This is a genomic window from Pseudomonas sp. CC120222-01a (genome assembly GCF_003097235.1).
Lineage (GTDB): Bacteria > Pseudomonadota > Gammaproteobacteria > Pseudomonadales > Pseudomonadaceae > Aquipseudomonas.
Map to the genome: position 1 here is coordinate 57,672 of NZ_QEQQ01000018.1, position 56,348 is coordinate 114,019.

Here is a 56,348-nt window from a genome sequence, read left to right on the forward strand (position 1 = left end):
TGGCTGCGGCCAACGCCCTGCTTGCCCCACAGGTAGATGAGGCTCTCGGTCCAGCCAGCGTCGGCTTCGCATAGCCGCTCGACATAGCCCAACGCCGCGGCATTGGCGCCCGGATAGTAGTTGATGAAGGTGGCGTCATCGCGCAGGCGCACACCCAGGGGCAACTGGATCGGTGGTTTCATGCTCGCGGGCGGTCGTCAGGACCGCAGGGGGCCTTTGGTGAACAATGTGCAAAGTCTATACCCGCATTGCAGGGCGCACAATCATGCAGGCGGATAGCGCAAGCAAAATCAACGAGTTGCGCCACTTTGGGGCGACGCAACCCGGTACTCAGGTCACAGATCCGGGTCGACATCCCCGGCATACATGTCCGATTCCTTGTACAGATCATGCACATGCCGCAGCAATACCATGATCACCGCCGCCACCGGCAGCGCCAGCAACACCCCGGTAAAGCCGAACAGTTCGCCACCAGCCAGGATGGCGAAGATCACCGCCACCGGGTGCAGGCCGATGCGATCACCGACCAGCAGCGGGGTCAGGACCATGCCCTCCAGCGCCTGCCCGACCATGAACACGGCAACGATGCCAAGCATCGGGTACAGGTCACCCCCAAACTGGAACAGCCCGGCCACCAGCGCCGCGCCGATGCCAATGATGAAGCCCATGTACGGCACGATGGCCGCCAGGCCCGCGAGCATGCCGATCAGCAGGCCCAGTTCGAGCCCGACCAGCATCAGGCCGGCGGAATAGATGACGCCCAACGCGAGCATCACCATCAGTTGGCCACGGACGAACGCCCCCAGTACTTCATGGCACTCGCCTGCCAGGCCCACCACCTGCGGTTCGCGCTGACGCGGCAGCAGGCCACGCAGCTTGGCCATCATCAGGTCCCAGTCGCGCAGCAGATAGAAGCCCACCACCGGGATCAGCACCATGTTGGCCAGCCAGGCGATCAGCGCCAGGCTCGAGGCAGTGGCATGGGACAACAGCATGCCGACGATGTCGGTGGTCTGGCCCATGTGCTCGCCGATGGCGGCCTTGATCTTGTCGAACTTCCAGAAACCATCGGCCAGGCCCAGACGACCTTGCACCCAGGGCAGCGCCACATGCTCGAGCCAGTCGAGCATTTGTGGCGCCAGCTCGTACAGGCGCAGCAACTGCTTGGCCAGCAGCGGCACCAGCACCAGCAGCAAGGCCAGCAGCACCAGGGTGAACAGGCCAAACACCACCACCACACCCCAGGTACGCGACAGGCCAACGCGCTCCAGACGGTCGACCAGCGGGTCGGCCAGGTAGGCCAACAAGATGCCGACCAGGAACGGGGTAAGGATGTTGTGCAGGCTATAAAGAAGCACGGCGATCAGCAGCGCAGCGCCCCAGCCGATCCAGCGACGCATGTCAGTCATCGATAGCCCCCCTTACCAACGGAATCGCAGGCCGTCGAACGGCTTGGCGGCGACAGGAGCAGGGGCGGCCGCCTGACCCGGAGTAGCACCCGGGGCCGGAGCAGGGATAGCCGGTGCAGGCGGAGCCTGCTCGGGTGGCACTTCCTGCAATTTGGCCAGACCCAGCTGGGCACGCAGTTGCTCGCGATTACCGGTGACCGCATAGGTCAAGGTACCGCCTTCGGCCAGCTGCAGGCGTGGGCCATAAAGCTCCAGCACGCGGCTCAGTTCGGCATAGCGCTGCAGGTTCATGCCTTGCACCTGCAACTGCAACTGGCTGCTGGCACCGGCCTTGACCACATAGCGCGGCGCCAGACGGTTACTGACCGCCAGCATGACGGCGTCCGCCAGGGCCGCCTGGTCAGCGCCTTCGGCGTTGCCCTGCTCACGCTTGTCACCTAGCCACAGCTGCCAAGTACCTTGCCATTTGCCATCGGCTTCATGGGCATGCACCGCCAGCATGGCGTCGGCGCCGTAGCGCTCCGCAGCTTCGCGCAGGGGGGCCGGATCATTGCCTTCGAGCTGCTTGGCGTTGGCCACCAGTTGCTCTTGCAGGTCGGCCAGCGGCAAGCGCAGCGGCAAGCCACGGTGCTGGGCGGCCCGACGCAACGGCTGGGCACTGGCCTGGCCGTCACCGACCAGGTTGCTGCCTTCAGCACTGTCATTGAGCCACCAGCCGAGGATGGAGGGCCGGTTACTGCCCCACAGCGCCAGGCCGGCCTTGCGCAAGGCACGCTCGGTGCTGCCAGGGTCGAATTCGACCAGCACCGACTCCGGCGGCCCGGCCTCGGTGCCGACCTGGTTGATGATTTGTTGCGGGTCCTTGCGCAGGTCGGCCAGCGCCGGGTTCTGCGCCGCCTTGGGGTCACCCGTCAGGCGCAGTACCAAGGTATCGAAGGCCTTGGCAGTGGCTGCGGAGCGGGCTTCAGCGCCCTGCCCTTCGACCGGCTCGCGCACTTGATAGAGCCCGGAGACGGTTTCGGCCTGCGCAGTGAGGCAGGCCAGTGCAAGGCACCCTGCTGCCAGATAATTGAATAGTCGCATGGAGATTCCTGTCCGATTGCGCACGAAGCATGTGGCTTGCAGCTTATACAGAAGGAGGCGCATCAACCACCCACACACCTTTTTCAGCAATTTACCGCCCTGCCCGTCGGCCTGAGGATGGCCGCTGCACGGCAACCCTGATAAAATCGCGCGCCTTCACAGACCACTGACGTTTCAGGCAGCCGCCGCTTCCCAGCCGGCCTTGGCCGTCATGGTCGTTTTTACGAATCCCTCCCTCTTAAAGGCCTGGATCAATGAGCAAGCAACCCTCCCTGAGCTACAAGGACGCCGGTGTAGACATCGACGCCGGCGAAGCACTGGTCGAACGCATCAAGGGCGTGGCAAAACGCACCGCACGCCCTGAAGTCATGGGTGGCCTGGGTGGCTTCGGCGCCCTCTGCGAGATCCCGGCCGGCTACAAGCAGCCGGTGCTGGTCTCCGGCACCGACGGCGTCGGCACCAAGCTGCGCCTGGCACTGAACCTGAACAAGCACGACAGCATCGGCCAGGACCTGGTCGCCATGTGCGTCAACGACCTGGTGGTCTGCGGCGCCGAGCCGCTGTTCTTCCTCGACTACTACGCCACCGGCAAGCTGAATGTCGACGTGGCCGCCACCGTGGTCACCGGCATCGGCGCTGGCTGTGAGCTGGCTGGCTGCTCCCTGGTCGGCGGCGAAACCGCCGAAATGCCGGGCATGTACGAAGGCGAAGACTACGACCTGGCCGGCTTCTGCGTCGGCGTCGTGGAAAAGGCCGAGATCATCGACGGCTCCAAGGTTGCCACCGGTGACGCGCTGATCGCCCTGCCGTCCTCCGGCCCGCACTCCAACGGCTACTCGCTGATCCGCAAGATCCTCGAAGTGTCCGGCACCGACATCGAGAACACCCAGCTCGACGGCAAGCCGCTGACCGACCTGCTGATGGCGCCGACCCGCATCTACGTCAAGCCACTGCTGCAACTGATCAAGAACACTGGCGCAGTCAAGGCCATGGCCCATATCACCGGTGGCGGCCTGCTGGACAACATTCCGCGCGTACTGCCGAAGAACGCCCAGGCCGTGGTTGACGTGGCCAGCTGGCAGCGCCCGGCGGTGTTCGACTTCCTGCAGGAAAAAGGCAACGTCGACGAGCACGAAATGCACCGCGTACTGAACTGCGGCGTTGGCATGGTCATCTGCGTGGCCCAGGACCAGGTCGAAGCGGCCCTGAACGAACTGCGCGCCGCCGGTGAGCAGCCGTGGGTCATCGGCCACATCGCCGAAGCCGCCGAAGGCGCCGCCCAGGTCGAGCTGCAGAACCTCAAGGCACACTGATGCCGAGCAAGCCCTGCAATGTAGTGGTACTGCTGTCGGGTTCCGGCAGCAACCTGCAAGCCTTGATCGACAGTTGCCGTGCGCAGGACAGTCAGGTGCGCATCGCTGCGGTGGTCTCCAACCGCGCCGATGCCTATGGCCTGCAACGGGCCCAGGCGGTCGGTATCGACACCGTGGTGCTCGACCACACCCAGTTCGACGGCCGCGAAGCCTTCGATGCCGCGCTGATGGCGCGTATCGACGGCTTCACCCCGGACCTGGTGGTGCTGGCCGGCTTCATGCGCATCCTCAGTGGCGACTTCGTGCGCCACTACCAAGGCCGCCTGCTCAACATCCACCCGTCGTTGCTGCCCCGCTACAAGGGCCTGCATACCCACCGCCGGGCACTGGAGGCAGGCGACGCCGAGCATGGCTGCAGCGTACACTTCGTCACCGAGGAACTCGATGGCGGGCCTCTGGTCGTACAGGCTGTGGTACCGGTGCTGCCTGACGACACGGTGGAAAGCCTGGCCCAAAGGGTCCACCATCAGGAACACCAGATCTACCCGCTGGCGGTGCACTGGTTTGCCCAAGGGCGTTTGCGCCTGGGTGAACAGGGTGCGTTACTGGATGACCTGCCGCTGCCGGCCAGTGGTCACTTGATCCGACCCTAGGAGAATTTATGCGTCGTGCCCTGCTATTGGCTCTCGCCGTGCTCGCCCTGCCCCTCCAGGCAGCTGACCTCAAGCCCTTCTCGGCCAGCTACACCGCCGACTGGAAGCAACTGCCCATGAGCGGCACCGCCGAGCGCAGCCTGGTCAAAAATGCCAACGGTACCTGGGACCTTAATTTCAAGGCTTCCATGATGATCGCCAGCCTGACCGAGCAAAGCACCCTGCGCATGGACAACGACACCCTGCTGCCGCAGAAGTACCACTTCGAGCGTGGCGGCCTGGGCAAGGCCAAGACCGTCGACCTGACCTTCGACTGGAACGCCAAGAAAATCACCGGAACCGACCGCAAGGACGCCATCAACCTGCCGCTCAATCGCGGTGTGCTGGACAAGTCGTCCTACCAGCTGGCCCTGCAGCACGATGTGGCCGCCGGCAAGAAGAGCATGACCTACCAAGTGGTCGATGGCGACGAGATCGACAACTACGACTTCCGCGTGCTCGGCACCGAGAAGATCACCACCAAGACCGGCAAGGTCGACGCGGTGAAGGTCGAGCGCGTGCGTGCACCTGCTCAGAACAAGCGTGTCACCGAGCTGTGGTTCGCCAAGGACTGGGACTACCTGCTGGTGCAGCTGCGCCAGGTCGAGACCGATGGCAAGGAGTACGTGATCGTGCTGCAGGATGGCACGGTTGACGGCAAGACGGTGAAAGGTAACTGATCCGCTGCAGCCCGCAGTATCCGGAGCCCCGCCCTGTGCGGGGCTTCTTTTTGCCCGGCTTTCATGAAACTTGTTTCATGCCTGTTTTATTTACTTAGCCTGCTAACAAACTCTATAAAGGGGTTGTGCGACACAGTGTCGCAGTCAATTCAAAGCAGTGGAGTTTACCGATGACAGTCCAAGTAACCGAACGCGACGAATCGAAAATGTCCCACGAAGGCCTGGCCGCTGGCGTGCGGATCTGGGATGTGCACCAACAAGGCCAACTGGTCGGCATGTTCCACCAGGAACATGAAGCTCACCAGTACCGGGCAGAGCTCGAAGCGCTGGAAAACCATCGCACCACGCAGTGATCCGCGCCTTACACAGTCTTCCAATAAGAAACCCCGCCTAGGCGGGGTTTTTCGTGTTTACCACATCAGATCGTCAGGGATCTTGTAGGCCGCGTACGGGTCGTCCTCGTCGGCTTCCTCGACATGGGTATTGAGCAGCAGGATGCGGTTCGGGTCGCGCTCCTGGATCTTCACCGCCGCCTCGCGCGGGATCACTTCGTAGCCACCGGCATGCGACACGATGGCCAACGCGCCGTTGCTCAGGCGGGTGCGCATGAGGGCGTTGACGGCAATGCGCTTGACCTTCTTGTCATCGACGAAGTTGTAGTAGTCCTCGGTGGTCAGCTTGGGCAGGCGGGTGGCTTCGATCAACTGCTTGATCTGTGCCACGCGGGCCTTCTGCTCGGCCTTTTCCTGCTGCTGGCGGTTCAGCTCCTGGTCACGCTTGGCCTTCTCGGCCATGGCTTCCTTGGCCATGCGCTGCTGGCTGTCGTCGACCTCGACCTGGCCTTTGTGCTCCATGCGCTTCTGTTTCTTTTCAGCTTTGTTGGTCTGCGAGACCTGTTTCTGGTTGACCAGACCGGCTTTGAGCAATTGGTCGCGAAGGGAAAGGCTCATGAATGTTCACTCACTTATGCAACAGCTCAGCCGCAGCTGGGCAGGTTCTTTTCCTGACGCTTGGCTTCACCCCAAAGGGCGTCCAGCTCGTCAAGGTTACAATGTTCAATCGCCCGGCCGCTGTCGCGCAGTGCCTGCTCGATGAAGCGGAAACGCCGCTCGAACTTGCGGTTGGCGCGGCGCAGGGCGTTTTCCGGGTCTTGCTTGAGGTGGCGGGCCAGGTTCACGGCGGCAAACAGCAGGTCGCCGACTTCATCCTCGAGGGCGTCGGCGTCATTGTCGGCCATGGCCTGCAACACTTCGTCGAGCTCCTCGCGCACCTTGTCCAGCACCGGCAGTGCCGCTGGCCAGTCGAAACCGACGGTGGCCGCACGCTTCTGCAGTTTGGCCGCCCGCGACAGCGCCGGCAATGCCGCCGGTACGTCATCGAGCAGCGACAGTTGTTCAGGGGTGCTTTTCTCGGCGCGCTCCTCGGCCTTGATCTCCTCCCAGCGTGACTTGACCTGAGCCTCGTTCAGGCCGGGGGTGTCCAGCGGTGCGTACAGCTCGCCAGTCGGGAATACGTGGGGGTGACGACGGATCAGCTTGCGGGTGATGCTGTCGACCACGCCATCGAACTCGAAACGCCCTTCTTCCCGGGCCAGCTGGCTGTAGTAGACCACCTGGAACAACAGGTCGCCGAGCTCGCCCTGCAGGTGCTCGAAATCGCCGCGTTCGATGGTGTCGGCGACTTCGTAGGCCTCTTCGATGGTGTGCTGCACGATGCTCGCGTAGTTCTGCTTCAGGTCCCACGGGCAGCCGTACTGCGGGTCGCGCAGGCGGGCCATGAGGTGCAGCAGGTCTTCGAGGGTGTAGGTCATTTAAGCAGGTCCTTCAGTGGCAACTTCTTCGCGGGCAAGCCCGCTCCCACAGGGTTTTGTGCAATTTTCAAGATGTGCACCCTACCTGTGGGAGCGGGCGTGCCCGCGAAGCAGGCGCCGCGGTCTCAAGGGGTACGATTACGCCGCGTTTCGATGATGTTCGGCAACTGCGAAATCCGCCCCAGCAAGCGCCCCAGCGCATCCAGGCCCGGAATCTCGATGGTCAGCGACATCAGCGCAGTGTTGTCTTCCTTGTTCGAGCGGGTGTTGACCGCCAGCACGTTGATCTTCTCGTTGAGCAGCACCTGCGACACGTCGCGCAGCAAGCCTGGGCGGTCATAGGCACGGATGACGATGTCGACCGGGTAGGTCTGCACCGGGATCGGCCCCCAGCTTACCTGGATCATCCGCTCCGGCTCACGCCCGGCCAGTTGCAGCGCCGAGGCGCAGTCCTGGCGGTGGATGCTGACGCCGCGGCCCTGGGTGATGTAGCCGACGATGGCATCGCCCGGCAGCGGCTGGCAGCAGCCGGCCATCTGCGTGAGCAGGTTGCCGACGCCCTGGATCTGGATGTCGCCACGCTTGCCGGTACGCGGGCCGGTAGGCTTGCGCGGCGTCAGCTCGATCTGCTCGATGCGCTCAGGTTCGAGCAGCTGCTGGGCGGCGTTGACCAGGTGCGCCAGGCGCAGGTCACCGGCACCGAGCGAGGCGAACATGTCCTCGGCGGTCTTGACGTTGGTCTTCTCGGCCAGCCGTTCGAAGTCCACTTGCGGCAGGCCCAGGCGGCTGAGTTCGCGTTCGAGCAAGGTCTTGCCGGCAGCGACGTTCTGGTCACGCGCCTGCAGCTTGAACCAGTGGACGATCTTGGCCCGCGCCCGCGAGGTGGTGACATAGCCCAGGTTGGAGTTCAGCCAGTCGCGGCTCGGGTTGCCGTGCTTGCTGGTGATGATCTCCACCTGCTCACCGGTCTGCAGGCTGTAGTTGAGCGGCACGATGCGCCCGTTGATCTTGGCGCCACGGCAGTTGTGGCCGATCTCGGTGTGCACGCGGTAGGCGAAGTCCAGCGGCGTGGCGCCCTTGGGCAGGTCGATGGCGTGGCCATCCGGGGTGAACACGTAGACCCGGTCGGGTTCGATATCGACCCGCAGTTGCTCGGCCAGGCCACCGATGTCGCCCAGCTCTTCATGCCATTCGAGCACCTGGCGCAGCCAGGAGATCTTCTCTTCGTAGTGGTTGGAGCTCGGCTTGACGTCGGTGCCCTTGTAACGCCAGTGGGCGCAGACGCCAAGTTCGGCCTCCTCGTGCATGCCGTGGGTACGGATCTGCACTTCCAGCACCTTGCCCTCGGGGCCGATCACCGCCGTGTGCAGCGAGCGATAGCCGTTTTCCTTGGGGTTGGCGATGTAGTCGTCGAATTCCTTGGGGATGTGCCGCCACAGGGTGTGCACGATACCCAGCGCGGTATAGCAGTCACGCACCTCAGGTACCAGCACGCGCACCGCACGCACGTCGTAGATCTGGCTGAATTCCAGGCCTTTGCGCTGCATCTTGCGCCAGATCGAATAGATGTGTTTCGCCCGACCGCTGATGTCGGCCTTGACCCCGGTGGCCAGCAGTTCGTTCTGCAGCTGGTTCATCACGTCGCTGATGAACCGCTCGCGGTCCAGTCGGCGCTCGTGCAACAGCTTGGCGATCTGCTTGTACTGGTCAGGCTCCAGGTAGCGGAAGGACAGGTCTTCCAGCTCCCATTTGATATGGCCGATGCCCAAGCGGTGGGCCAGCGGCGCATAGATGTCGAACACCTCGCGCGCCACGCGCAGGCGTTTTTCGTCATCGGCAGACTTCACCGCCCGGATCGCACAGGTGCGCTCGGCCAGCTTGATCAGCGCCACACGCACGTCGTCGACCATGGCCACGAGCATCTTGCGCAGGTTCTCGACCTGCGCCTGCGAGCCCAGCACCAGCGACTGGCGCGGGCTGAGGCTGGCACTGATGGCGGCCATGCGCAGCACGCCGTCGATCAGCTTGGACACCACCGGGCCAAAGCGCTGGCCGACTTCGGCCAGGGTCACCTTGCCTTCACGTACCGAGCGATAGATCACCGCAGCGACCAACGAATCCTGGTCGAGCTTGAGGTCGGCGAGGATTTCGGCGATTTCCAGGCCAGCCTGATAACTGGACGTACCATCGGCCCACGAATGCTTCGCCGGGTTGCCCTTCTTTTCGATTTCCTGGGTGAACTCGCAGGCTTCTTTCAGCGCCACGCGATCCAGTGCCGAATCGACGCTCACCACATGATCCAGCCATGCTTCGAGATTGATACTGCCGTCTGTGTTGACCGGCTGGTGCACTCTCACCTGTACCATCTTTGTTTTACCTTTCCATACAGCGCACCACACGGGTGCACTGGCTATCACCGTGCAGCTTCGCTTCCGTGGAAGCCGCACCAAGGGGCCAGTTCGCTAGCCCGCTTCGAATAACGCCATGGCTTCGACATGCGCCGTCTGAGGAAACATGTCGAGAATCCCGGCCCTTTTTAACCGGTACCCCTGGCCGACCAGCACCTGGGCGTCTCGCGCCAGCGTGGCCGGGTTGCACGATACATACACCAAGCGCTTGGCGTTGAGGCGGGCGATGCCTTGCACCACCTCGTATGCACCGTCGCGCGGTGGATCCAAGAGTACCGCAGAAAAGCCCTCGGCGGCCCATCCGGCGCCTGCCAAAGGCTGCGATAAATCGGCCTGAAAAAACGCGGCGTTATGCACATCGTTGTTCCGGGCATTGGCCGCGGCCCGATCGACCATGGCCTGTACACCTTCCACCGCCACCACTTCACGTGCCTGGCGCGCCAGCGGCAGGGCGAAGTTGCCCAGGCCGCAGAACAGGTCCAGCACACGCTCGTCAGCTTGCGGTGCGAGCCAGGCCAAGGCCTGCTCGATCATTGCCGTGTTGACCTGGGCGTTGACCTGGACGAAATCGCCCGGGCGCCAGGCCAGTTCCAGTTGCCAGGGCGCCAGGGCAAAGCCTAGTTTCGCCTCGGCATCCACCGGTGCCGGCTCACCCTCGCCCTGCAGCCAAAGCTGCACCTTGGCCTCGTCACAGAATGCCTGCAGGCGTGCCAGGTCGTCCGCCAGCAGCGGCGCCACATGGCGCACGAGCACGGCTTCGGCGGTGCCACTGAACAGCTCCACATGGCCGATCGCCTGCGGCTTGCTCAGCGAGCGCAGCACGGTCGGCAAGTGGCGAAGAATAGATTGCAAAGGCTGTACCAGCACGGCGCAGTCATCGATGGAGACAATTTCCTGGCTCGCTTCGGCGCGGAAGCCAACATCCAGGTGCTTTGCCTTCACATCCCAACGCACGGCCACCCGCGCCCGGCGCCGGTAGCCGAATTCTGGCCCGCTCAAGGGCGCGGCCCATTCTTCGGGCTGCACGCCGGCCACCCGTTGCAGCTGTTCGGCCAGGGTGCGCTGCTTGAGCGCCAGCTGGGCGTCGTGCGGCAGGTGCTGGAGGTTGCAGCCACCGCAACGCGCGTAGTGGCGGCACGGCGCCTGGCGGCGTTCGGGGCTGGCTTGCAGCACACGCTCAAGGCGCGCCTCGACGACCTTGCCACGGGCATTGAGCACCCGCGCCTCGACCGCTTCACCGGCCAGGGCACCACTGACGAACCAGGTGCGCCCCTCCAGGAAGGCGATGCCACGGCCGTCACCGGCCAGGCGCTCGATATCCAGGCGCTGCTTCTTGCCCACGGGGACCTGGGGCGTACGGTTGCCGCCGGCCGGCTGGAAGCGCAGGCCGCTGTTGCTTTTTTTCTTGGACATTTAGCTCGGGTCGAACAGGCCGGTGGACAGGTAACGGTCGCCGCGGTCACAGATGATCGCGACCATAACGGCGTTCTCCACTTCGCGGGACAGGCGCAGCATGGCTGCCACCGCACCACCGGAAGACACGCCGCAGAAAATGCCCTCTTCGCGCGCGAGGCGGCGAGTGGTGTCCTCGGCCTCCTGCTGGGACATGTCCATCACGCGGTCGACGCGGGTGGCATCGAAGATCTTCGGCAGATACTCCTCGGGCCAGCGGCGGATACCCGGAATGGCCGAGCCTTCCATCGGCTGCAAGCCGACGATCTGCACGTTGGGGTTCTGTTCCTTGAGGTACTGCGAGCAACCCATGATGGTACCGGTGGTACCCATGGAGCTGACGAAATGGGTGATGCTGCCCTGGGTCTGCTGCCAGATTTCCGGGCCGGTGCTGGTGTAGTGGGCGATCGGGTTGTCGCCGTTGGCGAACTGGTCGAGGACCAGGCCGCGGCCTTCGGCCTGCAACTTCTCGGCAAGGTCGCGGGCGCCTTCCATGCCCTCTTCCTTGGTCACCAGGATCAGCTCGGCGCCGTAGGCGGTCATGGCGGCCTTGCGTTCAGCAGTGGAGTTGTCGGGCATGATCAGGATCATCTTGTAACCCTTGATCGCCGCTGCCATCGCCAGGGCGATGCCGGTATTGCCGGAGGTGGCTTCGATCAGGGTGTCGCCTGGCTTGATCTGGCCGCGCAGTTCGGCGCGGGTGATCATCGACAGTGCCGGGCGGTCCTTCACCGAGCCGGCTGGATTGTTACCTTCGAGCTTTAGCAGGAGGGTATTGCTGGTTTCGCCAGCGATGCGCTGCAGGCGAACCAGGGGCGTATTGCCGACGCAATCGGCGATGGTTGGGTACTGCAAGGTCATGGCGTATTTCACAATCCGGACGGCAGGGGTGCCTATCATACCGGCAAACCCTTCCCGGCCATATCACGCAATCTGTGGTCGCTATAGCTACATGTTATAACGGTGTCGCCTTCTTCGCGGGCATGCCCGCTCCCACAGAGACCGCGTAACCCTGTGGGAGCGGGCTCGTCGAGGCGTCGAACCGCCGCGAAGAGGCCGGCACATGAATCGGCAACCTCATGCACAGCCGCAGCCCGCGCTTGCCACTCTCCGCCCACAAGGTCCCGCCCTGACGCTGGATGGCACTGCGGGCAATGCTCAGTCCCAGACCAAAACCGCCATCTCCCGGTCGTGAGCCATCGAGCCGGGAGAACGGTGCAAAGATCCGCTCCAGGTCTTCATCGGCCACACCCCTGCCCTCGTCTTCCAGCCACAAACGCCAATACCCGCCCTCGCGCTGCCCACCCAGCCGCACCAGGCCGTTTTCCGGCGAATGGCGGATGGCATTGCGCAGCATGTTCTCCACGGCCTGGGCCAGGTGGTTGAGGTTGCCCTGCACCCAGCAATTGCCCGGCAGCTCGCAGCGCAAGCGCTCGGCCGACCAGCCACTTTCATAGCTGGCGTCCTCGGCCAGCAGGTCCCACAGTGCCTGGACCTGGATCGGTTCAAGGTTCATCGGCGTACGCTCGGCATCCTGCCAAGCCAGTTGCAACGTGTTTTCGACCAGCTGCTGCATGCAGTCCACCTCACGCCCCAGGCGCTCTCGCAGGCGCGCAAGGTCGGTCTCGCCGTCACAGGCCACGCGCAGGCGACTGAGCGGCGTGCGCATTTCATGGGACAGGTCGCGCAACAGCTGCTGCTGCATCATCACGGTACCTTGCAGGCGCTCGGCCATCTGATCGAAAGCTCGGGCCAGTTCGCCCAGCTCGTCGTGGCGGGCTGTGGTCCGTGAATCCAGGCGGGCCGAAAGCTGGTCGGCACGCCAGGCATTGGCCTGCTCGCGCAGCTGGTTGAGCGGGACGATCAGCATGCGGTACAGGCCGACACACAGCAGCAAGGTAAACAGGCCGGGGATGATGCCGTTGGTGACGATTTGCCAGACCAGCCGGTAATGGCCCGGGTTGAGCCGTTGTGGCAGCTCGATCACCAGCATGCCCTGCTGCGGCGCACCCGGGAACGGAATGCGCAGCCACGGCTGGTCGACGCTGCGCCGGCTCATGGGCCAGTCGACGCCACGCAGGCGGGTGAGCCGCTGCATGATCTCGGGGCCGAGAATGGCGCTGTCCAGTGGCCGCAGATTCAGGTCGAGCACACCGATCCAGCCATGCTCACGCTGGTGCATTCCCGCTACCCAGCGATCCAGCCCTTCGCGCCCACCCGAACGCCAGGCCTTTTCGGCCTCACTGGCATAGTCGCGCAGCACCTGGCGGGCCGGCGGGTCGAGAAAGGCGTTCTGGGTTTCCATATGGCGACCCCAGGTGTAGCTGAGGCCGATCATCAGCAGGCAGAAACCCACCAGCAAGATGGCCAGTTTCCAGAACAGCGAATGGCGATCGAGCATGGTCTACTCCGCTTCGCCAACGCTGAGCACGTAGCCTTTGCCCCACACGGTGCGGACCTCCCGCTCGTGATAGCCGATACTCTTGAGCTTGCGGCGGATCTGACTGACGTGCATGTCGAGGCTGCGGTCGTGTCGCGAGTAACCGCGCTGCAGCACCTGCTGGTAAAGGAAAGGTTTGCTCAGCACTTCATCGACATTGCGGTAGAGAACGTCGAACAGCCGGTATTCGCTGGGGGTCATGCCGGCTAGCTGACCACCCAGGCTGACGTCACACAGGCCTTCGTCGAAATGTAGCGCATCTGCGGCGGCCTCCAGCGGCGGCTGGTGACGCCGCTCAAGGGCGACCCGGCGCAGGATCGCCTCGATCCGCACCTGCAGTTCGGCCATGCTGAAGGGCTTGGGCAGGTAGTCGTCGGCGCCGCGCTGGAAGCCGCTGATGCGGTCGGCCTCGGCGCCCAGCGCCGACATCAGGATCACCGGCGTGGCGCTGCGCTGGCGCAGCCGGGCCAGGGCATCCAGGCCATTGAGGCCAGGCAGCAGGATATCCATCAGCACCACATCGAAGGTTTGCCGACTGGCCGCCTCCAGGCCGTCCAGGCCATTGCGGCACCAGGTGACCAGGAAGCCGCCACGCTGCAACTCTTCATGCAGGTAAGCCCCAAGGACCGGATCGTCCTCGATCGCCAGGATGCGGGATGTGCAATTAGTTACAGGATTCATTGGCAACTGCCATCCATTCTCAGTTGCGCGATTATTGTGCATGCACTCCTTCCAGGCAACCGCCGTGCGACCAATGCCTGGATCAGGCAACGAAATGACATTCAAAGGGTGCATTAGCGCAGCCAGCGGAGTAACTTTCCGCTTTGTTCCGTCGCAGCGACGACGGCGTGCAGGCACATCACAGGAGGCGAGTGTGCTCGATCGTTTGGGAATCAGAAGCCGGGTGCTGCTGCTGGCATTGCTGCCAGCCAGCCTGATGGCACTGGTGCTGGGCAGCTATTTCACCTGGCTGCAGCAAGATCAGTTGCGCACCCAGCTGCTGCAGCGCGGCAAGATGCTCGCCGAGCAGCTGGCGCCGCTGGCCGCACCGGCCCTGGCACGGCAGGCGCCTGCCCAGCTGGAGCGCATCGCCGCGCAGACCCTGGAGCAGGCCGACGTGCGCGCCGTGGCCTTCCTCGCCCCCGACCGTAGCCGCCTGGCCCATGCCGGGCCGAGCATGATCAACCAGGCGCCCAGCGGCGGCACCGGCACACAGTTGCTGCAGCGCACCGGCAACGACGCCACCCGTTACCTGATGCCGGTGTTCGGCCACCACCGCGACCTGGCCACCGATGCCGTACCGGCCGAAGCCGAGCGCCTGCTGGGCTGGGTCGAGATCGAGCTGTCCCACGACGGCACGTTGCTGCGCGGTTACCGCAACCTGTTCACCAGCGTGCTGCTGATCCTCGCCTGCCTGACCCTCAGTGGCTTGCTGGCGATGCGCATGAGCCGCACCATCAACGACCCGATCGCACGCATCAAGCACACCGTAAACCAGCTCAAGGACGGCCACCTCGACGAACGCCTGCCGGCCATGGGCAGCCATGAACTGGACGAACTGGCCCGCGGCATCAACCGTATGGCCGAGACCCTGCACGGCGCCCACGAGGAGCTGCAGCACAGCATCGACCAGGCCACTGAGGATGTTCGCCAGAACCTGGAAACCATCGAGATCCAGAACATCGAGCTGGACATGGCGCGCAAGGAGGCCCTGGAGGCCAGCCGTATCAAGTCGGAGTTCCTGGCCAACATGAGCCACGAGATCCGCACCCCGCTCAACGGCATCCTCGGCTTCACCCACCTGTTGCAAAAGAGCGAGCTGACCCCGCGCCAGCTGGATTACCTGAGCACCATCGAGAAGTCCGCCGACAACCTGCTGGGGATCATCAATGAGATCCTCGACTTCTCCAAGATCGAGGCCGGCAAGCTGGTGCTAGACAGCATCCCGTTCAACCTGCGCGACCTGGTCCAGGACACCTTGACCATCCTCGCCCCCGCCGCCCATGCCAAACAGCTCGAACTGCTCAGCCTGATCTACCGCGACACGCCGACGTCGCTGATCGGCGACCCGTTGCGGCTGAAACAGATCCTCACCAACCTGGTGAGCAACGCGATCAAGTTCACCCGCGAAGGCACCATTGTCGTCAGGGCCATGCTCGAGGACGAACAGGATGACAGCGCCCAGTTGCGCATCAGCGTGCAGGACAGCGGTATCGGCCTGTCGCCACAGGATGTGCGTACCTTGTTCCAGGCGTTCAGCCAGGCCGACAACTCGCTGGCCCGCCAGCCCGGTGGTACCGGCCTGGGGCTGGTGATTTCCAAGCGCCTGATCGAGCAGATGGGCGGTGAGATCGGCGTCGACAGCACGCCGGGCGAAGGCTCGCAGTTCTGGATCAGCTTGAGCCTGCCCAAGGCCCACGACGACATCGAGGAACAACCGCTGCAACCATTGCTGGGGCGCAGGGCGGCCATTGTCGACAGCCATGAGCTGGCGCGCCAGGCCTTGGAGCACCAGCTCGAGGACTGTGGCCTGAGCGTCAGCCTGTTCGCCTCTTACGACCAGTTGCTGCAAGGCGTGCAGGCGGGCTTCCAGGCCGGCTTGCCATTCGAGTTCGCGGTACTTGGCGCCAACCTCGGCACGCTTTCGCCGGAGCAGCTCGGTCAGTACAACCAGCAGCTGGAACGGTTGCACTGCCAGTGCGTGGTGCTGTGCCCGACCACCGAGCAGGCGCTGTACCACCCCTTCCTGCCTAACGGTCATGGCCAGTTGCTGTCCAAACCGACCTGCACGCGCAAGTTGCGCCGCCTGTTGCTGGAGCTGGCGCAACCGCGCCGGCCGCTGGCCGAACCGGCACTGGTCAGCAGCGGCCAACGCCGGGCGAAGATCCTGTGCGTCGACGACAACGCCGCCAACCTGCTGCTGGTGCAGACGCTGCTCGAAGACCTGGGCGCCGAAGTGCTGGCAGTCGACAACGGCCATGCCGCCGTGCACGCGGTACAGGCCGAGCCTTTCGACCTGGTGCTGATGGACGTGCAGATGCCCGGCATGGACGGGCGCGCCTGCACCGAGCAGATCCGCCTGTGGGAAAAGACCCAGAGTGGCAACCCGTTGCCGATCGTCGCCTTGACTGCCCATGCCATGGCCAACGAAAAACGCGCCTTGTTGCACAGCGGCATGGACGATTACCTGACCAAGCCGATCAGTGAGCGACAGTTGGCCCAGGTGGTCATGAAGTGGACCGGGCTGAGCCTGGGCGCATCACCACTGGAGCATGCCAGCGGGCCGCATGGCGATAGCCATGAGCTGCCGGTGCTGGACCCGGACGAAGGCTTGCGCCTGGCCGCTGGCAAGCCGGACCTGGCTGCCGACATGCTGGCCATGCTGCTGGCGTCGCTGGAAAGCGACCGCCAGGCGATTCGCGCAGCGCGCGAGGCGGATGACAGCGCGACGCTGATCGAGCAGGTACACCGGCTCAACGGTGCCTCGCGCTATTGCGGCGTGCCCCAGCTGCGCGCGGCATGTCAGCGCAGCGAGACCCTGCTCAAGCAGGACAGCCCACAGGCAACGCAGGCGCTGGATGAGCTGGATGCAGCGATCAACCGCCTGGCTGCGCAGGCGCGTCTGAGCGCTTGACTGGATATTTTCGGCGCCTGTGAGATCGAGCGCCGCCCGCGCGGCGCATCGCGGGCAAGCCCGCTCCCACATTTGTTTCGGGCCAGTTATTCCTGTGCCGCCAACAGGGTCCGCCCTGGGGCATGACTTTAGACCGATGAAAAGCAGTAGCGCCCACCTCGTTATCGAAGGGAACAAACAAGGCGGTCCCTGTTGGCCTCACAGGAGAGATTGGCCCGAAACAGATGTGGGAGCGGGCTTGCCCGCGATGCGCCGCGCGGGCGGCGCTCGATCTCACAGGCGCCACAAAACCCAAGACATACACTGCAAAGGAACCCCCACCATGCGCGTTCTGTTGTTCAGCAGCCAGCACTACGACCAGGAAAGCTTCACCCAGGCCGCCCAAGGCAGTGCCCTTGACCTGCACTTCCAGCCCACCCGCCTGACGCTCGAAACCGCCGCCCTGGCCCAGGGCTACGAGGTCGTCTGCGCCTTCATCAATGACGAACTCGACGCCCAGGTATTGCAGCGCCTGGCCACTGGCGGCACGCGGCTGATTGCCCTGCGCTCGGCCGGCTACAACCATGTCGACCTGGCCGCCGCTCAGCGCCTTGGCCTGGCAGTGGTGCGCGTGCCGGCCTACTCGCCGCATGCCGTGGCCGAGCACGCCGTGGCCCTGATCCTTGCCCTCAACCGCCGCCTGCATCGGGCCTACAACCGCACCCGCGAAGGTGACTTCACCCTCCACGGGCTGACCGGCTTCGACCTGCATGGCAAAACCGTCGGCGTGGTCGGTACCGGCCAGATCGGCGCCGCCTTCGCCCGTATCATGGCCGGCTTCGGCTGCCAGCTGCTGGCGTATGACCCCTACCCCAACCCGGAGCTGCTGGCCTTGGGGGCCCGCTACCTGGACCTGCCCGAACTGTTGCGCGAGGCGCGAATCATCAGCCTGCACTGCCCGCTGACAGAGCACACCCGGCACCTGATCAATGCGCAGAGCCTGAACCAGTTGCAGCCAGGCGCCATGCTGATCAACACCGGCCGCGGCGCGCTGGTCGACACGCCGGCGCTGATCGATGCCCTGAAAAGCGGCCAGCTCGGCTACCTGGGCCTGGATGTGTATGAAGAGGAAGCCCAGCTCTTTTTCGAGGACCGTTCTGACCTGCCGCTGCAGGATGATGTGCTGGCAAGGTTGCTGACCTTCCCCAACGTGATCATCACCGCGCACCAGGCATTCCTGACCCGCGAAGCACTTGACGCCATCGCCGCCACCACCCTGGACAACATCATCCGCTGGGCGGCGGGTAATCCGCAGAATCTGGTCAGCGGTTGATGCTAGGATACGCGGCATTTCTGGAGGACCCATGGTCGAGCACGATTTCCGCTACACCCTTTTCAACCCGCAACACACCTTGATCGAGTGCCGCGCCCTGGTTCCGGGCCGTTACCAGGTGACCGGCAACGGTGGCTCGATGCACAAAGGCGACGTCCTGATCGTGACCCTCAAGGGCAGCAAGGACCTGGCCATGCGCCTGACCGTGGAGAGCGTGCGCCACCTGATCAACCCACGCGGCCAGTGGGTGGCCGTGGCCAGCGGCCCGGTGTTCAATGAGCTGGAAATTCTCACCTGGAAGGTCGAGTGCGACAGTTGCGACGCGGTGCTGGACTTCGAGTTCGCCGTCGACGCCAAACTTGGCAAGGCAGCCCGTCAGCCGGCCGCCAGCGCCCGTATCGCCGAACTGGGCTGGGCCAGCCGTGGCGACAAGCACCTGTGCCCGCGTTGCCAGGAGAGCGCCGAGTGAAGAATCTGCTGACCGGCGTGCTGATTGCCACCGGCCTGCTCGGCTGTGCTGCCGAACCTTCGAAGCTGCAGCAGGAACGCAGCTACGTACTGGAGTGGATCGGCGAGCGTCCGCTGATCGACTACAGCCACCTGACCCTGACCCTGGCCAGCGATGGCCGCGCCTACGGCAATGCCGGCTGCAACCACTGGTTTGCGCCGTATACGCTGGACGGTGAACACCTGAGCTTCGGCAAGGTCGGCAAGACCCGCAAGCTGTGTGCCCCGGCGTTGATGGAGCAGGAAAAGCGCTTCCTGCAGGCGCTGGAAACGGTGCAGCGCTGGGATGTGTCGCCCGTCGAGCAGATGCGCTTCTGGCCGGCCGAAGGCAAGCCACTGCGCTTCTGGCCTGAAGAAGGCTGAGAATGTTTGGGGCCGCATTGCGGCCCCAAATGCATCAGGCGCCTTTGAGCGCCTTGATCTTGGCTTGCAGCCCTTCCAGGGTCTGTTCGCCCAGCAGTTGCTCGCGCACCTTGCCCTTGTCATCGATGATGTAGGTCACCGGCAGCGCCTCGCTGCGTGGCAGGTCATAACGCTCGGCCGGGTCCTGCGCCAGCACGGTGAAGCCGATGCCCAAGGCTTCCGCTGCCTGCTTCAGTTCCGGGCCCTGCAGGCCATCGAAGTTCACCCCGACCACCTTGATGCCATCAGCCGCCCATTGTTTGGCCGCCTGGTTCAGTTCAGGTACCTCGGTACGGCACGGGCCACACCATTCGGCCCAGTAATTGAGCACTACCCAGTGCCCGTCGATCTGTTCCGCCTTTACCGTCTTGCCATCTTGGTCCACGCCGTAATCGGCACCGCAACCACCGAGCAACAGGCTCGCGGTGATGGCCAGTACTGCTGCCAGACGCCTTGCCATGGGTCAATCCTTCTCGAAGTTTCAAGCAAATAGGTCAGTCGCTGCGGTTAGAATAGCCGCCACACCCAGCTGGATGCGACCCGACATGACTGACTTGACGCTCTATCATAACCCGCGCTGCTCGAAATCCCGCGGCGCGCTGGAACTGCTTGAACAACGCGGCCTGGCACCGACCATCGTGCGCTACCTGGAAACCCCGCCCGACGCCGCCACCCTCAAGGCCCTGCTCGGCAAGCTGGGCATCGCCCCACGCCAGCTGCTGCGCACCGGCGAAGACGAATACAAGTCCCTTGACCTGGCAAACCCGGCTTTGAGCGACGCGCAACTGATCGACGCGATGGTAAACAACCCCAAGCTGATCGAACGACCGATCCTGATCGCCGGTGACAAGGCTGTGATCGGCCGCCCGCCGGAGAAGGTGCTGGAGATCCTGCCGTGAGTGCGCCTTACATCCTGGTGCTGTATTACAGCCGTCACGGCTCGACCAGCGAGATGGCCCGGCACATCGCCCGCGGCATCGAGCTGGCCGGCATGGAAGCGCGCCTGCGCACGGTGCCGGCAATTTCCACCGAGTGCGAAGCGGTGGCCCCGGATATCCCGGCCAGCGGCGCGCTGTACGCCACCCTCGACGACCTGCGCCACTGCGCCGGCCTGGTGCTGGGCAGCCCGACCCGCTTTGGCAACATGGCCGCACCGCTGAAGTACTTCCTCGATGGCACCAGCAGCCTGTGGCTGGGTGGCGAACTGGTCGGCAAACCGGCTGGCGTGTTCACCTCCACCGCCAGCCTGCACGGCGGCCAGGAGACCACCCTGCTGTCGATGATGCTGCCGCTGATGCACCACGGCATGCTGGTGATGGGCCTGCCTTACAGTGAATCGGCACTGCTGGAGACCCGTGGTGGCGGCACCCCTTACGGCGCCAGCCACCATGCCGGTGCCGATGGCAAGCGTGAGCTGGACCAACACGAGATCGCTTTGTGCCGCGCCCTTGGCCAACGCCTGGCGACCACGGCCAAGGCCCTGGAGGCCGCGCGTGGCTAAAAAGCCCAAGGTATTGCCACCACTCGAATGGCTGGCACCGCGCCTGCGCCTGACGCGGGCGCTGAGCCTGGCGTTCTTCTTTGGCCTGATCGCACTGCTGGTGGTGAACAACCTGTGGTTCGCCAACCTGCATGGGGCGCGGGTCGAGGTGATCCTGGCGATCGAGTTGGTGCCACTGCTGTTGCTGCTGCCGGGCATGCTGATGGGCAGTGCCCGGGCGCATGCCTGGACCTGCTTCGTGGTGAATATCTATTTCATCAAGGGCGTGCTGGCGGCGTTCGACCCGGCGCGTGCAGTGTTTGGCTGGGTGGAAGTGCTGGTGAGCCTGGGGTTGTTCATTGCCGGGCTGCTGTATGTGCGCTGGAAATTCCAGTTCGAGCGGCGCATGGCGGGCGAAGGCAGCTAGCTTCTTCGCGGGCAAGCCCGCTCCCACAGAGACAGCGCTGACCCTGTGGGAGCGGGCTTGCCCGCGAAGAGGGCTACACAGCACTCAATGGTTGACGGTATGCGCCAGCATTACTGACAACTGGCACAGCGGTCGCCCGCTCTCTGCGTGCCATTGATTGAACGCTTGCTGCACCAGGGCCAGGTCGCGCTGGCTGGTCGGCTGCTTGTCGATCACCTTCTGCGCAATCAACGCCGCTGCCATGTCTTCAGTGGGGATGAAGGTGTCCTTGCCGACCATGCGCAGGAAGCGCGGTGCCGACAACCCGCCCAGCTGGTTGCCGTGCTTGGCCAGGTACTTCCACAGCCCGACGATGTCAGTCTCCGGCCAGTCGGCAATGAACGCTCCGAAGCTGCCCTTCTCCTTCGCCACGTCGAGGATCATCTGCGCATTGCGCGGCACGCTCTTGAGCTTGCCCAGATGGCGGATGATGCGCTCGTCGTGCATCAGCCGCTCCAGGTGCTCGGCGCCCATCAGCACCACCTTTTCCGGGTCGAAGCCGAAGAACACCTGCTCGAACGCAGGCCACTTGGCATCCACCAGGCTGTGCTTGAGCCCGGCGCGGAACACGCGCAGGGCCAGGGTCGACAGGTAGCGGTCGTCAGCGATGTCGCGCAGCTGCGCCGGTGTGCGCGGCTGCGGCAGGAAGGCCTCCAGCGCCTCGGCCGAGCCGAAGCGGTTCAGGCAGTATTCATGCAGCCACTGATAATCGCGCATGGCCTCAGATGTTCACCACGTCGAGGAAACGCGGAGTGGCGTTCTCGTCGATCTTCAGGCTGGTGAAGTCGAACAGGTTGCGGTCGGCCAGCTGCGACGGTGCCACGTTCTGCATGGCGCGGAAGATGCTCTCGGTACGGCCCGGGTGCTTGCGCTCCCACTCCACCAGCATGTCCTTGACCACCTGGCGCTGCAGGTTCTCTTGCGAGCCGCAGAGGTTGCACGGGATGATCGGGAATTCCTTCATGTCCGAGTAGGCCTGGATGTCCTTCTCGCTGCAGTAGGCCAGCGGGCGGATCACCACGTTGCGGCCGTCGTCGGCGCGCAGTTTCGGCGGCATGCCCTTGAGCGCGCCGTTGAAGAACATGTTGAGGAAGAAGGTTTCGACGATGTCGTCGCGGTGGTGCCCCAGGGCCATCTTGGTCGCACCGATTTCATCGGCGAAGGTGTACAGGGTGCCACGGCGCAGGCGCGAGCACAGCGAGCAGGTGGTCTTGCCCTCGGGCACCAGCTCCTTGACCACCGAGTAGGTGTCCTTCTCGACGATGTGGTACTCGACGCCCAGCTCCTTGAGATAGGCCGGCAGCACATGTTCCGGGAAGCCCGGCTGCTTCTGGTCCATGTTCACCGCGACGATCTCGAACTTGATCGGTGCCACCTTCTGCAGGTGCAACAGAACGTCGAGCATGGTGTAGCTGTCCTTGCCGCCAGACAGGCAGACCATGACCTTGTCGCCATCTTCGATCATGTTGTAGTCGGTGATGGCTTCGCCAGCGAGACGACGCAGGCGTTTTTGCAGTTTGTTCTGGTTGACCGAGAGGGTGCCCATAGCGCTTGGATCCGCGAGGTGTGACAAAAGCCGGCTATTTTACGCACAAACCACGCGCACCTGTAGGGATTCCGATAAAGACTTCAAGGGAATCAACAACGGCCCTGACAGCGCAATTTGCTCTAAAAAGCACGGTTTGTGCAGGGATTGGCTTCCTATACTGCGACATAAGGCCACATTACCGTTCTGCTTCGGTGTCCTGGCCTCGGGCCGCTTGCGCTCCATGTGGGGGGCGATTGGCAACATTGAGAGGAGTGACCGGCATGATTCATCACGTTGTGGGGCTGTTTACCCATCCCGACCAGGAATGGCGGGAGATTCGTGGCGAAGAAGAAAGCATCAGCCACATGTACCTGACTCATACCCTCATCCTGGCGGCGATTCCCGCCATTTCGGCCTTTATCGGCACAACCCAGGTGGGCTGGGTGATCGGCGGCCGACCGGCGGTGATGCTGACCATGGACAGCGCGATCTGGATGAGCATCATGTCCTACGTGGCGATGCTCGCCGGGGTTGCGGTGATGGGTGCCTTCATCCACTGGATGGCCCGCACCTACGACGCCAACCCGTCCATGGCGCAATGCATCGCCTTTGCCACCTACACCGCCACCCCGCTGTTCCTTGGCGGCCTGGCGGCGCTCTATCCGCACCTGTGGCTGGGCATGCTGGTGGGGACCGCTGCCATTTGCTACACCGTGTACCTGCTGTATGTCGGCTTGCCGACGTTCATGAACATACCGTCAGATGAAGGCTTCCTGTTCTCCAGTTCGGTGCTGGCAGTGGGCCTCGTGGTGCTGGTGGCGATCATGGCAGCAACCGTGATCATCTGGGGTTTGGGCGTGGGGCCCGTGTACACCAACTAGATCAGATCCAGCCAACATAGGGCATCAAGCCGAGGGCCGCCGCAAGGCGGCCTTTGTCTGTGTGCTGACCAGTGGCTCGGCAACCGCGACAGGCATCCGGCATAATGCCCGGTCAGGAGAACCACCCCGCCATGCCCGAGCTGCTCAAACAACGCGTCGAAACCTGTTACCAGCAAGCCGAAGCCTTCTTCAAACGCCCCTTCCCGCGCCCGGAAGTCAGCTTCAAGCTGCGCGGCCAGAAGGCCGGTGTCGCCCACCTGCACGAAAACCTGCTGCGCTTCAACTTGCAACTGTATCGCGAGAACCAGGACGACTTCCTGCGCCAGACCGTGGCCCATGAAGTGGCGCACCTGGTGGCCCACCAGCTGTTTGGTGACCGCATTCAGGCCCATGGTGAGGAGTGGCAGCTGATCATGCGCGGGGTGTATGAGCTGCCGCCAAATCGCTGCCACAACTATGCAGTACAGCGGCGGGTGGTGACCCGTTACATCTACCGCTGCCCATGCCCGGAGGGTGATTTCCCGTTTACCGCGCAGCGGCACAAGCTGGTGCGCCAGGGGCGGCGCTATCTGTGCCGGCGCTGCCGGGGGATATTGGTATACAGCGGCGAAACCCGCGTCGAATAGCCAGGCACAAGAAAGGCGACCCAAGGGTCGCCTTCTTTTTTACCGCATCGAGATCAACGTACCGGGGTTTCTGCAACGCCCAGGTCATCGGTCGGTACCGACAACTCCAGCGGCGCGCCACCGGAAGCCAGCTCGGAGGCCAGCTTGTCGTCATCCATCTCTTTCACCCACTTGGCCACGACCACGGTGGCCACGGCGTTGCCGACCAGGTTGGTCAAGGCGCGAGCTTCGGACATGAAGCGGTCGATGCCGAGGATCAGCGCCAGGCCGGCAACCGGCAGGTGGCCGACGGCCGACAGGGTGGCAGCCAGCACGATGAAGCCCGAACCGGTCACGCCGGCAGCACCTTTGGACGCGACCAGCAGCACCAGCAGCAGGGTGATCTGGTGGGTGATGTCCATGTGGGTGTCGGTGGCCTGGGCGATGAACACCGCAGCCATGGTCAGGTAGATCGAGGTACCGTCAAGGTTGAACGAGTAGCCGGTCGGGATCACCAGGCCGACGACCGACTTCTTGGCACCCAGGCGCTCCATCTTGGCCAGCATGCGTGGCAGGGCCGATTCCGAGGAGGAAGTGCCCAGCACGATCATCAGCTCTTCACGGATGTAGCGGATCAGCTTGAGGACACTGAAGCCGTGGGCGCGGCAGATACCGCCCAGCACCACCAGCACGAACAGCAGGCAGGTGATGTAGAAGCAGGCCATCAGGTAGCCCAGCTGCACCAGCGAACCCACGCCGTACTGGCCGATGGTGAAGGCCATGGCGCCGAAGGCACCGACCGGAGCCAGCTTCATGATCATGTTGATGATGTTGAACATGACGTGGGCGAAGCGATCGATCAGGTCCAGCACCGGCTTGCCGTAGCTGCCCAGGCGGTGCAGGGCGAAGCCGAAGATCACCGAGAACATCAGCACTTGCAGGATATCGCCGTTGGCGAAGGCACCCACCACGGTGTTGGGGATGATGTTGAGCAGGAAGCCGACGGTGGTCTGCTGCGCGCCGGCGGCGGCGTAGGCGGCCACGCTGCTGGCGTTCAGGGTGCTGACGTCGATGTGCATGCCTGCGCCCGGCTGGACCACGTTGACGACAACGAGGCCGATGATCAGGGCGATGGTGGAGACGATTTCAAAGTACAGCAGCGCGTAGCCGCCAGTCTTGCCGACCGACTTCATGCTCTGCATGCCGGCGATGCCGCTGACCACGGTACAGAAGATGATGGGCGCGATGACCATCTTGATCAGTTTGACGAAACCATCACCCAAGGGCTTAAGGGCGACGCCGGTTTCGGGGTAGAAGTGGCCGAGCAGGATGCCGATGGTGATGGCGACCAACACCTGGACATACAGGGATTTGTACAGCGGCTGACGTGTCGTCATGGCTCATTTTTCCTCAAGTGTGCCGGCTTCACCCTTCCCAGGGTGTGCAAGCACCTGAATCGCTAACCCTCCTGCACCTGGAGGGATTTGTCGTTGTGTTCGAGCTGCCTGGGCAGGCCTCTGCCAGTGAGATAGCAAGGGCGATGCCAAAATGCCCATCTTGGGTGCAGCACTAATGATTACGGGCTGTAAATGCCCATCGACGGGGCGAATTTTCTGAGGAAAGGTGGCGGATTTCCGCCCGGTGGCGGGAAATGTACAGGGGATATGGCGGGAATCCGCCCGAGCAGGTACTGCCTGTGCCGGCCCCTTCGCGGCTAAAGCCGCGAAATGGCCGGCACAGCAAACCATCAATCGAGGTGCAAGGTGATGCAGAAGGCGGCCCCGCCCAGTGCGGATTCATCCAGGGTCAGCTCGGCGTCATAGCTGTCGACGATGTCCTTGACCACCGCCAGGCCAATGCCCTGCCCCGGGTGCTGGCGGTCCAGCCGTTCGCCACGTTCGAGTATCCGTTCCCGTTGGTCGACCGGAACGCCGGGGCCATCGTCCTCGATGCACAGCGTCAGCGTGCCAGGCGCCTCCTGCAGGCTCACCCGCACGTGCCCCAGACTCAGCCGATAAGCGTTTTCCAGCAGATTGCCCAGCAGTTCCAGCAGCGCGCCCTGCTCCATGGGCACATGCGACTGTGCAGGCACATCCAGCTGAACCTCGACCCGCTTGTCTCGATAGACCTTGGCCAGGGTGCTGCACAAGCTCTCCAGCACCGGCAGCAGCAGCACGCTGTGGCGCACCAGCCCGCTCTTGCGCAGGCTGGCACGCTGCAACTGGTAATCGATCTGCTGGCTCATGCGCTCGATCTGGCTCTGCAGCACCCGAGCCTGCTCGCGCTCGCCGGCACGCTGCTGCATGCTCTCGCCCACGCCCTGCAACACTGCCAGCGGGGTCTTCAGGCTGTGCGCCAGATCGCCCAGCGAATCGCGGTAGCGGGTGCGTTGTTCGCGTTCGCTACTCAGCAAGCGGTTCAACGAGCGGGTCAGGCGCAGCAGTTCACGCGGGTGCTCGCCACTGAGGCCATCCCGTGCGCCAGACTCCACCTCATCCAGCTCAGTGCTCAACCGGCGCAGCGAACGCAGCCCCCAGGTCAGGCCGGCCCAGAGCAGCGCCAGCAAGGCCAGCAAGGCCGCGCCAAAGCCCAGGTAGAGCTTTTCGCGCAGGCCATCGAGCGTGGCCTTGTACTCACTCACCGGCTGCAGCGCCACGATGCTGTAGGCCGCGCTCTGGCCGCCGAGCAGCTTGATCTCGACGTCATAGACGAAAAACTCTTCGCCATCGTCCTGATGGATACGGGCGAACTCGTTGCCACGCCCGTCGTAGCGCGGGCGGTAATTGATGTGCCGGTCGGCGGTGGCGCGCGAGTGCCAGACCAGGTTGCCGTCACGGTCGAAGATGTAGCCCAGCAGGCCGGTGTAGGGCAGGTTGTAGCGCTCGTCCGGCAGCAATTCGGGCATCTGCAGCTGGCCGTGCTCGATGCGCGCAGCGGATATCAGCGTGGTCACATCCGAGGCCAGGCGCTGCTCGATCGATTCTTTCAGGGCCAGGCTGAAAGCCTTTTGCAAGGCCGGCAACAACCCAAGCATGAACAGCAGCGCCAGCACTGCCGCCGCGAGCATAAGCCGCACCCGCAGCGAGCGGATCATCGGCAGCGCTCGGTGAACAGGTAGCCGAGGCCGCGCACCGTGTCGATCGGCTTGAAACCGCTCTCGCCCTCGAGCTTGCGGCGCAGGCGGCCGACCAGCACCTCGATGACGTTGGGGTCGCGCTCCTCGTCGCCGGGATAGAGCTGCTCCATCAGGCGGTCCTTGGCCACCACTTGCTGGTGATGACGCATGAGGTACTCGAGGATGCGGTACTCGTAGGCCGTCAGTGCCAGTGGCTGCTCATCCAGGGTTGCCTGTTTGCGATTGAGGTCCAGCACCAGGGGGCCGGCGGCGATGGTCGACTGGGTGAAACCGCTGGAGCGACGCAGCAAGGCGTTCAGGCGCGCTTCGAGTTCCTCGAACTGGAACGGCTTGACCAGATAGTCGTCGGCTCCGGCAGCCAGGCCTTCGACCTTGTCCTGCCAGTTGCCACGGGCGGTGAGAATGAGGATGGGAAAGGTCTTGCCCTGGCTGCGCAGGCGGCCGATCAGCTCGAGACCGCTGATGCCAGGCAGGCCCAAGTCGACGATGGCCAGGTCGAAATGGAAGTGTTCGACCTGGTACAGCGCTTCTTCGGCATTGGCCACGGCTTCGACCACATGGCCGCTTTCGCCCAGGCGTGTGTGGAGGTGGTGCCGCAGCAGGGCTTCGTCCTCGACCACCAGCAATTTCATGTAGCACTCCTATTCATGTATTGCCTGTGCTGGCCTCTTCGCGGGACAAGCCCGCGAGAGGGCCGGCACAGGATAACCCGGCTCGCCGGTCAGAACTTGTAGCTGGCCGCCAGGTAGGTCTGTGCACTGCTGGTCAGGCGCAGGGTACCTTCCTTCGGCCCGCCACTGGCACCCACCTCCGTTGCAGCATTGGTACGCAGGTAACGGTAGCCCAGCTCGACCGAAGCCTGGTCGGTGATGTCCTGGATAACGCCGGCCTGCAAGCCGTAGGCATAGCCATAGTCGGTATCACGACTAGCCCCTGGCGAATCCTGGGTCAGCTTGGTCATGCCCAGGCTGCCACCGCCAAACAGCTTGGTGGTATCCCCCACTGGCAACAGCAGGTCGTAGCTGCCGAGCAGGTTTTCCTGGCGCAGCTTGTAACCGCTGTGGTCGCCGGAAACGTTGTCGTAGGTCATGTAGTAGCGGGCCTGATCATTGATCTTGCCCAGGCGCACGCCCCAGGTATCGTCCTTGCCGATGATGCCGTCGGCGTTCAGGTGGTCAGTATTGCTCTGCAGCAGGCCGGACTTGCGGACCTTGTCGCTGGTCTGCCCGTACGTGAAGCTGGCGAAAGTATCTTCGGCCGCCTGGGCAGAGGTCATGCCAGCGGCGCAAACGGCCATGGCAGCGAGCAGGGTATTGAAGGTTTTCATGGCTTCTTACTCCAGTTGAATGCGCTGTTGCGGTCTGGAAGCTAGAGTAAGCAGGGTGCCCTGAACCGCGGCTGAACCCTGACTGAACCGCGGCTGAACGATCTGTTTGCAAAACAAGGAGTAGTGAACATGCGTGCCCTGCTGGCCCTGATCCTGATGTGCAGCGCCGTCTTCGCCCAAGCGGCGGTGCAAACCCGCGAGATCCGTTACCAAGATGCCGACGGCACCGCGCTGATCGGCTATTACGCCTACGACGATGCCGTGAAGGGCGAACGCCCGGGTGTGCTGGTGGTGCACGAATGGTGGGGGCTGAACGACTATGCCAAACGCCGCGCCCGCGACCTCGCCGCGCTGGGCTACAGCGCACTGGCCATCGACATGTATGGCGAAGGCAAGCACACCGAGCACCCGCAGGACGCCCAGGCATTCATGGCCGAGGCGATGAAGGACCCTAAAGCGGCGGCCAGGCGCTTCGACGCCGGGCTCGACCTGCTGAAGAAACAACCCTATACCGACAAGCACAAGCTCGGCGCAGTGGGCTACTGCTTTGGCGGCAAGGTGGTACTGGATGCCGCGCGCCGGGGCGCGCGGCTGGATGGCGTGGTGAGCTTCCACGGCGCACTGGCCACCCAGACACCGGTCACCGAGCCTGGCGTGGTGCGGGCCTACGTGCTGGTCGAACACGGGGCGGACGACAGCATGGTCACCCCGCAGCAGGTGGACGCCTTCAAGAAAGAGATGGATGCGGCCAAGGTCAACTACCAGTTCGTCAGCATTCCGGGCGCCAAGCATGGGTTCACCAACCCGGATGCAGACCGCCTGAGCCACGGTGAGCATGGCGGGCCTGACATTGGCTACAACGAAGCGGCGGACAAGAGCTCCTGGGCAGACATGCAGGCGTTCTTCAAAAAGGTGTTCGAGTAGAGATCGCCGGGGCCGCTGTGCGGCCCCATCTCCCACATGAGACTCACGGCTGGCACAATACCGGTCATGAACACACTCCCCGCCTGCTGCGCCCCGCTCCAGCATCACTGGCCCCTGCCCCGCCCGCTGCACGGCGCGGTGCTGGTCAGCTGCGCCTTCGATCCCGCCCACCTGGCCGCTGATGACTTCCAGCGCGCCGGCATCGTGCCCAGCGCCAGCCTGCAACGTTCAGTGGCCAAGCGCCAGGCCGAGTACCTGGCCGGCCGTGTTTGCGCCCGTGCCGCGCTGCTGCGCCTGGATGGCCGCGACTACGTGCCAGGCACCCACGAGGACCGCTCGCCGATCTGGCCCGCGGGTATACACGGCTCGATCACCCATGGCAAAGGCTGGGCCGCCGCCGTCGTCGCTGCCGATGGCGCCTGCCGCAGCCTGGGCCTGGACCAGGAAGCGCTGCTGGATGATGAACGCGCCGAGCGGCTGATGGGCGAGATCCTGACGCCCACCGAGCTTGAACGCTTGGACCGCAGTCAGCTGGGCCTGACGGTCACCCTGACCTTCTCGCTCAAGGAGAGCCTGTTCAAGGCGCTCTACCCACTGACCCGGCAGCGCTTCTATTTCGAGCATGCCGAAGTGCTGGCGTGGTCCGCCGATGGACTGGCCCGTTTACGCCTGCTCACCGACCTGTCACCCGAATGGCGACACGGCACCGAAGTCGAAGGCCAGTTCTGCCTGCAAGACGGCCACCTGCTCAGCCTGATCAGCGTCTGAGCCCTACTGCGGCGCCTGCTCACGCGGCCAGTTGAGGCTGAAGCAGGCGCCGCCCAGCGCCTCGCTACGGCCCACCGTGGCGCGGCCAGCGTGCCAGTAGATGATCCGCCGCACGATCGACAGGCCCAGGCCATGCCCGCCGGAAGCGCGGGTGCGGCTGTCGTCGAGCCGGGTAAAGGGTGTGAAGATGCGATCCCAGACGCCCTCGGGAATACCCGGGCCATCGTCTTCCACATCGATGCGGCAACGCTGCTGACCCAGCTGATAGCTCAGGCGTACTTCACTGCCAGCATGGCGCAGGGCATTGCTCACCAGGTTCTGCAGCGCACGATGCAGATAACGCGGTTCGGCCTCGACCCAGCAGCCGTCGCTGGCCTGGCACGCCCCACGCCGCAAGCGGACCTTGCTGTTGAGCGGCGCCAACTCGTCGATCACTCGGTCGAGCAAGGCATCCAGCTCGACACGCTGGAACTTCAGCGCCGGGGCGCCCTGCTCCAGGCGTGCGTAGGTCAGCATCTCGTCGACCAGCTTGTCCAGGTCCTGGATATCGCCATCCATGCCGGCCAGGTGCTTGGCGCGGGCCTGCTCGGTGGTCGCGCTTTCGATCATCTCCAGGCCAAAGCGCAGGCGTGCCACCGGCGTGCGCAGTTCGTGGGACACCGCGCGCACCAGTTCGCGCTGCATGTTCAGCGAGCGCTGCAGGTGTTCGGCCATGCCATTGAATGCCGCGGCCAGACGCCCCACCGAATCGGCATCACCGGCCGGCACGCGGGTGTCCAGGCTGCCCTGGGCGATGCGCGTGGCGGCGATTTCCATGCCCGACACGCGCCGCTCCAGCTGGCGTACCAGCAGGTACACCACCAGGCCGATCAGGCACAGGCCAAGGAAAGCGATCAGGATCAGCAACTGCGGTGGATAGGGGTTGAGCTGATACAGCGGGCCGATCTCCAGCACCAGCGGCGAACCTGGCAGGCCGGCGAACACACGGATCGAATCACCATCGCGCCCCAGCGCCATCACCGTGTCCCCCTCCTCCACCCGGCGCCGCTGATCATCGTCCAGGCCGACCCGCTCGATGCGTTGCAGGGCGACGCCGAAGCCGAAGCCCTTGCTCTGGGTGATTTCTGCCAGGCGCTGCTGCTGCTCGGTCACCGGGTAGCGCACCAGCTCATCGGCCAACAGGTAAAGCGTGGCCCGCGCCAGCTGCTCGCTGACCTGCTTGACCTGGGCCACCAGCAACAAGTCCTCCCGGCCAACCTTGCGCAGCACCTGGGCGGCGTGCGGCCCGGTCTTCTCCACCACCACCAGGCCACGGTACAGGCGGGCGCGCTGGCCACCATCCAAAGTGCGCGCCGTCATCGGCTGCAGTTCGAGCGGCACGCCGAGCAAGCGCCCCCACATCAACAGCGAGCGCTTGCGCTCGGTTTCATTCTGCTGCGCCAGGTTGTCGGCCATCAGGCTGAACGTACCCTGGGCCAGGCGCTCGCGGTGCTGGGCCGCGCGCACTTCGTTGACCAGGTGCAGGCTGAGCACGCCGAGCAGCGCCACCAGCACCAGCACCGCAAGCATCCCGCCATAGATGCGCAGGAAGATCGAACGGTTCATGGGGCATCGCCGACGAACAGGTAACCCTTGCTGCGCAGTGTCTTGATCAGCCGCGGGTGGATCGGGTCGTCGCCGATCTTGGGGCGAATCCTGGAAATGCGCACGTCGATGGAGCGGTCCTGGCCGTCGTAGCCGACCCCGCGCAGGGCAGTGAAGATCTGTTCGCGCGACAGCACCCGCCCGGCGTTGCTGGCCAGCAGCCAGAGCAGATCGAATTCGGCACCGGTGAGGTCGATCTGCTGCGCGTCGAGCCAGGCCTCACGCAGGCGGTTGTCGATGCGCAGCGGGCCGAAGGCCAGGTCGTGGCGCTTGGTATCGGGGCCTTCGCTGCGCCGCAGCAGGGCCTGGATCCGCGCCAGCAGCAAGCGCGGGCGCACCGGCTTGCACACGTAGTCATCGGCCCCCAGGTCCAGACCCTGAACCTGATCGAGTTCGTCGCTACGGGCCGTCAGCATAAGAATGGGGCCCAGGTACTGGCCACGCACGCGGCGGCAGATGCTCAGGCCGTCTTCGCCGGGGAGCATCAGATCGAGGATCACCAGGTCCGGCTGGCTGTCGACGATGCGGCGCGCGGCGCGGGCGCCATCGCCCTCCACGGCGACCTCGTAGCCGTTGGCTTGCAAGTACTCGGCAGTGAGCTCAGCCAGGCGCTGGTCGTCTTCGACAATGAGGATGCGGTTGCTGGGTTGGTCCATGGCCCCTGCCTTTGAATTGTTGTTTTTCTGTCGGTACCGGCCTTTAACCAAAAGGCAACATCACCCCCGGATACTACGTGCCGCCCATCGGCACTGCCAACCTGCCCGACGGCAGCCTCGACTGAACCGTTTTTTGTGGTAGGGTTCGCGCCCGAAAATTTCTGCCTGGGGGCAGCGACCGAGAGAAAAATAGTGCACGCCACTTGGCACTAGGCCTACAGCGATTACCCACTATTCACTCACAAAGTACGCACAAGTTATCCACAGGCGGTTGCCTTGCAAAGACCCCTGTACCGCATTATCTTGTATCCCCAGCACAGCAAACCACTAGATGTTGGGTTTCAGTCACCAACGCCAAGCATGAGTCAGCAGAAAAATTCAAGCGATTTTTCTGGCAGAACTCGTCGTGGTTTCAACGATCCAACCGCTCCTAGCGGATACTGAACAGCCTGCTCTGGCTCACCCCAGGGCATTTGACTTCGGCCAGGGAGCGGCAAGGTTCTTGCCCCCATTTCCTGATCTGTCCCGAAGTCGGTACGCCCGAGCGGGTGGATGCGCGTGCATGACGCATCCTCGCCAAGGCCATCGAGCAAGTGGACGGAACGGTGGGCGCCCAAAAGGCGCCTGAACACTATAGAAACTGTGGAGACACCCACCCATGCAAACCGACACAACTCGCGAGAACCCGCTGGCTTTGGCGCCGCAGGCCGCCGATTCCAACCAGGATCTGGCCGCCACCGCTCCGGGCCAACTGCGCGTGATCAAGCGCAACGGCACTGTCGTCCCCTACACCGACGACAAGATCACCGTGGCCATCACCAAGGCGTTCCTCGCAGTTGAAGGCGGCACCGCCGCCGCCTCGTCGCGCATCCACGACACCGTCGCGCGCCTGACCGAGCAGGTCACTGCCACGTTCAAGCGTCGCATGCCATCGGGTGGCACCATCCACATCGAAGAAATCCAGGACCAGGTCGAACTGGCCCTGATGCGTGCCGGCGAGCAGAAAGTCGCCCGTGACTACGTGATCTACCGCGACCAGCGCGCCAAGGAGCGTGCCACCCGCGCCCACACCGACGCCGTGGTCGAGCCGCACCCAAGCATCCGCATCACCCTGGCCGACGGCAGCCTGGCGCCGCTGGACATGGCGCGCCTGAACACCATCATCAGCGAAGCCTGCGAAGGCCTGGCCGAAGTCGATGGCGACCTGATCCAGCGCGAAACCCTGAAGAACCTGTACGACGGCGTGGCCATCAAGGACGTCAACACCGCCCTGGTGATGACCGCCCGTACCCTGGTCGAGCGTGAGCCGAACTACTCGTTCGTCACCGCCCGCCTGCTGATGGACACCCTGCGTGCCGAAGGCCTGGGCTTCCTCAGCGTCGCCGACAGCGCCACCCACCACGAGATGGCCGACCTGTACGCCAAGGCCCTGCCGGCCTATGTCGCCAAAGGTATCGAGTTCGAGCTGCTGAACCCGGCACTGGCCGACTTCGACCTGGAAAAACTGGGCAAGGCAATCAACCACGAGCGCGACCAGCAGTTCACCTACCTGGGCCTGCAGACCCTGTACGACCGCTACTTCATCCACAAGGATGGCGTGCGCTTCGAGCTGCCGCAGGTGTTCTTCATGCGTGTGGCCATGGGCCTGGCGCTGGAAGAGAAAGACAAAGAAGCCCGTGCGATCGAGTTCTACAACCTGCTCTCGTCGTTCGACTACATGGCTTCGACCCCGACCCTGTTCAACGCCGGTACCCTGCGTCCACAGCTGTCGAGCTGCTACCTGACCACCGTGCCGGACGACCTGTCGGGCATCTACCACGCGATCCACGACAACGCCATGCTGTCGAAATTCGCCGGTGGCCTGGGCAACGACTGGACCCCTGTGCGTGCACTGGGCTCCTACATCAAGGGCACCAACGGCAAATCCCAGGGCGTCGTGCCGTTCCTGAAAGTGGTCAACGACACCGCCGTTGCCGTCAACCAGGGTGGCAAGCGCAAAGGCGCCGTATGTGCCTACCTGGAAACCTGGCACCTGGACATCGAAGAATTCATCGAGCTGCGCAAGAACACCGGTGATGACCGTCGTCGTACCCACGACATGAACACTGCCAACTGGATCCCTGACCTGTTCATGAAGCGCGTCTTCGATGACGGCAAGTGGACCCTGTTCTCGCCATCGGAAGTGCCTGATCTGCACGACCTGACCGGCAAGGCCTTCGAAGAGCGCTACGAGTACTACGAAGCCCTGACCGAGTACAACAAGATCAAGGTGTTCAAGACCATCCAGGCCAAAGACCTGTGGCGCAAGATGCTGTCGATGCTGTTCGAGACCGGCCACCCGTGGCTGACCTTCAAGGACCCGTGCAACCTGCGTTCGCCGCAGCAGCACGTGGGCGTGGTCCACAGCTCGAACCTGTGCACCGAGATCACCCTGAACACCAACAAGGACGAGATCGCGGTCTGCAACCTGGGCTCGATCAACCTGCCGAACCACATCGTCGACGGCAAGCTGGACACCGCCAAGCTGCAACGCACCGTGAACACCGCCGTGCGCATGCTCGACAACGTGATCGACATCAACTACTACTCGGTGCCGCAAGCGCGTAACTCGAACTTCAAGCACCGTCCGGTCGGCCTGGGCATCATGGGCTTCCAGGACGCGCTGTACCTGCAGCACATCCCGTACGGCTCCGACGCTGCCGTCGAGTTCGCCGACAAGTCGATGGAAGCGGTCAGCTACTACGCGATCCAGGCTTCCTGCGACCTGGCCGACGAGCGTGGCGCCTACGAGACCTTCCAGGGTTCGCTGTGGTCCAAGGGCATCCTGCCACTGGATTCGCAACAGATCCTGATCGAGGCCCGTGGCCAGAAGTACATCGACGTCAACCTGGAAGAGTCGCTGGACTGGGCGCCGGTCCGTGCCCGCGTACAGAAAGGCATTCGTAACTCGAACATCATGGCCATCGCGCCAACCGCGACCATCGCCAACATCACTGGCGTGTCGCAGTCGATCGAGCCGACCTACCAGAACCTGTACGTGAAATCGAACCTGTCGGGCGAATTCACCGTGATCAACCCGTACCTGGTCCGCGACCTGAAGGCCCGCGGTCTGTGGGACTCGGTCATGATCAACGACCTGAAGTACTACGACGGTTCGGTGCAGCAGATCGAGCGTATCCCGCAAGAACTGAAAGACCTGTACGCCACCGCGTTCGAAGTCGAAACCAAGTGGATCGTCGACGCCGCCTCCCGTCGCCAGAAGTGGATCGACCAGGCTCAGTCGCTGAACCTGTACATCGCCGGCGCCTCGGGCAAGAAGCTGGACGTGACCTACCGCATGGCCTGGTACCGTGGTCTGAAGACCACCTACTACCTCCGTGCCCTGGCCGCGACCAGCACCGAGAAGTCGACCATCAACACCGGCAAGCTCAACGCCGTTTCCAGCGGCGGCGACAGCGCCCCGGTCCAGGCAGCGGGCCCAGCGCCAGTGCCGAAGGCCTGCGCGATCGACGAGCCTGACTGCGAAGCCTGCCAGTAAGGCCTGATGCCGCGCGGGGTGCCCTATGGGTGCCCCTCGCGGCATTTTTGTATCCGCAGAATGGCCCACAGGATGCATTACTTGTGGGAGCGGCCTTGTGTCGCGAAAGGGCTGCGCAGCGGCCCCGGGATCTCTGCTCCAGTGCGAGATTGCCGGGGCCGCTGCGCGGCCCTTTCGCGACACAAGGCCGCTCCCACAAGGGTTTCAGCAACCCATCATCTTGTGATGTAAAAATAAAAACCCACAACATGTAGTGCCTAGAGCCGTTTGAGGCTAAACTCCCTCCCCGTAAAAGACGACACGAGATTCCTTGAACGGACGCGCACAGAACCGGTCGAAAATTTACCCTCGCCCGCAAGACATGCGCCCCGATCAAAAGCGAATTCCGGTATACTGCGCCCCCTCTGAAAAGGGCACCCATTCAAGTCCCTGGCCCCTCCCCGAGGCCTGGCCAGGCACGAACCAGATGTAACGAGAGTCAGCCTCTCGAGCTGTCCATTCGCCGTAACGGCCTTGCGTCAGGCATCACATTCTTAAAATCCAACCGGTTGCCCCAGGGCAACCCTCAAGCAGGAGCCAATCACCATGCTGAGCTGGGACGAATTCGACAAGGAAGACGGCGAAGTAGCCGCCAAAGGCAACACCCCTGCGCAGGCCACTGCCGCCGCCACCCTCGACAAGCTCGACAGCGCCGGCGGTGCCGCCGCCCTGGAAGCCCGTGCCGCCACCGCCGCCGACTCCGACGCGGTGAAGCGCGCCAAGGCCGCCCTCGACGCCCTCGACATCGCCGAAGGCCTGGCCGAGCTGGAAGGCTCCTCGGCCCGCGTCGCCGTTGACGAAAAGCGCATGATCAACTGCCGCGCCGACCTCAACCAGCTGGTACCGTTCAAGTACGACTGGGCCTGGCAGAAGTACCTCGACGGCTGCGCCAACCACTGGATGCCGCAAGAGGTCAACATGACCGCCGACATCGCCCTGTGGAAGAGCATGGACGGCCTGACCGAAGACGAGCGCCGCATCGTCATGCGCAACCTCGGCTTCTTCTCCACCGCCGACTCCCTGGTTGCCAACAACCTGGCCCTGGCCGTGTACCGCCTGATCACCAACCCGGAGTGCCGCCAGTACATCCTGCGCCAGGCCTTCGAAGAGGCGATCCACACCCACGCCTACCAGTACTGCATCGAGTCGCTGGGCATGGATGAAGGCGAGATCTTCAACATGTACCACGAGATCCCGTCGGTCGCGAAGAAAGCCGCCTGGGGCCTGAAGTACACCCGCGCCATCTCCGACCCGGAATTCAACACCGGTACCGTCGAAACCGACAAAGAGCTGCTGCGCAACCTGATCGCTTACTACTGCGTACTGGAAGGCATCTTCTTCTACTGCGGCTTCACCCAGATCCTGTCGATGGGCCGCCGCAACAAGATGACCGGCGTCGCCGAGCAGTTCCAGTACATCCTGCGTGACGAGTCGATGCACCTGAACTTCGGTATCGACGTGATCAACCAGATCAAGATCGAGAACCCGCACCTGTGGGACGCGGCGATGAAGGAAGAAGCCACCCAGATGATCCTGCAAGGGACCCAGCTGGAGATCGAATACGCCCGCGACACCATGCCACGCGGCGTGCTGGGCATGAACGCGGCGATGATGGAGGACTACCTCAAGTTCATCGCCAACCGTCGCCTGACCCAGATTGGCCTGAAGGAAGAGTATCCGGGGACTACCAACCCGTTCCCATGGATGAGCGAGATCATGGACTTGAAGAAGGAGAAGAACTTCTTCGAGACGCGCGTGATCGAGTATCAGACTGGCGGTGCGCTGAGCTGGGACTGATTGTCCGGGCTGAGCATCGAGAAGGCTGCCGAATGGCAGCCTTTTTTATTGCCTGCGATAGCAGAACAGGGCGATTCATTGAGCCATGCTCAAAAACCAAAGTGAAGAGACCTCGCCCACGCCGACAGGAGGGGTACGGCACACTCAGTTGCCATGTGCCGGGACTGGACTTGCCAGTCTAAGTGGTCGTGGGCGAGGCCGGGTTCAGTATAGGTTTGATTGCAGAACATACCAACCCTCTGCAAACGTCGCCAAAGCGAGTTCACCCGTCAAACGTCAACCTTGCACAGCCATTCCCGCCTCTGCTAATCAGCTGAGCAACGCAACGTTTTCATCAATACGGCGCTGAACCGTTTGCAGGGTGTCTTGAGTGATCAATCGCGGATAGCTCATCTGCGCTCGCTCTGTGAACTGGCGGGCGACTGCGCAAATACGGTCGATAAGCTCACTCGCCGCCACCTCCGGAATGTCCGCCTCTCGTGCCAGTGCAAGCATCCCCTGGCGTCCAATATCCAAAGCCTCCCCCATCACATCCATCTGGTGATAGCCCCCGGGGCCTTCGCAGAACGTCACGTCGTAGGCAGGTGCCAGTGTCCACGCGCCGGTACGTGACATGAGGTAAGCGAAGTTCTTCGGATGGTCATCGCGATTGTTGAATGCCACGTTGAACACGGCGCGCTCGAAGGCTCGGGCCTTCTCCCGCAAATCATTGGTACACATGTGGGTGGCACGCAGGAAATTGACATAATCCAGCGCGCCAGGCGATCTGAAATCCGCGCCGGTGAATGCGGCAAGGCTTTGCATCGGCACACGCAGGTCACCCTGACGGTCGAAGCGTCTGCTGGCAAATGCCGCCTGCCCGTTGGGCAAGCTGAAATGCTGGGTGTCCGGCGTTGCGATGCCACACAAGCGCAAGCATTCGGCGTACACCATTTCTATCGCGCAGACTTCCGGGTGCTCTTCCTTGGCAGGAAACTTGATTAGCCAGGCTTCCAGACCTGGCTTGGCGACAGTGGTGAAAGAGCCGCTCAGCGGGTCGCGATAAACCAAAGCCTTGGGCCGTGCACCTTGAGGAGAGCCACCCACCAGAAGCAGCCTCTGCAGAAATTCGCCCCCCTCCCCTTTGAGCACTTCCTGAACTTCGGCCGCCAGCATTTCAAGGGGGATGTGTTGCGGTGGTTCCAGCCCTTCAGTTGCGACCGGTTCGAACGACATGGCACCCATGGCGCTGTCACCGATGTACGCCAACCGCTCCAGCGGACCAATGCGCGCGGCATTGAGGCCGCGGCACTTGAACAAACGATCCATCAGCAACATGCCCCAGCCGTCCGGCAGCGCATCGTAGACGGGGCTTGGAAGAAAAGACTGATGAGCAGCGAAACCCTTGCGCAGGTTTTCGCCGCGCAAAGGCAGGGTATAGGACGACAGCTCAAACCCGCGCCGCCGAGCTTCATTGCTGTACTCGAAGACGATTTGCGGGCGACTCCCAGCCACAGCAGTGGACGCCAGCGTCCCCCACAGCCAGCGCTCTCCCCAGCCTTCGTAGTAGACACGCACCTGCTCAGGCATTGTCCTGTCTCCTCTTGATGCGTTGACGCTTCGCGCTCTCTTCATAACGGCGCACGTCTTCAAGGCTGTCCAGCTTGGGCTGAAACAGGTTCTCCAGCTCCTTGCCACGCCCGAGCACCATCGCAACCCGCACAAGGTTCTCGAAGCCGACATTACGCCCGGCCTCAAGACTTGAGACTGTACTGATGCCAATACCTGCTCGCCCCGCCACCTCAGCTTGCGTCAGCTGTTGGGACAACCGCTCGCTGCGCAGGCGCTCGCACAATCGTTTGACGATCTCTGAAGGTTTACTGAGGCTTAAATCCAGCATGGCAAACGTAACTCCCCAAGCGCGAAGCAGTTGAAGAATTATAGACTCACCAGCAAGAATCAGCGCACATAACTCCTTTAAAACATGTATTAACCTAAAAAAACGGATTTAAGAATTGAAAAACGGGAATTAATGACATTCGCTCATCTGACCTGTGCGTGGCGGCGCGCTACCGGGATGCAATACGGCAGTTGGCCATGGCACAAGGTTGCCAGGGGGAGGCAACGTACTCGAAGACTAAATGATGACAGGGGGCGCGCCGCGCCCCCCTTTCGCGGCGCAAGGCCGCTCCCAAAGTGGATAGTGCCAGGGCTTCAGGCGGTGACCCGGGCCGGCTCTGCTTCGAGCAGGTTGTGCAGGGTATTGAGGAACACGTCGAAGCTCATGATGCCGTTTGCGGCAGTGGACAGTACGGTCTTGCCGCTCTCATCCCTGATCACCACCAGTTCGGTCCAGGCGCTGAGGTCGATGCTGCGCAGGCTGGCCATGGACACCTTGCTGCCTTCGACCTCAAGAGCATCGCGGGTGACCAGGATGGGTTTGCAGGTGACGTTGAGGAAGTTGCCGCTGACGCGCTTGCTCCATACCTGGCCCGTGCCAATGTAATTGAACTGCACGGCACCGCCCTGCTCCAGCGTGGCCATGGCCTGCGGCAGCCGTTCGTTCAGGTGCAGGTCACGCACCAGCTCGATGAAACCGTACAAGTCCTTGAGATGGGCATTGACGCGGCGGAATGCTTCGCTGTCGTTGCGGCGATACGCCAGGTTGTTGATCAGGCCAGCGGCTGCCGTCTGCCCCGAGGCGAACAGGTACAGGTCGTTGATCTCGCTGAACGGCACGTAATCATGCTCGCTGCCGATGATCTGGCAGATGCCCTTTTCGTATACCTCATAGCGTGCAACACGCAGTTTCTTCTGCCACCAGGCCATGCCCAGCATGCACACGCCCAGAAACAGCAGCAAGCCGATGGTGAAATAGAACAGCTGCAGCGTACTGCTGAAGTTCACGACGGTACCGCGACGGTTATCGATAGTCACCGGGCCGCCGTCTGGCGAGACAATGGTGCTGAGATAGCCGACGAAAGCCGCCAGACCTACGCAGATGATGCCGAGGGTAATCAGGCTGATGATCAGTGCCTTGCCGTAGCCATAGCTGCCGAGCAGCTTGCCGGTGGACGTGGCTGGGGTAGGTTGCATGGTAGAGCCTCCTTGCTTGTGGAATGAAACGTCATGTCTCTGCTGGCCGTGAGACATGCCTTGTTGCAATTTGTTCAGCGGTGATCGCAATGCCGCCCAGTCGAATACCGCAAAGATGCTGCGACTGACGCGGTCGCAACCCCATCAATATGCTCGCTGTCATAGTATGACTTTTAATTCATCCAAGTCCTTGAACTAGAGCCCTTGCCGCTGATTATTCACTTGACGGCGCGAATTTATTGCACCGCCAAGCGTTGACAGTTGATTTTCCGCTTGATAAAAAACGCCGCAGTTGTACGACAACACATAACAAAAACAACATCAGCGGACCCATCCCATGTCGAAAATCTGCCAGACAACCCTCCCCTTTGCGCTACTGGGCGCCAGCCTGCTAGGCGGCATGCCAGGCACCAGCCTCGCCCAGGGCTTCGTCGATGACAGCAAGGCCGTGCTGGGCCTGCGCAACTTCTACATCAATCGCAATTTCACCAACCCGAGCAACCCGCAGAGCAAGGCTGAAGAGTGGACCCAGAGCTTCATTCTCGATGCCCGTTCCGGCTTCACCGAGGGGCCGGTGGGCTTTGGCGCGGATGTGCTGGGGCTGTGGTCGGTAAAACTCGATGGCGGTGGCGGCACCTATGGCACGGCGCTGCTGCCGCGCCATGACGATGGCAAGCCGGCGGACGACTACGGCCGCCTGGCGGTGGCGGGCAAGGCGCGTATCTCCAAGACCGAACTGAAGATCGGCGAATGGATGCCGGTGCTGCCGATCCTGCGCTCTGACGATGGCCGCTCGCTGCCACAGACCTTCCGCGGCGGCCAGGTGACTTCCAACGAAATTGCCGGGCTGACCCTGTATGGCGGCCAGTTCCGCGGTAACAGCCCGCGCAACGACGCAAGCATGGAAGACATGAGCTACCGCAGCGGCGTCTCGGACCGCTTCAACTTTGTCGGTGGCGAATACAAGTTCAACCAGGACCGCACCCTGGTCGGGCTGTGGAACGCGGTGCTCAAGGATGTCTACGAGCAGCAGTACCTGCAACTGAGCCACAGCCAACCGCTGGGCGACTGGACCCTCGGCGCCAACCTGGGCTACTTCCACGGTGGCGAGGACGGCTCGGAGCGCGCCGGCAAGCTGGACAACAAGACCTACTCGGGCATGTTCTCGGCCAAGTACGGCGGCAACACCTTCTGGGTCGGGCTGCAGAAGGTCGATGGCGATACCTGGATGCGGGTCAACGGCACCAGCGGCGGGACCCTGGCCAACGACAGCTACAACTCCAGTTTCGACAATGCCGAAGAGCGCTCGTGGCAGGTGCGCCATGACTTCAACTTCGTGACGCTCGGGGTGCCGGGGCTGACCCTGATGAACCGCTATATCAGTGGTCGTGATGTGCACAGCGGGGCGGTAACCGATGGCAAGGAGTGGGTGCGCGAGTCGGAACTGGCCTATGTGATCCAGAGCGGGCCGTTCAAGGATCTGAGCGTGAAATGGCGCAACTCCACCATTCGCCGCGACTACAGCAACAACGAGTTCGATGAGAACCGGTTGATCTTCAACTATCCCCTGTCGTTACTGTAACGCGGACCTTGTGGGAGCGGGCATGCCCGCGAAACAGGCGGCGCGGTGAATGGCACCGGCTTTGCCGGTGTTCGCGGGCATGCCCGCTCCCACAGGGATCGCGCCAGCTTTTAAAAAGAGCAACATTGACAACCCCGGAAACCGCTGCCGATAATCAGCAAAGTCATACGACAACTTACAACAATCAAAAGTAGAGCCGCCATGACCACCACCCCCTTCAAGCGCCTGCTGCTCACCGGAGCCGCAGGCGGCCTGGGCAAGGTGCTTCGCCAACGCCTCAACGGCTGCGCCGAAGTCCTGCGCCTTTCCGACATCGCGCCGATGGCCCCCGCCACCGGCCCCCATGAAGAAGTCATCCCTTGCGACCTGGCCGACAAGGCTGCGGTCCATGCCCTGGTCGAAGGCGTCGACGCCATCGTCCACTTCGGTGGCGTGTCCACCGAGCATTCTTTCGAAGACATCCTCGGCCCCAATATCTGCGGCGTGTTCCACATCTACGAAGCCGCACGCAAGCACGGGGTCAAGCGCATCATCTTCGCCAGCTCCAACCACGTGATCGGCTTCTACCGCCAGGACCAGGCCATTGACGCCCATGCCCTGCGCCGGCCCGACAGCTACTACGGCTTGTCCAAGTGCTATGGCGAGGATGTCGCCAGCTTCTACTTCGACCGCTACGGCATCGAGACCGTCAGCATCCGTATCGGCTCCTCGTTCGACGAGCCGCAGAACCCACGCATGCTCAGTACCTGGCTGAGCTACGACGACCTCACCCAGCTGATCGAGCGCGGCCTGTTCACCGCTGATGTCGGCCACACCGTGGTCTACGGCGCTTCCGACAACCGTACCGTGTGGTGGGACAACCGCCATGCCGCGCACCTGGGCTACCAGCCCAAGGACACTTCGGAAGTGTTCCGCGCCGCGGTAGAGGCCAAACCTGCGCCTGCCGCCGACGACCCGAGCATGGTCTACCAGGGTGGCGCCTTCGTCGCTGCCGGCCCATTTAGCTGACACTGCCCTGCCAGGAGGCTCCAGCATGCACTGCGAACTGATCGTCGACGCCCGCAACGGCACCGGTGAAAGCCCGGTGTGGCACTCCAGCGAACAGGCCCTGTACTGGGTCGACATCCCGGCCCGCCAGCTGCACCGCTGGCAGGACGGCGCCCATCAGGTCTGGCAGGGTGACGAGATGCTCGCCTGCATTGCCCGTACCGAGCAGGGTTGGGTCGCCGGCATGGAAAGCGGCATCTTCCAGCTGCAGGCCCAAGCCGACGGCAGCCTCGACAGCCGCCTGTTCGCCGCAGTCGAACACCCTCAACACGGCATGCGCTTCAACGATGGCCGTTGCGACCGCCAGGGCCGCTTCTGGGCCGGCAGCATGTTCATGGACATGCAGCAAGGCGCCCACGTCGGCGCGCTGTACCGGGTCGATGGCGAAGGCCAACTGCATCAGCAGCTCAAGGACATGATCGTGCCCAACGGCCTGGCCTTCAGCCCGGATGGCACGCGCATGTACCTGTCCGACTCGCACCCCAACGTGCAGAAGATCTGGACTTTCGATTACGACATCGACAGCGGCACCCCCTACAACCAGCGGCTGTTTGTCGACATGCGCGCCTTCCCCGGCCGCCCCGACGGCGCCGCCATCGACGCTGACGGCTGCTACTGGATCTGCGGCAACGACGCCGGGCAGATCCACCGTTTCACCCCCGACGGTCGCCTCGACCGCTCGCTCAGCGTGCCGGTGAAGAAGCCGGCGATGTGCGCCTTCGGCGGCGCCAATCTCGACACCTTGTTCGTCACTTCGATCCGCCCTGCAGGCAGCGACCTCAGCGACCAGCCCCTGGCCGGTGGCGTGTTCGCCCTGCGCCCCGGCGTCCAAGGCCTGGAGGAACCGGCCTGGCGCGGCTGACCACGACTCACGCACCACCGCAGCACCCAACACTCACGCGCGAAACCAGATAATAAAAACCACGGAGTTTCACCATGACCTTCAAACGCAAGCTGCTTCTTGCCGTACTCCCGTTCGCTTTCAGCCTGTCGATGCCGGCCTCGGCACTCGACATCAAGTTCGCCGAGATCCACCCGGCCGGCTACCCGACCGTGGTCGCCGAACAGAACATGGGCAAGAAGCTCGAACAGGCCAGTAATGGCGAAATCACCTTCAAGATGTTCCCCGGCGGCGTGCTCGGCTCGGAGAAGGAAGTGATCGAGCAGGCTCAGATCGGCGCCGTGCAGATGACCCGCGTCAGCCTCGGCATCGTCGGCCCGGTGGTACCGGACGTGAACGTGTTCAACATGCCATTCGTGTTCCGCGACCATGAGCACATGCGCAAGGTCATCGACGGCGAGATCGGCCAGGAGATCCTCGACAAGATCACCAACTCCGAATTCAACCTGGTGGCGCTGGCGTGGATGGATGGCGGCTCGCGCAGCCTCTACACCAAGAAGCCGGTGCGCAGCCTCGCCGACCTCAAGGGCATGAAGATCCGCGTGCAGGGCAACCCGCTGTTCATCGACATGATGAACGCCATGGGCGGCAATGGCATTGCCATGGACACTGGCGAGATCTTCAGCGCCCTGCAGACCGGGGTGATCGATGGCGCCGAGAACAACCCGCCGACCCTGCTGGAACACAACCACTACCAGAGCGCCAAATACTTCACCCTGACCAACCACCTGATCCTGCCGGAGCCGGTGGTGATGTCCAAGACCACCTGGAACAAGCTCACGCCTGAGCAACAGGTGCTGGTGAAGAAGCTCGCCCGCGAGGCGCAGATGGAAGAGCGCGTGCTGTGGGACGCCAAGTCCGCCGCCAGCGAAGAGAAGCTCAAGGCCGCCGGCGTCGAGTTCATCGCCGTCGACACCAAGCCGTTCTACGACGCCACCGCTCCGGTGCGCGAGAAGTACGGTGCGCAGTATGCCGACCTGATGAAGCGTATCGACGCGGTCCAGTAACACCGGCCCCTTTCCAAGATGACTTCGGCAGTGCGACGCCCGTCGCCCTGCCGCTTTGGTGATGCCTATGAAAATGCTTTTCCTGAGCGTCAACGACACGCTGTACCGCGCCTGCATCTGGGTCGCCGGCCTGTCGATCCTGGCAATGACGCTGATCATCCCCTGGGGCATCTTTGCCCGTTACGTGCTGGGTACCGGTTCCAGCTGGCCGGAGCCGGTGTCGATCCTGCTGATGGTGCTGTTCACCTTCATCGGCGCCGCCGCCAGCTACCGCGCCGGTGCGCACATGGCGGTGGCGATGGTCACCGACCGGCTGCCAGAGCCGCTGCGTCGGCTGGTGGCGGTGTTCACGCAACTGTTGATGGTGGGCGTCTGCATCTTCATGACCTGCTACGGCTTCAAGCTGTGCGTCACCACCTGGAACCAGTACATGGCCTCGCTGCCCAGCGTGCGGGTGGGCATGAGCTATGCGCCGATCCCGGTCGGTGGCGTGCTGACGCTGGTCTTCGTGCTGGAGAAACTCCTGCTGGGCGACCAGAGCCAGCGCAAGGTGGTGCGGTTTGACCTGGTGGAAGAGAACGAGGGGGCGGCGTAAATGGATGCGTTCATTCTGTTGGGCAGTTTCGTCGCGCTGATCCTGCTGGGCATGCCGGTGGCCTACGCCCTGGGCCTGTCGGCACTGATCGGCGCCTGGTACATCGACATCCCGCTGCAGGCGATGATGATCCAGGTGGCCAGTGGGGTTAACAAGTTCTCGCTGCTGGCCATTCCGTTCTTCGTGCTGGCCGGCGCGATCATGGCCGAGGGCGGCATGTCCCGGCGCCTGGTGGCATTTGCCGGGGTACTGGTGGGCTTCGTGCGCGGCGGCCTGTCGCTGGTGAACATCACCGCGTCGACCTTCTTCGGCGCGATCTCCGGTTCGTCGGTGGCCGACACCGCATCGGTGGGCTCGGTGCTGATCCCGGAAATGGAGCGCAAGGGCTACCCCCGTGAGTTCTCCACCGCCGTGACCGTCAGTGGCTCGGTGCAGGCGCTGCTGACCCCGCCCAGCCACAACTCGGTGCTGTACTCGCTGGCAGCGGGTGGCACGGTGTCGATCGCTTCGCTGTTCATGGCCGGGGTGATGCCCGGGCTGCTGCTGAGCGCGGTGATGATGGGCCTGTGCCTGATCTTCGCCAAGAAGCGCAACTACCCCAAGGGCGAGGTGATCCCGCTGCGCGAGGCGCTGAAGATCGCCGGTGAAGCGCTGTGGGGCCTGATGGCCATGGTGATCATCCTCGGCGGCATTCTGTCGGGCGTGTTCACCGCGACCGAATCGGCGGCTGTGGCGGTGGTGTGGTCGTTCTTCGTGACCATGTTCATCTACCGCGACTACAAGTGGCGCGACCTGCCCAAGCTGATGCACCGTACGGTGCGGACCATCTCGATCGTGATGATCCTGATCGGCTTCGCCGCCAGCTTCGGCTACGTGATGACCCTGATGCAGATCCCGTCGAAGATCACCACGGCGTTCCTGACCCTGTCGGACAACCGCTACGTGATCCTGATGTGCATCAACTTCATGCTCCTGCTGCTGGGCACGGTAATGGACATGGCGCCGCTGATCCTGATCCTCACGCCGATCCTGTTGCCGGTGATTACCGGTATCGGCGTGGACCCGGTGCACTTCGGCATGATCATGCTGGTCAACCTGGGGATCGGGCTGATCACCCCGCCGGTGGGGGCGGTGCTGTTCGTCGGCTCGGCGATCGGCAAGGTCAGCATCGAGGCCACGGTGAAGGCACTGCTGCCGTTCTACGTGGCGCTGTTACTGGTACTGATGGCAGTGACCTACATTCCGGCCATCTCGCTGTGGCTGCCGAGCGTGGTGCTTTAGCTGCCTACGCGATCACTGTGGGAGCGGCCTAGTGTCGCGAAAGGGCTGCGAAGCATCCCCTCGATATCAGCCGTGATGCTGAAACCCTGGGGCCGCTTTGCGGCCCTTTCGCGACACAAGGCCGCTCCCACATAGCAACGAGTTCTTCCTGCAAACGGATCATGCACATGGCTCTGGCTACTACCTCCACCCTCTTCCCGCGCGAACTGGCCATCGCCCTGCTGGCCCTGCTGGCCTGCTCGTTCGCCGGCAACCACATCGCCGCCCGCATCGCCTTCGACGACGACACCGGCGTGCTGCTGGCCATTCTCTGCCGCTCGGGCATCACCTTCCTGGTGCTTGCCAGCCTGGTGCTGTGGCAGCGCCAGCCACTGGGCCTGCCTTCCGGTACACGGCGCTGGCAGCTGCTGCTGGGTCTGCTGATCGCGACCCAGAGCCTGTGTCTGTATTCGGCTGTGGCACGCATTCCGGTGGCCCTGGCGCTGCTGGTGGGCAACACCTTTCCGATGCTGCTGGCCCTGCTCACCTGGGCCTTGGGCGGCACCCGCCCGACCGGGCGCACGGTGCTGTTCATGGGCCTGATCCTCTGCGGCCTGGTGCTGGCGCTGGACGTTCCGAGCCACTTGAGCGGCAGTCACGACGCCAACCCGCACTGGGCCACCGGCGTGAGCCTGGCGTTCTGCGCCGCCTGTGTGTTCGCCTGCGCCCTGTGGATCACCGACCACAAGCTGGCCGCCGTACGCGGCCCGGTGCGCAGCCTGCTGACCTTGCTGATCGTGTTCACCAGCATGCTGGTTGCCGGCATCAGCGGTGTGATGCCGGCCGGCTTGTCGTTGCCGGGCAGCGCCAGCGGCTGGATGGCGCTGGCCAGCCTGGTGGTGTTGTATGGCGTGGCCTTCACCTTGCTGTTCGTCTGCGTGCCGAAGCTGAACATGGCGCAGAACGCGCCAGTGATGAACGTCGAACCCATCGCCACCCTGCTGCTGGGCTGGGCGTTGCTCGGCCAGCAACTCAGTGGCATGCAATTGATTGGCGGTGCCGTGGTGGTGTGCGGCATCGTCCTGTTGACCTACCGGAGGCCTTGATGAGCGTCCCCCTGCTGCACCTGCAAGACCGACTTACTCACCTGAGCATCGCCCCCGACCTGGGTGCCAGCCTGGTCAACTGGCAAGCCAGCGCCACTGGGCAAGCGTTGCTGCGCCCCGCCGACGAAGCCGCCCTGGCCAGCGGCAGCCCCCGGCGCCTGGGCTGCTACCCGCTGGCGCCGTGGTCCAACCGCATCGCCGAGGGCGGTTTCCAGCGCCCTGATGGCTGGCTGGCCTTGGCACCGAACACCGGGCATGACCCCTACCCGATCCACGGCAGCGCCTGGCAGCAGCCCTGGCAGGTGGAGCAGCACAGCAAGCACCACGCCCGCCTGAGCCTCGACAGCACAATGCCGTTCGCCTACCGGGCAACGCTGGATGTGCACCTGCATGAGGGCTGCCTGAACCTGGACCTGCAGGTGACGCATCTGGATTCGGCGCCCACCTGGTATGGGCTGGGGCTGCATCCCTACTTCCCGCGCCATGCCGATACGCGATTGCATGCACAAGCGCGCACCGTGTGGCTGGCGGAGAATGGCGCGTTGCCGTCACGGCAAGCTGAGATACCTGATCACTGGAACTTCACCGCTGCACGGACACTGCCGACAACGCTGGTCGACCATGCCTTCAGCGAATGGCCCGGCAACTGCGTGATCGAGCAGCCGGGCGCGGGGTATCGGCTGGTGTGCAGCGCCAGCGGCGCCGAGCACTTTCTGTTGTTCTGCCCCCATGAGCAGCCGTTCTTCTGCTTTGAACCGGTGAGCCACCCGATCAACGCGCATCACCTGCCGGGGCGACCGGGGCTGAAACTGTTGCAGAAAGGCGAAGCAACCAGCCTGGGATTCAGGATGCAGTATCAGGCATTGTGACCACCTGATAATGGGGCTGCCTTGTAGCCCCATTCACCTCGCGTGCAACCTTCCACACCAGCACCGCCGCGACGATATCGAACGCCGCCAGCACCACGAACAGCGGGCTGTAGCCAATCTGCGTGACCAGGATGCCAAACACCAGGGTAAACACCGCCGCCCCCAGGTAACCACACATCCCGCCCATGCCGGTCGCAGTCGCCACCTGGTCCTTGCTGAAGGAATCCGAGGTGATCGAGTACAGCGCCCCCGACAAGGTCTGGTGGGCAAAGCCGCCAATGCACAGCAGCAGGATCGCCGTGTACGGGCTTTCGACCAGGCCGATGCAGGCCGGGCCGATCATGCAGCTGGCGCCGAACACCAGCACCATCTTGCGCGAGGTGAACAGCGACACCTTGAAGTAACGATGGAACATCGGGCTCAGGTAACCCCCGAGTACGCAGCCGATGTCGGCAGCGAGGAACGGCAGCCAGGCGAACATCGCCACTTCCTTGATGTTCATGTGTCGCTCGGTCATCAGGTACAGCGGAATCCAGGCGTTGAAGGTCTGCCAGGCCGGCTCGGAGAGAATACGGGCCGAGGCGATGGCGTAGAAGTTGCGGGTCTTGAAGATGCGCTTCCAGGCCCCCTTCTCGCGCTGCTCGGCTTTGAAGTGGGCTTCCTGGCCAGACAGGATGTAGTCACGCTCATCGTCGCTCAGGCGCTTCTGATCACGCGGGTGCTTGTACAGCAGCATCCACAGCAAGGTCCACAGCACACCGGACGCGCCGACAATGACGAAGGCCAGCTGCCAGCCACTGTGCAGGATCGCCCACACCACCAGCGGTGGCGCCAGCAGTGCACCCAAGGACGAGCCGATGTTGAACCAGCCGATGGCGACCGAGCGTTCCTTGGCCGGGAACCACTCGGTGGTGGCCTTGACCCCGGCTGGCAAGCCGGCGGCCTCGGTCATGCCCAGCAACCCGCGCAGGAACGCCATGCTCTGCCAGCCGCTGGCCAGGGCGGCACCCGCACAGGCCAGCGACCAGGCCAGGGCGAACACGGCAAAGCCCAGCTTGGTGCCGATGAAATCGATGAGCCAGCCAGCGATCGGCTGCATGAGCGCGTAGCACATCTGCCAGGTCGCAACGATCTTGGCGTATTGCTCGGTGGTGATGGAGAGGTCGGTCATCAGCGTGGGGGCTGCCACCGAGAGGGTGTTGCGGGCGAGGTAGTTGACGACGAGCCCGGCCGTGACAAGGCTGACCATCCACCAACGGATGCCTTTGATCTTCATGGTTCACCTGAATCTTATTTTTAGAGTGACGGGTGATCTGCCTCATGCGCCGGCAGGGCGAAATGAGACAAATTGTTTCAGGCGAAGAGTGCCATGTCATAGGTCGTCGTACAACAATAATTATTCATGCCCCGCTAAAAGGGTGGTATCGGCTCAACTCTATGGATAATCCAGTTGAGTTGTACGATCTCGGTGCTCAATCCAATTGCCGATTTCGCAGGTCCTGCGCCAGCATGTCGATGAACGTCCGCACCTTGGCCGAGCCGTACTTGCTCTCGCGGTGCAAGACATGGATCGGCCAGGGCGCCTCTTCATACTCGGCGAGAATGACCTGCAGCTGGCCGCTGGCCAGTTCATCCACCACCTGGTACGACAGCAGCCGGGCGATGCCCAACCCGCCTACTGCCGCAGCAATCGCGCCATCGTTGCTGGTGACGGTCAGCCGCGGCTTCATGCGTACCAGGGTCGGCTCGTCGGCCAGGCCGAAGCGCCAGCCGGCGCGCGGTGAGAGGTTGGTGGTGGCGATCACTGCATGTTCCGGCAAATCCGACGGGTGCTGCGGCTCGCCCATGCGTGCGAGGTAGTCGGGTGATGCACAGAGCATCCGCCGTACCCGGCCCACGCGCAGCGCCTTGAGGCCGGAGTCGGGCAGCGGCCCGATGCGCACGGCCACGTCCATGCCCTCCTCGACCATGTTCACCACACGGTCGAGGAAGTACGCCGACACATCGACCTCGGGGTATTGCTGCAGGTAGCGCACGATGCAAGGCATTACGAACTTCTTGCCGAACAGGATTGGCGCGGTGATCGCCAGTTCACCCTTGGGCGTGGCGTTGATCCCCGCGGCGGCTTCGTTGGCTTCATGGATGCTGGCGAGGATGTGCCGGGTGTCTTCCAGGTAACGGCCGCCCGCCTCGGTCAGGCGCACGCTGCGGGTGGTGCGCAACAGCAGCTTGACCCCGATCTGTTCTTCAAGGGCGCTGACGGCGCGGGTGACGGCGGCGGGCGAGATGTCGAGGCGACGGGCGGCAGCGGCGAAACTTTCCAGCTCGCCGACAGCGACGAACACCTTCATCAGGTGGATCTGATCCATGCGCGCTCCTGGGCATCGGGGGGTGCGGGGATTATCGGTTATTTGCGTTGCCTGTGCGGGCCTCTTCGCGGCTTCAGCCGTGAAGAGGCCCGCACAGGCAACTTCATAACTCCAGCACCAGCGCCTGGGCCGGGACAGCACAACAAATCAGGGCGGTACCACTTTCGGGCATCTCGGCAGGAGGATTCGGGTAATGCACCTGCCCGCTCACCACCTTGGTCTTGCAGGTTCCACACGAGCCCCCTCGACAGCTGAACTCCGGCGACAGCCCACGCGCTTCAGCCAGTTCCAGCAAGGTGCCAGAACCAGGTGACCAACGTGCCTCCTTGGCAGAGCTGGCAAAGTACACCGGTACCGGTTCGCTGGCAGCCGGTGGCTGTTGCAGCGTGGGCCGGTGGTCATCGCCATGCCGGCGCAGCGTCGATGGCCCGAAGGCCTCGGCATGAATGCGGCCATCCGGCACATGCACCCCGCGCAGTCCCTCATACATGTCCTGGGTGAAGCTGGCCGGGCCACACAGGTAGAAGTCGTAGTCATCCAGCGCCAGCGTTGCCTTCACCTGCTCGATACCCAGGCGCCCGACGTGTTCATAGTCATGCCCTTGTACGGCTTCGGCCTCGGGCTGGCTCAATGAACGATGCACGCTCAAACGTGCACCGGCTTGCTGACGCAATTCGGCCAGTTCCTGCTGGAACGGCAGATCACTCAGGCTGCGTGCCCCGTGGAACAGATGGATGCGGCGCCCCGGCTCGCTCGCCAACAACTCGCGCAGCATGGCCATCAGCGGGGTGATGCCCACGCCCGCCCCCATCAGCACCACAGGCCTGTCGCTGGTGCTATCCAGGGTGAAGTTGCCCATGGGCAGGCGCACCTCCAGCTTGTCCCCTGCCCTGACACGCTCGTGCAGATAGCGCGACGCCGGGCCCTGCGCCTTGACGCTGATGCGCAGGTAGCCATCGGACGGCGCGCAGGACAGGCTGTAGGTGCGAATCAGCGGTGCATCGGCCTCTAGCGGGATACGCACGGGAATGTGCTGACCAGGCTTGAATGCCACCGCCTCATCCACAGCGAAATAGAACGAGCGGATATCGCGGCTCTCCTGCTCCACGCGCGCCACCCGCCAGGCCAGCCACTGGCGCTGACGCTCACGCTGCTGAAGCCGCTGCTCTGCCTCGGCCCAAGTGCCGGTCATCAAGCTGGTTGGCGCATATTCCTCAAACGCCCAGCGCAGGCTAACCGCCGCACGGCGCAGTACCACCTGCTCGATGTCCAGTGTCCACAGCCGCTCGGCGCCGTCGAACGCCGTGATCAGCGGGCTGTCGAGAATCACCTCGGTGCGCCCGCTCACCTGCAGTACGTCGCCGCTGCTGAAATCGACGAACAACAACCCGGCCTGTGGGTTCTCCAGCAGGTTACCGAGGGTGTTGAAATGCAGGTTGCCGGCATAGTCGGGAATAGTCAGGCAGTTGCCTTCGACCCTGACGAAGCCGGGGCGACCGCCACGGTGCGAAACGTCCACCGAACGCTGCCCGTCGGCGTGATCGATGTAACTGGCGACGAAAAACGTATCCGCGTTGGCAATCATCCGGGTGGTCGTTGCATCCAGCCCTTGCGCATCGATCCGCCCTTGCGCCGATTCATCGACGCGGGTGTAGTCACGCAACTGGATGTACTGCGGGCAATTGCCGAAGGACTGCTCGACCCGCACCTCCAGCGCGCCACCCGCAGCCTGAGCGATCAGCCCGTTGATGCGGTTGCGTCGACGCGTATGCAGCTCGATACCGAGCAGCCCGATCGCCCCGCCATCGGCCAGCCCAGGCGTTGCCGGATCATCGCTGGCAAGGCGGGTGTCGATCCGCAATTGCCGTGGGTCGGGCGAGCTGACGAAACCTTCCGGGCCTTCGAGCAGCGTCGCCCAAGGCTTGCCGCCCTGATCCACAGCACCGGCGACGATAAACGGCAATTGCTGGTAGAAACTGCGGTGCTGGTCGGGCATGTAGTCACGAATGACCTTCTGCCCGAACACGTCCATGCGCTCCGACACACCTGCATGCTCCTGCAGGCGCTTCTCGCCGACATGCCAGGGCGAGGTGCGATGATCGGGGAGTTGCGCCATGGCGGCATTCCTCGCGTAGGGTGGCGCCTCAGATGGTGGTCTGCAGGCCAACGGCAGTGCGTGGCATGGCGACGAAGCCAGGCAACGCTTCGATCCGTGCCAGCCAGGCACGCACGTTGGGGTAAGGTTCCAGCGAGACATTGCCCTCGGGAGCGTGGGCGATGTACGAGTAGTTCGCGACATCGGCGATGGTCGGCTCATTGCCGACGAGGAACGCCGACTTGGCCAGCTCGGCATCCATCACCTTGAGCAAGGTGTGCGCGCGGCCGATGACTTCATCGGTGTCGAACGAAGCGCCAAACACCGTCACCAGGCGGGCGGCTGCAGGGCCGAAGGCCAAAGGGCCGGCGGCAACCGACAACCAACGCTGCACGCGGGCGGCCTTTACCGGGTCATGGGGGAGCCACTTGCCCGCCTTGTCGTAGGTGCTGGCCAGGTAGACGAGGATGGCGTTGGAGTCGGCGATCACGGTGCCGTTGTCATCGATCACCGGCACCTGGCCGAACGGATTAAGGGCGAGGAAATCCGGCTGCTTGTGCGCGCCTTTGGCCAGGTCGACGAACACCAGTTCGGTGGGCAGCTTCAGCAACGACAGCATCAGCTCGATGCGGTGGGCGTGGCCGGACTTGGGGAAGTTGTAGAGTGTGATCACGGGCTGGGCTCCAGGGTTGGCACCGGGGTGGTGCCAGGTGGAGCCCATCCTGCGCTGATTCGGCGGGCAGCAGAATCAGTGCAAGGAGCAAACCATAATTTCGCCTGGCGAAATAATCGGGTGATTAGTGCCGCGACTGCTTCTGATAGCGATACAGGCCCCGCGCAGCCTCAACCACGTGCGGCACGCAAGCCTGCAACTCATCGAAGCTCATGGCATCGAGCAGCTCGAAGTTGTCCTCCAGCCCATGCAGTGAAATCGCCTTGAGCAGCTGATCCTGCTCGGGCGGCAACTCGCCCCAAGCCGCTACCTGCGTGCCACGCATGTAGCCGAAGCACCACTCTTCCATGATGATCGCCGTCCCTTCCTCGGCCTCGCTTTCTTCGAACAGCGGTTCGAAGCCTTCGAGGTTCTCTGCCAGTTGCTCGGCAACCTGGTAGGCATAGCGCAGCATCAAGGCGGTGTAGGCCTCCTCATGGGCGGGCTTCTTGAACTTCGGTACCTTTCCACCCGCGACGGTGGGCAGCCATTGCTCTGGCAGCACGTCGACCGGGGAGCTGGCCAGGGCGGTGAAAAAGCCGTTGAGCTCGGCCAGGTTGAGCACCGAATAGTCGTTGCCGTAGGTGATCAGCAGGTCTTCGAGGCGGGCGAGTTCTTTCTCGCTGAGCGGAGGGAGCATGGGAAACATCCTGGAAAGCAAAGATGTGTGCACCCTAACACAGGACTGCTCGAAGGTAGCCCGCCGCCTCGCTGCGGCGGGCATTTTCCCTAGCGTGCCAACCAATCCGCCAGTGCCGCCTGGTTATCCAGGCCAATCAAGAGCCATAGCAGTGTTCGGCACTTGCGCGGGCAGAGTGGGCCACCCATGTGCACACCTTTGCTCTGCAGGTCGATTTCCGCCCCGACAAAGCCGTAAGTGGCCCTTGCAGTCGGCCCATAGCCGGTACGCGTCGCCACGATCACCGGCATGTCCTGGGCAATCCGCGCCAGTGCCTGAGACCAGGCAATGGACACATGGCCCGCACCGAACCCTGCAACGACAAGGCCCTCGTAGCCAAGCGACGGGATGACCTGCAGCAGTGCGCTGTCTGCATCCAGACAAGCCTCGAGCAAGGCGACACGCTGCTCGCAATGCTTCGGCAGCGGTAGAACCTTGCGCGGTGCCGGAGGGCCACGATAGATCACCTGCCCTTCCACCACGCTGCCCTCTAAGCCCCGGCCGGGCGACTCGAAGGCAGCCATCGCCAGGCTGGCAGTCTTGCGGACATGGGCGGCAAGGTGGATCTGATCATTGAGCACCACCAGCACACCACGCCCATGGCTCTCGCCCGCCAGCGCCACCTGCACTGCAGCCATCAGGTTGGCCGGCCCATCATGACCCGGCTGACTGGCCGAGCGCATGGCCCCGGTCATGACCAGCGGTATATCGAAAGGCCATAGCAAATCGAAAAAATAGGCTGACTCCTCAAGTGTGTCCGTCCCCTGAGTCAGCACCACCGCCTGTGCTCCGCGCTCCACCTCACCACGCGCCCAAGCCAGTACGTCGAGCAGGATCCGGCAAGTCAGCGATGCGCTGGGTAACAGACCAAGCGTAACGGTGCTGATCTCGGCGAGCGCCGCTACTTGCGGTACTCCAGCCAACAACGCGTTCCCCCCCAACTGCGGTGTCACGCCGGTACCAGGCAACCCCGCCTGCATGCTGACCGTTCCCCCCAGGCAGCCTAACGACAAACGAGGCAAACAACCTTTGTCGTTCATGCCTCAGCCCCCATAACCAGCCCCAGTACCGATACGATGCCAGCTGTACACACGGCCATGGACACTACATTGCCTATGTA

General features: G+C 63.4%; 54 protein-coding genes (2 of these 54 cut by a window edge). 25 read left to right on the forward strand and 29 right to left on the reverse strand.

Going from position 1 to position 56,348, the window contains the following annotated elements:
- The 3 genes from hda to N430_RS21170 form a co-directional block, all read right to left on the reverse strand.
- Nucleotides 1-182, reverse strand: partial view of a DnaA regulatory inactivator Hda gene (gene hda / locus N430_RS21160; protein WP_003252443.1) — the start only. It extends 526 nt beyond the left edge of the window; 182 of the gene's 708 nt are visible here — the first part of the coding sequence; it begins with the start codon at nt 180-182; its stop codon lies off the left edge, out of view.
- A gap of 153 nt (nt 183-335) precedes the next feature.
- A complete protein-coding gene (locus N430_RS21165; RefSeq protein ID WP_103449510.1) occupies nt 336-1,409 on the reverse strand; it encodes an AI-2E family transporter in 1,074 nt (357 codons plus the stop codon).
- A 12-nt stretch (nt 1,410-1,421) separates the two neighbouring features.
- Nucleotides 1,422-2,492, reverse strand: coding sequence for a DUF2066 domain-containing protein (locus N430_RS21170; RefSeq protein WP_110638803.1), 1,071 nt, complete (start codon nt 2,490-2,492; stop codon nt 1,422-1,424).
- 254 nt (nt 2,493-2,746) lie between these two features.
- On the opposite strand from N430_RS21170, the gene purM reads away from it, so the two are divergent.
- The 4 genes from purM to N430_RS21190 all read left to right on the forward strand — a co-directional run bounded on the left by purM (nt 2,747) and on the right by N430_RS21190 (nt 5,530).
- Complete coding sequence (gene purM / locus N430_RS21175) at nt 2,747-3,805, forward strand: phosphoribosylformylglycinamidine cyclo-ligase (RefSeq protein ID WP_027918086.1); 1,059 nt, start codon at nt 2,747-2,749, stop codon at nt 3,803-3,805.
- A complete protein-coding gene (purN, locus tag N430_RS21180; protein WP_110638804.1) occupies nt 3,805-4,458 on the forward strand; it encodes a phosphoribosylglycinamide formyltransferase in 654 nt (217 codons plus the stop codon). Before purM ends, purN begins: the two co-directional genes overlap by 1 nt.
- Before the next feature lie 8 nt (nt 4,459-4,466).
- Nucleotides 4,467-5,177: a DUF3108 domain-containing protein gene (locus N430_RS21185; protein WP_110638805.1), complete on the forward strand. Its 711-nt coding sequence runs from the start codon at nt 4,467-4,469 to the stop codon at nt 5,175-5,177.
- Between the two features lie 170 nt (nt 5,178-5,347).
- Complete coding sequence (locus tag N430_RS21190) at nt 5,348-5,530, forward strand: hypothetical protein (RefSeq protein ID WP_110638806.1); 183 nt, start codon at nt 5,348-5,350, stop codon at nt 5,528-5,530.
- A 57-nt stretch (nt 5,531-5,587) separates the two neighbouring features.
- Here N430_RS21190 and N430_RS21195 read toward each other — a convergent pair whose 3' ends face one another.
- The 7 genes from N430_RS21195 to N430_RS21225 form a co-directional block, all read right to left on the reverse strand.
- Nucleotides 5,588-6,127 carry a DUF2058 domain-containing protein gene (locus N430_RS21195; protein ID WP_110638807.1) on the reverse strand — a complete coding sequence of 180 codons (540 nt, stop codon included), beginning with the start codon at nt 6,125-6,127 and terminating at the stop codon, nt 5,588-5,590.
- A gap of 26 nt (nt 6,128-6,153) precedes the next feature.
- Nucleotides 6,154-6,987, reverse strand: a complete 834-nt coding sequence (gene mazG, locus N430_RS21200; RefSeq protein WP_110638808.1) for a nucleoside triphosphate pyrophosphohydrolase — start codon at nt 6,985-6,987, stop codon at nt 6,154-6,156.
- Between the two features lie 125 nt (nt 6,988-7,112).
- A complete protein-coding gene (relA, locus tag N430_RS21205) occupies nt 7,113-9,353 on the reverse strand; it encodes a GTP diphosphokinase (RefSeq protein ID WP_110638809.1) in 2,241 nt (746 codons plus the stop codon).
- A gap of 96 nt (nt 9,354-9,449) precedes the next feature.
- Complete coding sequence (gene rlmD / locus N430_RS21210) at nt 9,450-10,808, reverse strand: 23S rRNA (uracil(1939)-C(5))-methyltransferase RlmD (protein WP_110638810.1); 1,359 nt, start codon at nt 10,806-10,808, stop codon at nt 9,450-9,452.
- Nucleotides 10,809-11,708 (reverse strand): cysteine synthase CysM, encoded by a 900-nt coding sequence (gene cysM, locus N430_RS21215; protein ID WP_054885560.1) that lies wholly within the window; start codon nt 11,706-11,708, stop codon nt 10,809-10,811.
- Nucleotides 11,709-11,802: 94 nt separating this feature from the next.
- Nucleotides 11,803-13,248, reverse strand: a complete 1,446-nt coding sequence (locus N430_RS21220) for a sensor histidine kinase (protein ID WP_110638811.1) — start codon at nt 13,246-13,248, stop codon at nt 11,803-11,805.
- Between the two features lie 3 nt (nt 13,249-13,251).
- Nucleotides 13,252-13,968, reverse strand: a complete 717-nt coding sequence (locus N430_RS21225) for a response regulator transcription factor (protein ID WP_110638812.1) — start codon at nt 13,966-13,968, stop codon at nt 13,252-13,254.
- A gap of 193 nt (nt 13,969-14,161) precedes the next feature.
- On the opposite strand from N430_RS21225, the gene N430_RS21230 reads away from it, so the two are divergent.
- The 4 genes from N430_RS21230 (at nt 14,162) to N430_RS21245 (ending at nt 19,103) form a co-directional block, all read left to right on the forward strand.
- Complete coding sequence (locus N430_RS21230; RefSeq protein WP_110638813.1) at nt 14,162-16,921, forward strand: response regulator; 2,760 nt, start codon at nt 14,162-14,164, stop codon at nt 16,919-16,921.
- A gap of 322 nt (nt 16,922-17,243) precedes the next feature.
- Nucleotides 17,244-18,233 (forward strand): 2-hydroxyacid dehydrogenase, encoded by a 990-nt coding sequence (locus N430_RS21235; protein WP_110638814.1) that lies wholly within the window; start codon nt 17,244-17,246, stop codon nt 18,231-18,233.
- A 31-nt stretch (nt 18,234-18,264) separates the two neighbouring features.
- Nucleotides 18,265-18,702 carry a hypothetical protein gene (locus tag N430_RS21240; protein ID WP_079226860.1) on the forward strand — a complete coding sequence of 146 codons (438 nt, stop codon included), beginning with the start codon at nt 18,265-18,267 and terminating at the stop codon, nt 18,700-18,702.
- A complete protein-coding gene (locus N430_RS21245) occupies nt 18,699-19,103 on the forward strand; it encodes an META domain-containing protein (protein WP_110638815.1) in 405 nt (134 codons plus the stop codon). The genes N430_RS21240 and N430_RS21245 overlap by 4 nt, the downstream gene beginning before the upstream one ends.
- 34 nt (nt 19,104-19,137) lie before the next feature.
- Here N430_RS21245 and N430_RS21250 read toward each other — a convergent pair whose 3' ends face one another.
- Nucleotides 19,138-19,602 (reverse strand): TlpA disulfide reductase family protein, encoded by a 465-nt coding sequence (locus tag N430_RS21250; protein WP_110638816.1) that lies wholly within the window; start codon nt 19,600-19,602, stop codon nt 19,138-19,140.
- Nucleotides 19,603-19,687: 85 nt separating this feature from the next.
- Here N430_RS21250 and arsC point away from each other — a divergent pair, with 85 nt between their 5' ends.
- Genes arsC through N430_RS21265 form a run of 3 tightly spaced genes read left to right on the forward strand, consistent with a single transcriptional unit; the run spans nt 19,688 to nt 21,049 of the window.
- A complete protein-coding gene (gene arsC / locus N430_RS21255; protein ID WP_110638817.1) occupies nt 19,688-20,041 on the forward strand; it encodes an arsenate reductase (glutaredoxin) in 354 nt (117 codons plus the stop codon).
- Nucleotides 20,038-20,643, forward strand: a complete 606-nt coding sequence (gene wrbA / locus N430_RS21260; RefSeq protein WP_016501124.1) for an NAD(P)H:quinone oxidoreductase — start codon at nt 20,038-20,040, stop codon at nt 20,641-20,643. The genes arsC and wrbA overlap by 4 nt, the downstream gene beginning before the upstream one ends.
- Complete coding sequence (locus N430_RS21265) at nt 20,636-21,049, forward strand: DUF2069 domain-containing protein (RefSeq protein WP_110638818.1); 414 nt, start codon at nt 20,636-20,638, stop codon at nt 21,047-21,049. The genes wrbA and N430_RS21265 overlap by 8 nt, the downstream gene beginning before the upstream one ends.
- Nucleotides 21,050-21,133: 84 nt before the next feature.
- On the opposite strand, the gene N430_RS21270 is transcribed toward N430_RS21265, so the two are convergent.
- Nucleotides 21,134-21,805 carry a DNA-3-methyladenine glycosylase I gene (locus N430_RS21270; protein WP_110638819.1) on the reverse strand — a complete coding sequence of 224 codons (672 nt, stop codon included), beginning with the start codon at nt 21,803-21,805 and terminating at the stop codon, nt 21,134-21,136.
- Between the two features lie 4 nt (nt 21,806-21,809).
- Nucleotides 21,810-22,634, reverse strand: coding sequence for a tRNA 2-thiocytidine(32) synthetase TtcA (gene ttcA / locus N430_RS21275; RefSeq protein ID WP_027918067.1), 825 nt, complete (start codon nt 22,632-22,634; stop codon nt 21,810-21,812).
- A gap of 263 nt (nt 22,635-22,897) precedes the next feature.
- Between ttcA and N430_RS21280 the strand changes: the two genes are divergently transcribed.
- Entirely contained in the window at nt 22,898-23,497 is a 600-nt protein-coding gene (locus tag N430_RS21280) for a Yip1 family protein (protein ID WP_054885573.1), read from the forward strand.
- A gap of 131 nt (nt 23,498-23,628) precedes the next feature.
- Nucleotides 23,629-24,123 (forward strand): SprT family zinc-dependent metalloprotease, encoded by a 495-nt coding sequence (locus N430_RS21285; RefSeq protein WP_110638820.1) that lies wholly within the window; start codon nt 23,629-23,631, stop codon nt 24,121-24,123.
- Nucleotides 24,124-24,176: 53 nt separating this feature from the next.
- On the opposite strand, the gene N430_RS21290 is transcribed toward N430_RS21285, so the two are convergent.
- The 4 genes from N430_RS21290 to N430_RS21305 all read right to left on the reverse strand — a co-directional run bounded on the left by N430_RS21290 (nt 24,177) and on the right by N430_RS21305 (nt 28,565).
- Entirely contained in the window at nt 24,177-25,499 is a 1,323-nt protein-coding gene (locus tag N430_RS21290) for a dicarboxylate/amino acid:cation symporter (RefSeq protein WP_060509215.1), read from the reverse strand.
- A 350-nt stretch (nt 25,500-25,849) separates the two neighbouring features.
- On the reverse strand, nt 25,850-27,196 hold the full coding sequence (locus N430_RS21295; RefSeq protein WP_110638821.1) for an ATP-binding protein: 1,347 nt from the start codon (nt 27,194-27,196) through the stop codon (nt 25,850-25,852).
- Entirely contained in the window at nt 27,193-27,870 is a 678-nt protein-coding gene (locus N430_RS21300; protein ID WP_110638822.1) for a response regulator, read from the reverse strand. The genes N430_RS21295 and N430_RS21300 overlap by 4 nt, the downstream gene beginning before the upstream one ends.
- 89 nt (nt 27,871-27,959) lie before the next feature.
- The gene (locus N430_RS21305; protein ID WP_110638823.1) at nt 27,960-28,565 is read right to left on the reverse strand and encodes an outer membrane protein; all 606 of its coding nucleotides are present in this window, start codon (nt 28,563-28,565) and stop codon (nt 27,960-27,962) included.
- Nucleotides 28,566-28,694: 129 nt separating this feature from the next.
- Here N430_RS21305 and N430_RS21310 point away from each other — a divergent pair, with 129 nt between their 5' ends.
- Nucleotides 28,695-29,489 (forward strand): dienelactone hydrolase family protein, encoded by a 795-nt coding sequence (locus N430_RS21310; RefSeq protein WP_110638824.1) that lies wholly within the window; start codon nt 28,695-28,697, stop codon nt 29,487-29,489.
- A gap of 66 nt (nt 29,490-29,555) precedes the next feature.
- The gene (locus N430_RS21315) at nt 29,556-30,257 is read left to right on the forward strand and encodes a 4'-phosphopantetheinyl transferase (protein WP_110638825.1); all 702 of its coding nucleotides are present in this window, start codon (nt 29,556-29,558) and stop codon (nt 30,255-30,257) included.
- Nucleotides 30,258-30,260: 3 nt separating this feature from the next.
- On the opposite strand, the gene N430_RS21320 is transcribed toward N430_RS21315, so the two are convergent.
- Nucleotides 30,261-31,862, reverse strand: a complete 1,602-nt coding sequence (locus N430_RS21320; RefSeq protein WP_110638826.1) for an ATP-binding protein — start codon at nt 31,860-31,862, stop codon at nt 30,261-30,263.
- Complete coding sequence (locus N430_RS21325) at nt 31,859-32,557, reverse strand: response regulator transcription factor (protein ID WP_110638827.1); 699 nt, start codon at nt 32,555-32,557, stop codon at nt 31,859-31,861. Before N430_RS21325 ends, N430_RS21320 begins: the two co-directional genes overlap by 4 nt.
- A 658-nt stretch (nt 32,558-33,215) precedes the next feature.
- Between N430_RS21325 and N430_RS21335 the strand changes: the two genes are divergently transcribed.
- Together N430_RS21335 and N430_RS21340 are read left to right on the forward strand one after the other, a co-directional pair.
- Entirely contained in the window at nt 33,216-36,095 is a 2,880-nt protein-coding gene (locus tag N430_RS21335) for a ribonucleoside-diphosphate reductase subunit alpha (RefSeq protein ID WP_110638828.1), read from the forward strand.
- 585 nt (nt 36,096-36,680) lie between these two features.
- Entirely contained in the window at nt 36,681-37,931 is a 1,251-nt protein-coding gene (locus tag N430_RS21340; RefSeq protein ID WP_027918055.1) for a ribonucleotide-diphosphate reductase subunit beta, read from the forward strand.
- A 309-nt stretch (nt 37,932-38,240) separates the two neighbouring features.
- Here the strand turns inward: N430_RS21340 and N430_RS21345 are convergent, their stop codons facing one another.
- The 3 genes from N430_RS21345 to N430_RS21355 form a co-directional block, all read right to left on the reverse strand.
- Nucleotides 38,241-39,500, reverse strand: coding sequence for a type II toxin-antitoxin system HipA family toxin (locus N430_RS21345; RefSeq protein WP_110638829.1), 1,260 nt, complete (start codon nt 39,498-39,500; stop codon nt 38,241-38,243).
- Nucleotides 39,493-39,810: a helix-turn-helix domain-containing protein gene (locus N430_RS21350; protein ID WP_110638830.1), complete on the reverse strand. Its 318-nt coding sequence runs from the start codon at nt 39,808-39,810 to the stop codon at nt 39,493-39,495. The genes N430_RS21345 and N430_RS21350 overlap by 8 nt, the downstream gene beginning before the upstream one ends.
- 314 nt (nt 39,811-40,124) lie before the next feature.
- Nucleotides 40,125-41,006, reverse strand: a complete 882-nt coding sequence (locus N430_RS21355; RefSeq protein WP_110638831.1) for a hypothetical protein — start codon at nt 41,004-41,006, stop codon at nt 40,125-40,127.
- Between the two features lie 337 nt (nt 41,007-41,343).
- Between N430_RS21355 and N430_RS21360 the strand changes: the two genes are divergently transcribed.
- The 8 genes from N430_RS21360 to N430_RS21400 all read left to right on the forward strand — a co-directional run bounded on the left by N430_RS21360 (nt 41,344) and on the right by N430_RS21400 (nt 49,373).
- Nucleotides 41,344-42,588: an OprD family porin gene (locus tag N430_RS21360; RefSeq protein ID WP_110638832.1), complete on the forward strand. Its 1,245-nt coding sequence runs from the start codon at nt 41,344-41,346 to the stop codon at nt 42,586-42,588.
- A gap of 201 nt (nt 42,589-42,789) precedes the next feature.
- Nucleotides 42,790-43,596 carry an NAD(P)-dependent oxidoreductase gene (locus N430_RS21370; protein ID WP_110638833.1) on the forward strand — a complete coding sequence of 269 codons (807 nt, stop codon included), beginning with the start codon at nt 42,790-42,792 and terminating at the stop codon, nt 43,594-43,596.
- 25 nt (nt 43,597-43,621) lie between these two features.
- Complete coding sequence (locus N430_RS21375) at nt 43,622-44,497, forward strand: SMP-30/gluconolactonase/LRE family protein (RefSeq protein ID WP_110638834.1); 876 nt, start codon at nt 43,622-43,624, stop codon at nt 44,495-44,497.
- 74 nt (nt 44,498-44,571) lie between these two features.
- Nucleotides 44,572-45,543 carry a TRAP transporter substrate-binding protein gene (locus N430_RS21380; RefSeq protein WP_110638835.1) on the forward strand — a complete coding sequence of 324 codons (972 nt, stop codon included), beginning with the start codon at nt 44,572-44,574 and terminating at the stop codon, nt 45,541-45,543.
- A gap of 67 nt (nt 45,544-45,610) precedes the next feature.
- Nucleotides 45,611-46,138, forward strand: a complete 528-nt coding sequence (locus tag N430_RS21385) for a TRAP transporter small permease (protein WP_110638836.1) — start codon at nt 45,611-45,613, stop codon at nt 46,136-46,138.
- Nucleotides 46,139-47,419, forward strand: coding sequence for a TRAP transporter large permease (locus N430_RS21390; RefSeq protein WP_110638837.1), 1,281 nt, complete (start codon nt 46,139-46,141; stop codon nt 47,417-47,419).
- A 167-nt stretch (nt 47,420-47,586) separates the two neighbouring features.
- Nucleotides 47,587-48,504: a DMT family transporter gene (locus N430_RS21395; RefSeq protein WP_110638838.1), complete on the forward strand. Its 918-nt coding sequence runs from the start codon at nt 47,587-47,589 to the stop codon at nt 48,502-48,504.
- A complete protein-coding gene (locus N430_RS21400; protein ID WP_110638839.1) occupies nt 48,504-49,373 on the forward strand; it encodes an aldose 1-epimerase in 870 nt (289 codons plus the stop codon). Before N430_RS21395 ends, N430_RS21400 begins: the two co-directional genes overlap by 1 nt.
- Here N430_RS21400 and N430_RS21405 read toward each other — a convergent pair.
- The 7 genes from N430_RS21405 to N430_RS21435 form a co-directional block, all read right to left on the reverse strand.
- A complete protein-coding gene (locus N430_RS21405) occupies nt 49,348-50,649 on the reverse strand; it encodes an MFS transporter (RefSeq protein ID WP_110638840.1) in 1,302 nt (433 codons plus the stop codon). The genes N430_RS21400 and N430_RS21405 overlap by 26 nt on opposite strands.
- A gap of 196 nt (nt 50,650-50,845) precedes the next feature.
- On the reverse strand, nt 50,846-51,742 hold the full coding sequence (locus tag N430_RS21410; RefSeq protein WP_110638841.1) for a LysR family transcriptional regulator: 897 nt from the start codon (nt 51,740-51,742) through the stop codon (nt 50,846-50,848).
- 103 nt (nt 51,743-51,845) lie between these two features.
- Nucleotides 51,846-53,858, reverse strand: a complete 2,013-nt coding sequence (locus N430_RS21415; protein WP_110638842.1) for a pyridoxamine 5'-phosphate oxidase family protein — start codon at nt 53,856-53,858, stop codon at nt 51,846-51,848.
- Nucleotides 53,859-53,886: 28 nt separating this feature from the next.
- Nucleotides 53,887-54,558 carry a glutathione S-transferase gene (locus tag N430_RS21420; RefSeq protein WP_110638843.1) on the reverse strand — a complete coding sequence of 224 codons (672 nt, stop codon included), beginning with the start codon at nt 54,556-54,558 and terminating at the stop codon, nt 53,887-53,889.
- Between the two features lie 76 nt (nt 54,559-54,634).
- Nucleotides 54,635-55,189 carry a UPF0149 family protein gene (locus N430_RS21425; protein ID WP_110638844.1) on the reverse strand — a complete coding sequence of 185 codons (555 nt, stop codon included), beginning with the start codon at nt 55,187-55,189 and terminating at the stop codon, nt 54,635-54,637.
- Between the two features lie 89 nt (nt 55,190-55,278).
- Nucleotides 55,279-56,268 carry an asparaginase gene (locus N430_RS21430; RefSeq protein WP_110638845.1) on the reverse strand — a complete coding sequence of 330 codons (990 nt, stop codon included), beginning with the start codon at nt 56,266-56,268 and terminating at the stop codon, nt 55,279-55,281.
- A protein-coding gene (locus N430_RS21435) for a hypothetical protein (protein WP_110638846.1) crosses the window boundary here: on the reverse strand, nt 56,265-56,348 show its end. The gene runs 1,071 nt beyond the window's last position; only the last 84 of its 1,155 coding nucleotides appear in the window; its start codon lies off the right edge, out of view; it ends in the stop codon at nt 56,265-56,267. Before N430_RS21435 ends, N430_RS21430 begins: the two co-directional genes overlap by 4 nt.

What these genes read in the sequence shown, in the direction of transcription:
- N430_RS21280 (WP_054885573.1), top strand. Translation starts at nt 22,898, where the DNA reads ATGATTCATCACGTTGTGGGGCTGTTTACCCATCCCGACCAGGAATGG.
- N430_RS21195 (WP_110638807.1), bottom strand. Translation starts at nt 6,127, where the DNA reads ATGAGCCTTTCCCTTCGCGACCAATTGCTCAAAGCCGGTCTGGTCAAC.
- N430_RS21295 (WP_110638821.1), bottom strand. Translation starts at nt 27,196, where the DNA reads ATGATCCGCTCGCTGCGGGTGCGGCTTATGCTCGCGGCGGCAGTGCTG.
- relA (WP_110638809.1), bottom strand. Translation starts at nt 9,353, where the DNA reads ATGGTACAGGTGAGAGTGCACCAGCCGGTCAACACAGACGGCAGTATC.
- N430_RS21395 (WP_110638838.1), top strand. Translation starts at nt 47,587, where the DNA reads ATGGCTCTGGCTACTACCTCCACCCTCTTCCCGCGCGAACTGGCCATC.
- N430_RS21325 (WP_110638827.1), bottom strand. Translation starts at nt 32,557, where the DNA reads ATGGACCAACCCAGCAACCGCATCCTCATTGTCGAAGACGACCAGCGC.
- N430_RS21225 (WP_110638812.1), bottom strand. Translation starts at nt 13,968, where the DNA reads ATGAATCCTGTAACTAATTGCACATCCCGCATCCTGGCGATCGAGGAC.
- N430_RS21430 (WP_110638845.1), bottom strand. Translation starts at nt 56,268, where the DNA reads ATGAACGACAAAGGTTGTTTGCCTCGTTTGTCGTTAGGCTGCCTGGGG.
- N430_RS21410 (WP_110638841.1), bottom strand. Translation starts at nt 51,742, where the DNA reads ATGGATCAGATCCACCTGATGAAGGTGTTCGTCGCTGTCGGCGAGCTG.
- N430_RS21165 (WP_103449510.1), bottom strand. Translation starts at nt 1,409, where the DNA reads ATGACTGACATGCGTCGCTGGATCGGCTGGGGCGCTGCGCTGCTGATC.
- N430_RS21350 (WP_110638830.1), bottom strand. Translation starts at nt 39,810, where the DNA reads ATGCTGGATTTAAGCCTCAGTAAACCTTCAGAGATCGTCAAACGATTG.
- ttcA (WP_027918067.1), bottom strand. Translation starts at nt 22,634, where the DNA reads ATGGGCACCCTCTCGGTCAACCAGAACAAACTGCAAAAACGCCTGCGT.
- N430_RS21305 (WP_110638823.1), bottom strand. Translation starts at nt 28,565, where the DNA reads ATGAAAACCTTCAATACCCTGCTCGCTGCCATGGCCGTTTGCGCCGCT.
- purN (WP_110638804.1), top strand. Translation starts at nt 3,805, where the DNA reads ATGCCGAGCAAGCCCTGCAATGTAGTGGTACTGCTGTCGGGTTCCGGC.
- N430_RS21270 (WP_110638819.1), bottom strand. Translation starts at nt 21,805, where the DNA reads ATGCGCGATTATCAGTGGCTGCATGAATACTGCCTGAACCGCTTCGGC.
- N430_RS21360 (WP_110638832.1), top strand. Translation starts at nt 41,344, where the DNA reads ATGTCGAAAATCTGCCAGACAACCCTCCCCTTTGCGCTACTGGGCGCC.
- arsC (WP_110638817.1), top strand. Translation starts at nt 19,688, where the DNA reads ATGACTGACTTGACGCTCTATCATAACCCGCGCTGCTCGAAATCCCGC.
- N430_RS21340 (WP_027918055.1), top strand. Translation starts at nt 36,681, where the DNA reads ATGCTGAGCTGGGACGAATTCGACAAGGAAGACGGCGAAGTAGCCGCC.
- N430_RS21220 (WP_110638811.1), bottom strand. Translation starts at nt 13,248, where the DNA reads ATGCTCGATCGCCATTCGCTGTTCTGGAAACTGGCCATCTTGCTGGTG.
- N430_RS21425 (WP_110638844.1), bottom strand. Translation starts at nt 55,189, where the DNA reads ATGCTCCCTCCGCTCAGCGAGAAAGAACTCGCCCGCCTCGAAGACCTG.
- N430_RS21385 (WP_110638836.1), top strand. Translation starts at nt 45,611, where the DNA reads ATGAAAATGCTTTTCCTGAGCGTCAACGACACGCTGTACCGCGCCTGC.
- N430_RS21250 (WP_110638816.1), bottom strand. Translation starts at nt 19,602, where the DNA reads ATGGCAAGGCGTCTGGCAGCAGTACTGGCCATCACCGCGAGCCTGTTG.
- rlmD (WP_110638810.1), bottom strand. Translation starts at nt 10,808, where the DNA reads ATGTCCAAGAAAAAAAGCAACAGCGGCCTGCGCTTCCAGCCGGCCGGC.
- N430_RS21235 (WP_110638814.1), top strand. Translation starts at nt 17,244, where the DNA reads ATGCGCGTTCTGTTGTTCAGCAGCCAGCACTACGACCAGGAAAGCTTC.
- purM (WP_027918086.1), top strand. Translation starts at nt 2,747, where the DNA reads ATGAGCAAGCAACCCTCCCTGAGCTACAAGGACGCCGGTGTAGACATC.
- N430_RS21370 (WP_110638833.1), top strand. Translation starts at nt 42,790, where the DNA reads ATGACCACCACCCCCTTCAAGCGCCTGCTGCTCACCGGAGCCGCAGGC.
- N430_RS21390 (WP_110638837.1), top strand. Translation starts at nt 46,139, where the DNA reads ATGGATGCGTTCATTCTGTTGGGCAGTTTCGTCGCGCTGATCCTGCTG.
- N430_RS21285 (WP_110638820.1), top strand. Translation starts at nt 23,629, where the DNA reads ATGCCCGAGCTGCTCAAACAACGCGTCGAAACCTGTTACCAGCAAGCC.
- N430_RS21310 (WP_110638824.1), top strand. Translation starts at nt 28,695, where the DNA reads ATGCGTGCCCTGCTGGCCCTGATCCTGATGTGCAGCGCCGTCTTCGCC.
- N430_RS21170 (WP_110638803.1), bottom strand. Translation starts at nt 2,492, where the DNA reads ATGCGACTATTCAATTATCTGGCAGCAGGGTGCCTTGCACTGGCCTGC.
- N430_RS21375 (WP_110638834.1), top strand. Translation starts at nt 43,622, where the DNA reads ATGCACTGCGAACTGATCGTCGACGCCCGCAACGGCACCGGTGAAAGC.
- N430_RS21185 (WP_110638805.1), top strand. Translation starts at nt 4,467, where the DNA reads ATGCGTCGTGCCCTGCTATTGGCTCTCGCCGTGCTCGCCCTGCCCCTC.
- N430_RS21290 (WP_060509215.1), bottom strand. Translation starts at nt 25,499, where the DNA reads ATGACGACACGTCAGCCGCTGTACAAATCCCTGTATGTCCAGGTGTTG.
- cysM (WP_054885560.1), bottom strand. Translation starts at nt 11,708, where the DNA reads ATGACCTTGCAGTACCCAACCATCGCCGATTGCGTCGGCAATACGCCC.
- N430_RS21345 (WP_110638829.1), bottom strand. Translation starts at nt 39,500, where the DNA reads ATGCCTGAGCAGGTGCGTGTCTACTACGAAGGCTGGGGAGAGCGCTGG.
- N430_RS21300 (WP_110638822.1), bottom strand. Translation starts at nt 27,870, where the DNA reads ATGAAATTGCTGGTGGTCGAGGACGAAGCCCTGCTGCGGCACCACCTC.
- N430_RS21190 (WP_110638806.1), top strand. Translation starts at nt 5,348, where the DNA reads ATGACAGTCCAAGTAACCGAACGCGACGAATCGAAAATGTCCCACGAA.
- N430_RS21355 (WP_110638831.1), bottom strand. Translation starts at nt 41,006, where the DNA reads ATGCAACCTACCCCAGCCACGTCCACCGGCAAGCTGCTCGGCAGCTAT.
- N430_RS21420 (WP_110638843.1), bottom strand. Translation starts at nt 54,558, where the DNA reads ATGGGCTCCACCTGGCACCACCCCGGTGCCAACCCTGGAGCCCAGCCC.
- N430_RS21400 (WP_110638839.1), top strand. Translation starts at nt 48,504, where the DNA reads ATGAGCGTCCCCCTGCTGCACCTGCAAGACCGACTTACTCACCTGAGC.
- N430_RS21405 (WP_110638840.1), bottom strand. Translation starts at nt 50,649, where the DNA reads ATGAAGATCAAAGGCATCCGTTGGTGGATGGTCAGCCTTGTCACGGCC.
- mazG (WP_110638808.1), bottom strand. Translation starts at nt 6,987, where the DNA reads ATGACCTACACCCTCGAAGACCTGCTGCACCTCATGGCCCGCCTGCGC.
- N430_RS21240 (WP_079226860.1), top strand. Translation starts at nt 18,265, where the DNA reads ATGGTCGAGCACGATTTCCGCTACACCCTTTTCAACCCGCAACACACC.
- N430_RS21320 (WP_110638826.1), bottom strand. Translation starts at nt 31,862, where the DNA reads ATGAACCGTTCGATCTTCCTGCGCATCTATGGCGGGATGCTTGCGGTG.
- N430_RS21335 (WP_110638828.1), top strand. Translation starts at nt 33,216, where the DNA reads ATGCAAACCGACACAACTCGCGAGAACCCGCTGGCTTTGGCGCCGCAG.
- N430_RS21315 (WP_110638825.1), top strand. Translation starts at nt 29,556, where the DNA reads ATGAACACACTCCCCGCCTGCTGCGCCCCGCTCCAGCATCACTGGCCC.
- N430_RS21380 (WP_110638835.1), top strand. Translation starts at nt 44,572, where the DNA reads ATGACCTTCAAACGCAAGCTGCTTCTTGCCGTACTCCCGTTCGCTTTC.
- N430_RS21415 (WP_110638842.1), bottom strand. Translation starts at nt 53,858, where the DNA reads ATGGCGCAACTCCCCGATCATCGCACCTCGCCCTGGCATGTCGGCGAG.